At 47.9% G+C, this 48,009-nt stretch carries 52 protein-coding genes, 1 tRNA gene, 1 other RNA gene and 1 riboswitch (1 of these 55 only partly in view); of the genes, 8 read left to right on the forward strand and 46 right to left on the reverse strand.

The features are described from left to right. The 8 genes from Q9M42_RS10020 to Q9M42_RS10055 all read right to left on the reverse strand — a co-directional run. Nucleotides 1-1,083 carry the 5' portion of a cysteine desulfurase gene (locus tag Q9M42_RS10020; protein WP_322526340.1) on the reverse strand. The gene continues 141 nt to the left of window position 1, outside the view, so 1,083 of the gene's 1,224 nt are visible here — the first part of the coding sequence; its start codon is at nt 1,081-1,083; the stop codon falls past the left edge of the window. After that, nucleotides 1,083-2,393 carry a Fe-S cluster assembly protein SufD gene (sufD, locus tag Q9M42_RS10025; protein ID WP_322526341.1) on the reverse strand — a complete coding sequence of 437 codons (1,311 nt, stop codon included), beginning with the start codon at nt 2,391-2,393 and terminating at the stop codon, nt 1,083-1,085. Before sufD ends, Q9M42_RS10020 begins: the two co-directional genes overlap by 1 nt. A gap of 25 nt (nt 2,394-2,418) precedes the next feature. Continuing rightward, nucleotides 2,419-3,207: a Fe-S cluster assembly ATPase SufC gene (gene sufC / locus Q9M42_RS10030; protein ID WP_022793930.1), complete on the reverse strand. Its 789-nt coding sequence runs from the start codon at nt 3,205-3,207 to the stop codon at nt 2,419-2,421. A gap of 401 nt (nt 3,208-3,608) precedes the next feature. After that, complete coding sequence (locus tag Q9M42_RS10035) at nt 3,609-4,448, reverse strand: MetQ/NlpA family ABC transporter substrate-binding protein (protein ID WP_322526342.1); 840 nt, start codon at nt 4,446-4,448, stop codon at nt 3,609-3,611. Nucleotides 4,449-4,474: 26 nt separating this feature from the next. After that, nucleotides 4,475-5,128 carry a methionine ABC transporter permease gene (locus tag Q9M42_RS10040; RefSeq protein WP_322526343.1) on the reverse strand — a complete coding sequence of 218 codons (654 nt, stop codon included), beginning with the start codon at nt 5,126-5,128 and terminating at the stop codon, nt 4,475-4,477. Nucleotides 5,129-5,135: 7 nt separating this feature from the next. Continuing rightward, a complete protein-coding gene (locus Q9M42_RS10045) occupies nt 5,136-6,155 on the reverse strand; it encodes a methionine ABC transporter ATP-binding protein (protein WP_322526344.1) in 1,020 nt (339 codons plus the stop codon). Nucleotides 6,156-6,319: 164 nt separating this feature from the next. Next, a riboswitch (SAM riboswitch) is annotated at nt 6,320-6,425 on the reverse strand. Nucleotides 6,426-6,591: 166 nt separating this feature from the next. Then, nucleotides 6,592-6,975, reverse strand: a complete 384-nt coding sequence (gene gcvH, locus Q9M42_RS10050; RefSeq protein WP_322526345.1) for a glycine cleavage system protein GcvH — start codon at nt 6,973-6,975, stop codon at nt 6,592-6,594. A 30-nt stretch (nt 6,976-7,005) separates the two neighbouring features. Further along, nucleotides 7,006-7,365 (reverse strand): arsenate reductase family protein, encoded by a 360-nt coding sequence (locus tag Q9M42_RS10055; RefSeq protein ID WP_322526346.1) that lies wholly within the window; start codon nt 7,363-7,365, stop codon nt 7,006-7,008. Nucleotides 7,366-7,446: 81 nt separating this feature from the next. Here Q9M42_RS10055 and Q9M42_RS10060 point away from each other — a divergent pair, with 81 nt between their 5' ends. After that, a complete protein-coding gene (locus tag Q9M42_RS10060) occupies nt 7,447-7,632 on the forward strand; it encodes a hypothetical protein (RefSeq protein WP_322526347.1) in 186 nt (61 codons plus the stop codon). Between the two features lie 171 nt (nt 7,633-7,803). Beyond that, nucleotides 7,804-8,742, forward strand: coding sequence for an ectoine hydroxylase (gene thpD, locus Q9M42_RS10065; RefSeq protein ID WP_322526348.1), 939 nt, complete (start codon nt 7,804-7,806; stop codon nt 8,740-8,742). A 62-nt stretch (nt 8,743-8,804) separates the two neighbouring features. On the opposite strand, the gene Q9M42_RS10070 is transcribed toward thpD, so the two are convergent. Next, a complete protein-coding gene (locus Q9M42_RS10070) occupies nt 8,805-9,005 on the reverse strand; it encodes a hypothetical protein (protein ID WP_322526349.1) in 201 nt (66 codons plus the stop codon). A gap of 303 nt (nt 9,006-9,308) precedes the next feature. On the opposite strand from Q9M42_RS10070, the gene ilvD reads away from it, so the two are divergent. The 3 genes from ilvD to Q9M42_RS10085 all read left to right on the forward strand — a co-directional run bounded on the left by ilvD (nt 9,309) and on the right by Q9M42_RS10085 (nt 12,244). Beyond that, the gene (gene ilvD / locus Q9M42_RS10075) at nt 9,309-11,003 is read left to right on the forward strand and encodes a dihydroxy-acid dehydratase (protein ID WP_322526350.1); all 1,695 of its coding nucleotides are present in this window, start codon (nt 9,309-9,311) and stop codon (nt 11,001-11,003) included. A gap of 144 nt (nt 11,004-11,147) precedes the next feature. Beyond that, on the forward strand, nt 11,148-11,834 hold the full coding sequence (locus Q9M42_RS10080; protein WP_322526351.1) for a DsbA family protein: 687 nt from the start codon (nt 11,148-11,150) through the stop codon (nt 11,832-11,834). Nucleotides 11,835-11,839: 5 nt separating this feature from the next. Next, on the forward strand, nt 11,840-12,244 hold the full coding sequence (locus Q9M42_RS10085) for a disulfide oxidoreductase (protein ID WP_322526352.1): 405 nt from the start codon (nt 11,840-11,842) through the stop codon (nt 12,242-12,244). Between the two features lie 32 nt (nt 12,245-12,276). On the opposite strand, the gene Q9M42_RS10090 is transcribed toward Q9M42_RS10085, so the two are convergent. The 5 genes from Q9M42_RS10090 to Q9M42_RS10110 all read right to left on the reverse strand — a co-directional run bounded on the left by Q9M42_RS10090 (nt 12,277) and on the right by Q9M42_RS10110 (nt 16,629). Then, complete coding sequence (locus Q9M42_RS10090; protein ID WP_322526353.1) at nt 12,277-13,275, reverse strand: siderophore ABC transporter substrate-binding protein; 999 nt, start codon at nt 13,273-13,275, stop codon at nt 12,277-12,279. Between the two features lie 104 nt (nt 13,276-13,379). Further along, entirely contained in the window at nt 13,380-14,138 is a 759-nt protein-coding gene (locus tag Q9M42_RS10095; protein WP_322526354.1) for an iron ABC transporter ATP-binding protein, read from the reverse strand. Then, nucleotides 14,126-15,082 carry an iron chelate uptake ABC transporter family permease subunit gene (locus Q9M42_RS10100; protein WP_322526355.1) on the reverse strand — a complete coding sequence of 319 codons (957 nt, stop codon included), beginning with the start codon at nt 15,080-15,082 and terminating at the stop codon, nt 14,126-14,128. Before Q9M42_RS10100 ends, Q9M42_RS10095 begins: the two co-directional genes overlap by 13 nt. Next, complete coding sequence (locus Q9M42_RS10105; protein ID WP_322526356.1) at nt 15,072-16,025, reverse strand: ABC transporter permease; 954 nt, start codon at nt 16,023-16,025, stop codon at nt 15,072-15,074. The genes Q9M42_RS10100 and Q9M42_RS10105 overlap by 11 nt, the downstream gene beginning before the upstream one ends. Nucleotides 16,026-16,218: 193 nt before the next feature. Beyond that, the gene (locus Q9M42_RS10110) at nt 16,219-16,629 is read right to left on the reverse strand and encodes a hypothetical protein (protein ID WP_322526357.1); all 411 of its coding nucleotides are present in this window, start codon (nt 16,627-16,629) and stop codon (nt 16,219-16,221) included. Nucleotides 16,630-16,785: 156 nt separating this feature from the next. Between Q9M42_RS10110 and Q9M42_RS10115 the strand changes: the two genes are divergently transcribed. Further along, the gene (locus Q9M42_RS10115) at nt 16,786-17,112 is read left to right on the forward strand and encodes a thioredoxin family protein (RefSeq protein WP_322526358.1); all 327 of its coding nucleotides are present in this window, start codon (nt 16,786-16,788) and stop codon (nt 17,110-17,112) included. Between the two features lie 119 nt (nt 17,113-17,231). Further along, nucleotides 17,232-17,582, forward strand: coding sequence for a carboxymuconolactone decarboxylase family protein (locus tag Q9M42_RS10120; protein ID WP_322526359.1), 351 nt, complete (start codon nt 17,232-17,234; stop codon nt 17,580-17,582). A 36-nt stretch (nt 17,583-17,618) separates the two neighbouring features. Here the strand turns inward: Q9M42_RS10120 and Q9M42_RS10125 are convergent, their stop codons facing one another. From Q9M42_RS10125 to rpoN, 27 genes are all read right to left on the reverse strand, one after another. Next, nucleotides 17,619-18,242 carry a hypothetical protein gene (locus Q9M42_RS10125; RefSeq protein ID WP_322526360.1) on the reverse strand — a complete coding sequence of 208 codons (624 nt, stop codon included), beginning with the start codon at nt 18,240-18,242 and terminating at the stop codon, nt 17,619-17,621. A 97-nt stretch (nt 18,243-18,339) separates the two neighbouring features. Beyond that, a complete protein-coding gene (gene nrdF, locus Q9M42_RS10130) occupies nt 18,340-19,311 on the reverse strand; it encodes a class 1b ribonucleoside-diphosphate reductase subunit beta (RefSeq protein ID WP_322526361.1) in 972 nt (323 codons plus the stop codon). An 18-nt stretch (nt 19,312-19,329) separates the two neighbouring features. Next, on the reverse strand, nt 19,330-21,384 hold the full coding sequence (gene nrdE / locus Q9M42_RS10135) for a class 1b ribonucleoside-diphosphate reductase subunit alpha (RefSeq protein ID WP_322526394.1): 2,055 nt from the start codon (nt 21,382-21,384) through the stop codon (nt 19,330-19,332). A 4-nt stretch (nt 21,385-21,388) separates the two neighbouring features. Continuing rightward, nucleotides 21,389-21,784 carry a class Ib ribonucleoside-diphosphate reductase assembly flavoprotein NrdI gene (nrdI, locus tag Q9M42_RS10140; protein ID WP_322526362.1) on the reverse strand — a complete coding sequence of 132 codons (396 nt, stop codon included), beginning with the start codon at nt 21,782-21,784 and terminating at the stop codon, nt 21,389-21,391. A 440-nt stretch (nt 21,785-22,224) separates the two neighbouring features. Further along, on the reverse strand, nt 22,225-22,842 hold the full coding sequence (locus Q9M42_RS10145) for a redoxin domain-containing protein (RefSeq protein ID WP_322526363.1): 618 nt from the start codon (nt 22,840-22,842) through the stop codon (nt 22,225-22,227). A 47-nt stretch (nt 22,843-22,889) separates the two neighbouring features. Continuing rightward, a complete protein-coding gene (locus Q9M42_RS10150; RefSeq protein ID WP_322526364.1) occupies nt 22,890-23,504 on the reverse strand; it encodes a PepSY domain-containing protein in 615 nt (204 codons plus the stop codon). Between the two features lie 163 nt (nt 23,505-23,667). Further along, nucleotides 23,668-24,360 (reverse strand): PepSY domain-containing protein, encoded by a 693-nt coding sequence (locus Q9M42_RS10155; protein ID WP_322526365.1) that lies wholly within the window; start codon nt 24,358-24,360, stop codon nt 23,668-23,670. Between the two features lie 71 nt (nt 24,361-24,431). Then, complete coding sequence (locus Q9M42_RS10160) at nt 24,432-25,784, reverse strand: sensor histidine kinase (RefSeq protein ID WP_322526366.1); 1,353 nt, start codon at nt 25,782-25,784, stop codon at nt 24,432-24,434. Beyond that, the gene (locus Q9M42_RS10165) at nt 25,781-26,485 is read right to left on the reverse strand and encodes a response regulator transcription factor (protein ID WP_322526367.1); all 705 of its coding nucleotides are present in this window, start codon (nt 26,483-26,485) and stop codon (nt 25,781-25,783) included. The genes Q9M42_RS10160 and Q9M42_RS10165 overlap by 4 nt, the downstream gene beginning before the upstream one ends. A 36-nt stretch (nt 26,486-26,521) precedes the next feature. Then, nucleotides 26,522-27,019: a DUF1648 domain-containing protein gene (locus tag Q9M42_RS10170; protein ID WP_322526368.1), complete on the reverse strand. Its 498-nt coding sequence runs from the start codon at nt 27,017-27,019 to the stop codon at nt 26,522-26,524. Between the two features lie 34 nt (nt 27,020-27,053). Beyond that, nucleotides 27,054-27,245, reverse strand: a complete 192-nt coding sequence (locus Q9M42_RS10175) for a hypothetical protein (RefSeq protein WP_322526369.1) — start codon at nt 27,243-27,245, stop codon at nt 27,054-27,056. After that, nucleotides 27,242-27,454: a hypothetical protein gene (locus tag Q9M42_RS10180; RefSeq protein WP_322526370.1), complete on the reverse strand. Its 213-nt coding sequence runs from the start codon at nt 27,452-27,454 to the stop codon at nt 27,242-27,244. Before Q9M42_RS10180 ends, Q9M42_RS10175 begins: the two co-directional genes overlap by 4 nt. A gap of 169 nt (nt 27,455-27,623) precedes the next feature. Next, nucleotides 27,624-27,699: transfer RNA gene (locus tag Q9M42_RS10185), tRNA-Thr, on the reverse strand. 91 nt (nt 27,700-27,790) lie between these two features. Continuing rightward, on the reverse strand, nt 27,791-28,600 hold the full coding sequence (zupT, locus tag Q9M42_RS10190; protein ID WP_322526371.1) for a zinc transporter ZupT: 810 nt from the start codon (nt 28,598-28,600) through the stop codon (nt 27,791-27,793). A 164-nt stretch (nt 28,601-28,764) separates the two neighbouring features. Then, nucleotides 28,765-29,127, reverse strand: a transfer-messenger RNA (tmRNA) gene (gene ssrA, locus Q9M42_RS10195). A 77-nt stretch (nt 29,128-29,204) separates the two neighbouring features. Continuing rightward, complete coding sequence (gene smpB, locus Q9M42_RS10200) at nt 29,205-29,684, reverse strand: SsrA-binding protein SmpB (protein ID WP_079475508.1); 480 nt, start codon at nt 29,682-29,684, stop codon at nt 29,205-29,207. 81 nt (nt 29,685-29,765) lie between these two features. After that, the gene (gene rnr / locus Q9M42_RS10205) at nt 29,766-32,102 is read right to left on the reverse strand and encodes a ribonuclease R (RefSeq protein WP_322526372.1); all 2,337 of its coding nucleotides are present in this window, start codon (nt 32,100-32,102) and stop codon (nt 29,766-29,768) included. Between the two features lie 49 nt (nt 32,103-32,151). Beyond that, complete coding sequence (locus Q9M42_RS10210) at nt 32,152-32,904, reverse strand: alpha/beta hydrolase (protein ID WP_322526395.1); 753 nt, start codon at nt 32,902-32,904, stop codon at nt 32,152-32,154. 30 nt (nt 32,905-32,934) lie between these two features. After that, entirely contained in the window at nt 32,935-33,681 is a 747-nt protein-coding gene (locus tag Q9M42_RS10215; protein ID WP_322526373.1) for an alpha/beta hydrolase, read from the reverse strand. A 168-nt stretch (nt 33,682-33,849) separates the two neighbouring features. After that, nucleotides 33,850-34,080, reverse strand: coding sequence for a preprotein translocase subunit SecG (gene secG, locus Q9M42_RS10220; RefSeq protein WP_022793890.1), 231 nt, complete (start codon nt 34,078-34,080; stop codon nt 33,850-33,852). 163 nt (nt 34,081-34,243) lie between these two features. Next, entirely contained in the window at nt 34,244-35,527 is a 1,284-nt protein-coding gene (gene eno, locus Q9M42_RS10225) for a phosphopyruvate hydratase (RefSeq protein ID WP_079475504.1), read from the reverse strand. 23 nt (nt 35,528-35,550) lie between these two features. Next, nucleotides 35,551-37,083, reverse strand: a complete 1,533-nt coding sequence (gene gpmI, locus Q9M42_RS10230; protein ID WP_322526374.1) for a 2,3-bisphosphoglycerate-independent phosphoglycerate mutase — start codon at nt 37,081-37,083, stop codon at nt 35,551-35,553. Further along, entirely contained in the window at nt 37,080-37,838 is a 759-nt protein-coding gene (tpiA, locus tag Q9M42_RS10235; RefSeq protein ID WP_322526375.1) for a triose-phosphate isomerase, read from the reverse strand. The genes gpmI and tpiA overlap by 4 nt, the downstream gene beginning before the upstream one ends. A 44-nt stretch (nt 37,839-37,882) precedes the next feature. Next, entirely contained in the window at nt 37,883-39,073 is a 1,191-nt protein-coding gene (locus Q9M42_RS10240) for a phosphoglycerate kinase (RefSeq protein WP_322526376.1), read from the reverse strand. Between the two features lie 221 nt (nt 39,074-39,294). Next, nucleotides 39,295-40,302 carry a type I glyceraldehyde-3-phosphate dehydrogenase gene (gap, locus tag Q9M42_RS10245; RefSeq protein WP_322526377.1) on the reverse strand — a complete coding sequence of 336 codons (1,008 nt, stop codon included), beginning with the start codon at nt 40,300-40,302 and terminating at the stop codon, nt 39,295-39,297. Nucleotides 40,303-40,375: 73 nt separating this feature from the next. After that, the gene (locus Q9M42_RS10250; protein WP_322526378.1) at nt 40,376-41,422 is read right to left on the reverse strand and encodes a sugar-binding transcriptional regulator; all 1,047 of its coding nucleotides are present in this window, start codon (nt 41,420-41,422) and stop codon (nt 40,376-40,378) included. 287 nt (nt 41,423-41,709) lie between these two features. Further along, nucleotides 41,710-43,038, reverse strand: coding sequence for an RNA polymerase factor sigma-54 (gene rpoN / locus Q9M42_RS10255; protein WP_322526379.1), 1,329 nt, complete (start codon nt 43,036-43,038; stop codon nt 41,710-41,712). Between the two features lie 371 nt (nt 43,039-43,409). Between rpoN and clpP the strand changes: the two genes are divergently transcribed. After that, nucleotides 43,410-43,988 carry an ATP-dependent Clp endopeptidase proteolytic subunit ClpP gene (clpP, locus tag Q9M42_RS10260; protein WP_022793882.1) on the forward strand — a complete coding sequence of 193 codons (579 nt, stop codon included), beginning with the start codon at nt 43,410-43,412 and terminating at the stop codon, nt 43,986-43,988. 47 nt (nt 43,989-44,035) lie between these two features. On the opposite strand, the gene Q9M42_RS10265 is transcribed toward clpP, so the two are convergent. The 5 genes from Q9M42_RS10265 to Q9M42_RS10285 all read right to left on the reverse strand — a co-directional run bounded on the left by Q9M42_RS10265 (nt 44,036) and on the right by Q9M42_RS10285 (nt 47,769). Further along, nucleotides 44,036-44,293 (reverse strand): HPr family phosphocarrier protein, encoded by a 258-nt coding sequence (locus tag Q9M42_RS10265; RefSeq protein ID WP_322526380.1) that lies wholly within the window; start codon nt 44,291-44,293, stop codon nt 44,036-44,038. 171 nt (nt 44,294-44,464) lie between these two features. Further along, on the reverse strand, nt 44,465-45,427 hold the full coding sequence (gene whiA, locus Q9M42_RS10270; protein WP_322526381.1) for a DNA-binding protein WhiA: 963 nt from the start codon (nt 45,425-45,427) through the stop codon (nt 44,465-44,467). Between the two features lie 20 nt (nt 45,428-45,447). Next, nucleotides 45,448-46,392, reverse strand: a complete 945-nt coding sequence (locus tag Q9M42_RS10275; RefSeq protein ID WP_322526382.1) for a gluconeogenesis factor YvcK family protein — start codon at nt 46,390-46,392, stop codon at nt 45,448-45,450. A gap of 2 nt (nt 46,393-46,394) precedes the next feature. Then, nucleotides 46,395-47,279: an RNase adapter RapZ gene (gene rapZ / locus Q9M42_RS10280; protein ID WP_322526383.1), complete on the reverse strand. Its 885-nt coding sequence runs from the start codon at nt 47,277-47,279 to the stop codon at nt 46,395-46,397. Between the two features lie 16 nt (nt 47,280-47,295). Continuing rightward, on the reverse strand, nt 47,296-47,769 hold the full coding sequence (locus Q9M42_RS10285; RefSeq protein ID WP_322526384.1) for an NUDIX hydrolase: 474 nt from the start codon (nt 47,767-47,769) through the stop codon (nt 47,296-47,298). Between the last annotated feature and the right edge of the window lie 240 nt (nt 47,770-48,009).

The raw sequence follows: 48,009 nt of genomic DNA on the forward strand, positions 1-48,009 counted from the left end.
ACAGTGATGGCCGGCGCGTACCGCAATGCCTTCCGCGTCAAGTACGGTGGCTACATCATGCGGGTGCACGTCCTGCACATTAAATGTCACAATGCCAGTGCGTTCTTTCGGTCCGTATATATCCAGGCCATCCACCGCCGATAACTGCTTCAGCGCGTATTGGCCGAGCTCTTTCTCATGAGCAGCAATGTTATCCAGGCCTATCTCTTTCAGGAAATCAATTGCTGCCCCTAAACCAATAGCACCAGCAATGATCGGTGTGCCCCCTTCAAACTTCCACGGGGTTTCCTTCCATGTTGAATCATAGAGCCCCACAAAGTCAATCATTTCGCCGCCAAATTCCACCGGCTCCATATTTTCCAGGAGAGATTTTCTCCCATAAAGCACTCCGATACCGGTTGGACCGCCCATTTTATGGCCGGAAAAAGCGTAAAAATCCACATCCAGATCCTGCACGTCCACCTTCATGTGCGGCACGCTTTGCGCACCGTCCACAACGATGACTGCTCCGTGTTCGTGGGCAATAGCAGCAATATCTTTAATGGGGTCCACCGTGCCCAGTACGTTTGATACGTGACTGACCGCCACAATTTTTGTTTTTTCAGAAACAGCCCTGCGTACATTTTCTGCCGTTACCGTTCCGTCTGCTTCGAGCTCCACGTACCGGAGACGGGCTCCGTTACGCTTTGCTGCCTGCTGCCACGGAATAATATTGGAATGGTGCTCTTTTTCTGTAAGGACGATTTCATCGCCTTCCTGCAGATGAGCATCCCCGTAGCTGGAAGCCACTGTGTTGATGCCAACGGTCGTACCGCGGTTAAAAATGATCTGCTGCGAGGAAGGAGCATTGATGAAGGAGCGGACTTTTTCCCGCGCTCCTTCGTACTCATCCGTCGCCATGCTACCAAGCGTATGCACGCCGCGGTGAACGTTTGAATTATACCGGCGGTAATAATCATTGACCGCTTCAATTACCTGCACAGGCTTTTGGGAAGTCGCCGCCGAGTCAAGATAGACAAGCGGACTTCCGTTTACTTCCTGCTGCAGTATAGGAAACTGTTCACGAATGGCTTTTACATCCATTAGTACACTTTCCTTTCAATAACCTCCGTCAGGCGATCTTTCACAGCTTGAATTGGCAGTGCGTCTACTACTGGAGCAAGGAAGCCGTGAATAATCAGGCGTTCTGCTTCTGTCTGCGGAATACCGCGGCTCATCATATAGTAAAGCTGAACGGGGTCAACACGGCCTACAGAAGCTGCGTGACCGGCCGTAACGTCGTCCTCATCAATAAGAAGAATAGGGTTCGCGTCGCCGCGGGCACGTTCACTGAGCATAAGCACACGCTCGGTCTGCTCCCCGTTGGCTTTTGTCGCTCCGTGTTCAATTTTGTTAACGCCGTTGAAGATAGCAGAAGCTTTGTCTTTCATAACCCCGTGAGTCAAAATCTGGCCGTCTGTATTTTTACCAAACTGGATAATATGAGCCCAGAAGTTCTGGCTTTGCTCTCCGCGTCCGATAGCTACGGATTTTTTATCAGAAGTCGAACCATCGCCTACAAGTGCAGTTGTATTGTCCGATACTGTGTTACCTTCGTTCATCTGGCCGAGTGCCCAGTCGATGCTTGCATCTTTGAGCGCGTAGCCGCGGCGGTTAGTATACACCGTGGTCGCTTTCTCTAAGTGGTCCACGCCGCCAAAGGAAACGTTCGCCCCTTCTTCCGCATAAACCTCTGCAATCGCATTAACAACGGAAGGCGTCTCTGTATCATAAGAAACGTAGTTTTCAAGATACGTCACTTCGCTGTTTGCTTCGGCTACAATAACCACGTGGTTGAACAGCCCCATATTCGCCTGTTCGAGCCAGTAGATTGTTTGAAGCGGGGCTTCCACCTTTACGTTTTTCGGAACGTAGATGAATGTCCCTCCGTTCATGAGCGCCACGTTCAGCGCTGTAAAACGGTGCTCATCCACCTGTACAGCGTTGCCCATGAAATAACGCTCAAGCAGATCGCCGTGCTCAATAGCCGCCGTTGCGATATCCGTGAAAATAACGCCCTGCTCTTCAAGCGTGCTGCTTGCTTCATACAGAACCGTCTGGCCGTCTCTTTGCACGAGCAGATTCTGCTGCGCGGCGTTTTTATCTATAAGTCCCTGCACCTGTTCGTGCAGTTCTTCAGACGAAGAAAAGCTTTCCTTCGGGGTGCCTTCGTGTTCAAATTCGGTAAAGTTCCACGTCTTAATATTCGTTTTTTCCGGCTTCGGCATTTCCAGCTTTTCTGCTAAACGGCTGGCGCTTAGACGCTGGTCCTTCAGCCATTTTGGTTCATTCTGTTTATCCGAGAAATCTTCAACGTATTTCTCGTCATACTTCCAAGTAGTATCTATAGACATAATTTCGCCTCCCCTGCTGTTAAAATTATTCCTGTGGTTCTCCTACGCGTTCGTTTTCAATGCCGAGTTCTTCTTTAATCCACTCATAGCCTTCGTTTTCAAGGCGCTGAGCTAATTCGGCACCGCCGGATTTAACGATGCGTCCCTGCATCATCACGTGTACTTTATCCGGAGTAATGTAGTTCAAAAGACGCTGATAGTGAGTGATGATTAAGCAGCCGAAGTCCGGGCTTTTCATGTCATTTACGCCTTTGGAAACGACTTTGAGTGCGTCAATGTCAAGACCGGAGTCAATTTCGTCCAGGATAGCGATTTTTGGTTCCATCATGAGAAGCTGAAGAATTTCATTACGCTTTTTCTCACCGCCGGAGAACCCTTCGTTTAAGTAACGCTGGGAGAACGATTCGTCAATTTCAAGCATGTTCATTTTTTCATCCATCTGGCGGATGAATTTCATTAGCTGGATTTCATTGCCTTCTCCGCGCTTAGCGTTAATGGCCGAACGCATAAAGTCAGAGTTTGTTACACCGCTCACTTCACTTGGATACTGCATTGCGAGGAAAAGACCTGCTCTTGCACGCTCGTCGACCTCCATGTCGAGAACGTCTTCTCCGTCAAGAGTGATAGTTCCTTTAGTAATTTCATACTTCGGATGGCCCATCACTGCAGAAGCAAGGGTGGATTTACCTGTGCCGTTTGGTCCCATGATTGCGTGAATTTCTCCGCCGTTCATTTCTAGATCGAAACCTTTAATGATTTCAGTACCTTCGATTTCTACGTGCAAATTCTCAATTTTCAAGTTCGGCGTTGCCATTTTGCATACCTCCATATTTTGGAATCAAGCGGAAACCGCTGTTTTTTCTCTATTTATTATAATTATTATTTTATAACAAATGTAAACTGACTTCAAGCAAACTCGCTTTCTCTCCCGATATATTTCATTTTTTTGCTACTATATGGCAAAAAATCGCACGGGAAATAAATGAGAATACGCTCATTTTATTCTCAATAAAAGCGTTCATACAAAAAGGAGGGTGCCTATACAAACCAATTGCAGGAACGACCCTCCTTATTCAATGCTCTTCTTCAATCACTCTTACAGTATACCAAACCTCACTGAGAAGTAAAAAAGGAAAAACTCTTTCAATGAAGATTCTCTTCTATTTTCCTTCAATACAAAAAGCCGGACTCAGTAAACGAGCCCGGCCCTGACCGCTATTCCTGTTCTGCAGGAATGACGGCTCCGTCATATTCTTCTTCAATAAATTCCTGGGTTTCATCCGACTGCAGCACATCTACAAGCGTCTGAATTGTTTCATTATTCTCGTCCTCTTCCCGGGCTGCTATCACGTTTACATACGGATTGTCCTCCGGACTCTCCAGCGCAATAGCGTCCTCCTGAGGGTTCAGATCAGCATCAATTGCATAGTTGGAGTTAATGAATACGGCATCGCCTTCGCCGTTATTGTACACCTGCGGAAGAGTAGCCGCCTCAATGTCCGCCTGGAACTGCAGGTTCTTCGGATTTTCCGCAATATCATCCACTGTTGCTTCAACACCGGCGCCCTCTTCAAGCGTCAGCACGCCTTCCTGCTCGAGCATCTGCAGAATCCGGCCGTGGTCTGCCACTGAGTTGCTCATAATGATTTCCGCTCCGTCCGGAAGGGCATCGAGACTGTCATACTCCTGGGAATAAACACCGATTGGCTCGATGTGAATGCCGCCCATGTTGACGAAATTAAAATTATCGTTTTCCTCCATCTGGTCCTCAAGATAAGGAATATGCTGAAAATAGTTTGCATCAATTTCTTCTGAAGCCAGCGATTCGTTTGGAACAATATAGTCATTGAACGTTTCGATTTCAAGCTCTACATTTTCTTCTGCCAACTGGTCTTCGGCAAACTCCAGAATTTCTGCGTGCGGCACACTTGTGGCACCGACGGCAAGTGTCTCTGTTTCTTCCCCAGAAGAGCTGCCGCTGGATTCTGAATCAGAGCCGCAGGCCGCCAGCACTGCCGCGGAAAGTAGTGAAACGCCGAGTAGTGTTTTTTTCATGAAAAATTCCCCCAATAGTATATTATTTATCTTTTATCTATCTGTCTTGTCCAAATATCTCCAATCCACTGTAGGATAAAGACAATAACGAGAATGAGCACTGTAGCAACAAATACCACTTCATTGTTGCTGCGCTGGAACCCTTCCTGATACGCGAGGTTCCCGAGCCCTCCGCCGCCTACTACTCCCGCCATAGCAGTATAGCTGACCAGTGTAATACCAGTCACGGTAATGCCGGAAATTAAGGACGGCAGCGCTTCAGGCAGAAGCACTTTTTGAATAATCTGCCACTGGCTCGCTCCCATCGCCTGCGAGGCTTCAATAACACCCTTGTCCACTTCTCTCAGTCCAATCTCCACCAGGCGGGCGTAAAACGGAGCTGCGCCGATAATCAGTGCCGGAAGTGCTGCGCTCGGCCCAAGCATTGTACCAAGCAGAAAGGTTGTAAACGGAATAAGCAGAATGATCAGGATAATAAATGGAATAGAGCGGAAAATATTAACGATCGCTGCTGTCACCGTGTGCACCGGCTTGTTTTCCCACAGGTTTCCTTTATCCGTTAAATACAGCAGAACCCCTAGTATCGTACCGAGTAAAAATGTGGCTGCTACCGCAATCAGGCTCATGTAGACGGTTTCCCACGTAGCGATCCACATATTTTCCCAATTGATTTCTTCCATCCATGTGTTAAGCACGCTCCATCACCTCTGCTTCTATTTCTTCTTCGCGGAGGTAGGCAAGCGCTTTGTCGATTTCTTCGCTGCTGCCTTTGATGCGGATAAACAGGGAACCGTAGCTGCCACGCTGCGTCTGGGAAATTTTCCCCTGAATAATGTTCACATCCACATCAAACTGGCGGATGACTTTGGAAATAAACGGCTGCTCGGCTTTGTTTTCCAAAAACTTCAGCTGGACCACCGTACCGTTTTCTTCTTCATTAAATACAATTTCCGAAGCGTCTTCCTCCGGCTCCGTAATCTGACGGACAAATTCTTTAGTCATATGTTCCCTCGGGTTCCGGAACACCTGGAGTACGGGCCCTTCTTCCACAACTCTGCCGTCTTCCATTACCGCCACCCGGTGGCAGATTTTACGGATCACGTGCATTTCGTGCGTGATCAGCACAATGGTAAGCCCCAGCTTTTTATTAATATCTGTAAGCAGAGCAAGAATGGAATCTGTTGTTTTCGGGTCCAGCGCCGATGTTGCTTCATCGCAAAGCAGCACCTTCGGGTTGTTGGCAAGAGCTCTCGCAATACCGACCCTCTGCTTCTGGCCGCCGCTCAGCTGGGAAGGATAGGAGTCCTCCCTTCCTTCAAGACCGACAAGGCTCACCAGCTCCTGCACCCGTCTGCTTCGTTCCTGCTTTGACTGTTTGGCAATTTCGAGCGGAAACGCAATGTTTTCTGCTACCGTCCGGGACCACAGCAGGTTAAAGTGCTGAAATACCATGCCTATTTCCTGACGCGCTCTGCGCAGGGACTGTCCTTTCAAGGAAGTAATGCTTTCTCCTTCAATGGTTACTTCACCGCCGGTTGCGGTTTCGAGCTTATTCAACAGCCTGACAAGCGTACTTTTGCCTGCGCCGCTGTAGCCGATAATGCCGAAAATTTCCCCTTCATCAATAGAAAGGCTGACGTTATCTACGGCGGTGACGGTTTGTGTTTTAGTCTGAAAGGCTTTGGACAAACCTTTTAATTGAATCATACCGCTCTCTCCTTCATCGCTTTTCTTTATCTTTATTAAAACGATGTAAATAGTATGTTTTAATTCGTCATGATTTCTGCAAATATTCTTTTTTCCCTACCACACCGGGCCATAAAGAAAAAACCTTTCTGCACACGAGCAGAAAGGTTTTAAAGAATCCTTTCCACTCATCTTGCAGACGTTCGTCTGCAGGAATTGGCACCATGTCTGCCTATGCAGACTGGTTGCCGGGTTTCATAGGGCCTTCCCCTCCACCTCTCTTGATAAGTGAACGATGATTATGCGTTCATATTTGACGATGCTATTTATATTATCACCTTTGACTATAAGCGTCAACCTTTAAATGCCCTTTCTGAAAGGCTTAAAAACAGCCGTATTACATCCGCTCATAAAAAGAAGCTGCCCTGCCGGAGGTCAGCTTCTATGTACATCAGTATTAATCGTCGCTTACCATGTCCGAATACTGGGCCGGTGACATCAGGTCATCCAGTTCACTTTCGTTGGAAGGCTCTACAACGATCATCCAGGCCTTTTCATATGGAGATTCGTTGACGAACTCAGGAGAATCATCCAGGTTTTCGTTAACTTCTACGACCTTTCCTGTAACCGGCGCATAAAGCTCTGATACCGTTTTAACAGATTCCACACTTCCAAATGGCTCACCGGCCTCGAGTTCATCCCCAACTTCCGGAAGCTCTACGAATACAATATCGCCAAGCTCGGACTGGGCGAAATCCGTGACACCGACGCGAAGACGGCCGTCTTCTTTTTTCACCCATTCATGTTCTTCTGAATATAAAAGTTCATCTGGTACACTCATACACAATCATCCTCCTTCAAATGAATACTATTACGCTTTCCACTTTTCCTCAAAAACTGCTTCCTTAAACCCGAGGGTAACACTCTCTCCGTCTGTCACAATAGGTCTTTTTAAAAGCATTCCGTCAGAAGCGAGCCATTCCAGAATCTCTTCTTCAGCTGCTTTCGGCAGCCGGGTTTTCAGGTCCATTTCCCGGTACTTCTTCCCACTTGTGTTAAAGAACTGCTTCCAATCAAGTCCTTCCTGTTCTTTCCACGCCTTTAATTCTTTTTTCGAAGGCGGATTTTCCACAATATGATACTCATCAAAAGAAATATTTTCTGCTTCCAGCCACTTTTTTGCTTTGCGGCATGTACTGCACGGGGGATACCCGTAAAAAGTAAGTGCCAATGCCAGGCCTCCTCCATACGCTTTCTTCCCTCTTATTGTAGCGGAAACCCTCCTCGTTGGAAAGTTTCAATTTGCTTTTTAATGCCGGGAGAAGCCTTTAACACACAATTAGATGAAGAGAGGAATTTAAAAGCAAAGGCAGCTTTTCATGTTTTCACCGATGCTGTTCAGAAAGATGACTCTATCTGTAAAATCCCGGCACAACAGCAAGTATACGAATATATACTAAGTGATCCAGAGGGGATGTTAATGCTTAAAAAAAAGTAAATTTTTTTAATATGAGTCCAATACGCATCATATCCGGCTTAGAAGTTTTCTGCTTATTTAATTATTTAAAATTTTCCGTTTCTAATGTTTATTCCTTTTTAAGCCGGGAATGTGTTTGACTGACTGAGGATTTAAATCCTTGGTTAAAATATAAAGGAGGTATTTGCAACAATGGCAGTCGATAAATATCCATCCAGACAAGGCGATCATAAGGAAATCATGGACCGGAAGGATCCGGTAGTCCACGGAAGCGCCGGCTATGATGGCCCATTGCAGCAGAAGGAACTGGACTTTTACGACGAGAACGGCTACCTCATGCTCCAGAAGCTGTTTACCGATGAGGAAGTCGAGATGATGAAGCGCGAGCTCCGGGAAACGATGAAGCGCAACGAGGAGCGTGACGCGCCCGATGTGATCAAGGAGCCGAACAGCAACGAAGTCCGCTCCGTGTTTGAAATCCACAAGGACAGCGGGTTCTTTGAAATGCTCGCCAAAAACGAGCGCATTGTCAAAGCCGCCCAGCAGATCCTCGGCAGCCAGGTGTATATGATGCAGTCCCGGATAAACTTTAAGCCAGGCTTTAAAGGTAAGGAGTTCTACTGGCATTCGGATTTTGAAACCTGGCACATGGAGGACGGCATGCCGGACATGCGTGCGCTCAGCTGCTCGATCATCCTGACGGACAACTACGAGTTCAACGGCCCGCTCATGCTGATCCCGGGCTCGCAGAAATGGTACGTCTCCTGCCCGGGCACGACGCCGGAGGACAACTTCAAGCAGTCGCTCAAAAAGCAGGAGACCGGCGTGCCCGACAACGAAAGCATGGAATGGCTCACGGAGCAGGCCGGCGGCCAGATTGACCGCGCGACCGGCCCGGCGGGCTCGGTGCTCTTCTTTGACTGCAACACGATGCACGGCTCGGCCGGCAACATTTCGCCGTACCCGCGCAGCAACGTCTTCTTCGTGTTCAACTCGGTGGAAAACAAGCTCGTCGATCCGTTCAGCGGCCAGGAGCCGCGTCCGGAATTTCTGGCCAACCGCCAGGACACTTCCGCGATCAAGCCTAGTTCAGATCGTCTTTCACACAAAACTTCCACTTCTGCAAAATAAGACACAAAAAGCATCCGGTTTTTCTTCCCGGATGCTTTTTTCATTATAATGTCGGTCTTCAATTACCGTTTGAATATCTGATCCTTTTCGTCGTTTGATTTCTGTGTAAGCAGTACACTGTACAAAATCGCAAACACCATGCCACTGAAACCAATCATTTGGATAATAACACTTTCAAATCCCTGCAGCTGCAGAGTCCCCGTTAAAAACAGAGCGAGAAACGCAACCAACATTGCCACAGCCCATACAACTGGTTCTTTCATCGTTATTCCCTCCATTTTCTCTCATGAGTAGAGATAGGTTATCTATATCATAATAAATTCCTTTTCCTTTTCCCATCCATCTGTAAAGTTATCTCCCATACTAATTTTTTCATTTGTCAGAAATAACTTTTATTCACCACCGCTGTTACGTTGAAACAATCATTTATTCCTAGTATGATAGTGGATAGTCCTTGTTAGATAGACATTTGTATATGCCTAGAAAAATACCCGTGCTGCGTATGGAGCACACAAACCGTCATGCACATTGTCTACAACGAAACTTCATGAGAGAGGGTCATAGCGATGGGAAAAACAGAAAAAGATTTACGAAACCGCAGTAAAGCCATCAGCGAGGGCGCCAACCGGGCGCCGAACCGGGCAATGCTCAGGGCTGTCGGATTTACAGACGACGATTTTAAAAAACCGATGATCGGCATTGCAAGTACGTGGAGCGAGGTTACTCCTTGTAACGTACATATCGATAATCTTGCACGCCACGCAAAGCAGGGAGCGTCCACTAATGGCGGCGCACCGCTTATTTTCAACACAATTACCGTATCTGACGGAATCGCAATGGGCCATGAAGGCATGCATTACTCCCTTCCAAGCCGCGAGATTATTGCGGACTCGATTGAAACTGTTACCAATGCGGAGCGTCTCGACGGAGTGGTCGCCATCGGCGGCTGTGATAAAACGACGCCTGGCTGCGTCATTTCTTTGGCCCGCATGAACATTCCTTCCGTTTACGTTTACGGCGGAACTATTCAGCCAGGTAAATTAAACGGCAAAGACATTGATATCGTTTCGTCCTTCGAGGCTGTCGGCCAGCACCAGACCGGTCAGATCAGTGACGAAGAGCTTCATCAGGTAGAGTGCAATGCGTGCCCCGGTGCTGGTGCCTGCGGAGGTATGTACACAGCCAATACGATGGCTGCTGCCGTAGAAGCGCTTGGCATGAGCATCCCTGGGTCCTCCTCCACGCCTGCGATTTACGAATACAAGGAAACCGAATGCAGGCAGGCCGGAGAATTAACCATCGAGCTGCTTGAAAATAACATTCTTCCAAAAGATATTATGACGAAAAAAGCATTTGAAAACGCCATTACGGTTGTTATGGCGCTTGGTGGTTCCACCAACGCGTTCTTACACCTTCTTGCGATTGCTCATTCGGCAGACGTGGACCTGTCTTATGACGATTTTGAACGTGTCCGCCAGAATGTTCCTCATATAGCCGACCTGAAACCAAGCGGCAAATACGTCATGCAGGACCTTTATGAAATTGGCGGCGTGCCGGCAGTCATGAAGCTTCTCCATGAGGAAGGACTGCTGCACGGTGAGTGCCTCACGGTAACCAGCAAGACGCTCGCAGAAAACCTTGAGGCTGTGCCATCCCTGAAAGAAGGACAGGAAATTATCCGTCCCCTCGCTGAACCGTTTAAAAAGACCGGTCCGCTTGTCGTTTTAAAAGGAAACGTCGCTCCGGAAGGCTCCGTAATCAAGCTGTCTGGTCAGAAGATCAGCCGGTTCGAAGGTACGGTAAAAGTCTTTAACAGCGAAGAATCAGCCACAAAGGCCATCATGGACGGCGATATCGTCGAAGGGGACGTGCTCGTTATCCGTTACGTCGGCCCACAGGGCGGCCCGGGCATGCCGGAGATGCTTTCTGTTACTTCCATGATCGTCGGACGCGGTCTCGGCGGCAAAGTAGCTCTTATGACTGACGGTCGTTTTTCCGGCGGTTCACACGGTTTTGTTATCGGGCACGTAGCGCCTGAGGCAAGTGTTGGTGGTCCAATCGGCCTGCTTGAAAACGGGGACACCATCTCCATTGACAGTGACACGCAGGAGATCAACCTCCATATTTCCGACGAAGAGTTTGAAAAACGCCGGAATGCCTGGCAGGCTCCGGATCTTCCGGAAAAACGCGGAGCGCTGGCCAAATATGCGAAACTCGTTTCTTCAAGTGCCAAAGGCGCCGTTACCGACGCAGATTTATAAACAATACTACGGAGAGCTGCCTTTTCGGGCAGTTCTCTTTCTTTTCAGCATTTTTTTGAACACTCTTGAGTTTCCAACAATTTATGGTAAATTATGAAGGTACTGAGCACTACATACACAGCATAGCCACGAAAGGAGTTTCCTATGTCCAAAAAACCAAGACCTAGTTCCGGCCGTACATTCGCAGCCATTGTAGCCGTTATAGCTGTGATTTTGCTCGCTATCATTCTTGTCGGCAACTTCGGCGGAGGCAGCAGTGATAATTCCAGCGGGAGCAGCGGAGAGAGTCTTGATACAAGTGACCAGCCTCTTAAGGGGGACGAGGATGCCCCGGTAACAGTCGTTGAATTTGGGGATTATAAATGCCCCGCGTGTAAAGATTTTCATCAATCCGTCGTTCCTGAAATCGAATCCCAGTTTATCGAATCCGGCGATGCCGCTTTCCATTACGTTCATTACCCATTTCTAAGTGAAGATTCCACTACAGCGGCAGAATTCAGCGAAGCTGTTTACGGCGAACTTGGGGATGAAGCCTTCTGGAGCTTTCACGATACGCTTTTCGCCAACCAGCCGCAGAACGAAGGCGGGGATTATTTTAACCAGGAACGTTTAACGGAGCTGCTGCAGACAACAGCTTCCGAAGAGGAAGTAAACACAGTGGTTGAAGCTTTTGAAAACGGCACCTACGAGGAAAACGTGGAGAATGACCGTTCGATGGCAGAAGATCTTGGTGTAAACAGCACCCCTTCCGTATTTGTGAATGGAGAACTGTTTGAAGGTGACAGCTATCAGGAGCTGCTCGATATGATTGAAGAAGAGGCAGGGGAGTAACGCCTATGGATCGTTGGTTAAGTGCTGCCTGGCTGATGGCCATTACCGCTACGCTCGGCAGCTTATCGTTCAGCGAAATTTTAGGCTATACGCCGTGTGAGCTTTGCTGGTACCAGCGCATTCTTATGTACCCGCTCGCAGTTATTTTAGGCATTGCTGTTTTCCGCGGGGAACGGCAGGTCATATGGTATGCACTCCCTCTTGCTCTGCCCGGTACGCTGCTTGCCGGTTACCATTACCTGTATCAAAAGCTTCCGGCACTTCAGCAGGCCACGGAATGCACCGGTGCGGTTTCCTGCTCCGATCAATCAGCACAGTGGTTCGGGTTTATTACTATTCCTCTTCTTTCCTTCACTGCATTTTTGATTATTTCCATTGCTCTTTTGGTTATCGCTGTACGCAAAAAATAGTCACATGCCATCAGGCACGTGACTATTTTTTATTATTCTTCGGACGAAGCCACGGCTTCTTCTATTTCTGTAATCATTTTATCCATCGACTGTAGACCGCCGCCGGAAAGGTACCAGTATTCCGGATCCAGATAATGAATATTATCATTCTGCGCTGCCTGGGTCTCATTCACAATGTCATTATCGAGAGTTTCCTCAGCTGACTGTTCTTCCCCACCCTGACTGACTACCGCACTGCGGTCTATAACGAAGAGGTGTTCTGGATCTTCTTCCGCTAAGTATTCATAGGAAGCACTCTGTCCGTGCGTAGAGGCTTCGATATTTTCATCTGCTGCCGGCACGCCGAACACATCGTGAATCAGCCCGAAGCGGGAGCCTTCGCCGTAAACACTCAAAGACCCGTCATTTACAAGCGTCACCAGGGACTCTCCGGTGTCTTCAGTCGTTTCATTTAAATCTTCAATGCGGGTATGAAGCTCGTCCACCTTTTCCTGCATCTGCTCTTCTTTCTGGAAAACCTCTCCGATCATTTCCATGTTGCTGTCAAAGGACTCCATATAGTTTTCTGTATCCACCGCTGTATAAACAGTTGGAGCAATTTCGCTCAGTTCATCATAGGCATCACTCTGACGCCCTGAAATGATAATAACATCCGGCTCCATTGCGTTAATTGCTTCAAAATCCGGTTCTTTCAAGCTGCCGATATTTTCATATTCATCGCTGCTGTAATCATCCAGGTATGAAGGAAGCGACTCCTGGGCTACGCCGTTCACGCCTACATTAAGCTCATCCAGTGTTTCAAGCATTTCATAGTTAAACACGACGACATTTTCCGGATTTTCCGGTACGGTTGTTTCACCCATTTCGTGCTCTACGGTTATTTCTCCGCCCCCGCTGCTTTCCTCCCCATTTTCTTCACTGCTGTTTTCACCTTCTGCAGTTGATGACTCAGAATTATCAGCTCCGCATGCAGCAATAAAAGCTGTTCCCAGTATTGCAGTTGACGCAAGCATCCATTTGTTCTTTTTCATTTTTCCATTCCCCCTGGATATGTTGTTTTTATATTCCCAGCCTGATGCGCTGTACTCCCTCCTTCTGTTACTCTTTCACCGTATCAACGGGCTGGCAGCTTGGTTTACGTGAAGTAAACACAGATTTTCTGATCGTTAATACGACAGATCGGCATATCCATTTCATAGATATCTGTCAGTACTTCTGATGCCATCATCTCTTCGGTGGTGCCTTGAGCTACGATATGCCCGTTTTTCAAAGCGACGATGTCATCGGAGTAACAGGAAGCAAAATTAATATCATGAATAACCAGAAGCACGGTTTTCCCCATATCTTTCACTAAACGGCGAAGCACTTTCATGATTTGCACGGAGTGCTTCATATCCAGATTGTTCAGTGGCTCGTCGAGCAGAATGTAGTCGGTGTCCTGGGCAATCACCATCGCAATGAAGGCCCGCTGCCGCTGGCCGCCGCTCAGCTGGTGGATAAAGGAATCCTGCATCGTTTCAAGCTCCATGTAATCAATAGCCTGATCCACATGCTCCCAGTCTTCTGCACTCAGACGTCCCTGCGAATAAGGAAAACGACCGAAGGAAATTAATTCACGGACGGTAAGCCGGGCGTTCATTTCATTGGACTGCTTTAAGATCGCCAGTTTCTTTGCCAGCTCCCGGCTTTTAGTTTTCGTAATATCCTTATCTCCGATTCTCACTTCGCCCGCGTCCTTAGCGATTAGGCGGCTGATCATAGCAAGCAGCGTACTTTTCCCCGCCCCATTCGGACCGATAAATGAGGTAATTTGTCCCTGCTTAATCGTTACGGAAACATCGTCTACGACCGGCGTTTCATCGTATTTTTTTGTTACATTCATTACCTGGACCATGCTTTATTCCCCCTTAATAACAGATAGATAAAGTAAATGCCTCCGATAAAATTCACAATGACGCTGATCGCTGTGTTAAAGCCAAGCACCCTCTCGACGAGCAGCTGTCCGCCGATCAGAAACGCCACAGCTGCAAGCGCAGCAGCAGCAAGCAGCACGCTGTGCCGGTAATCCTTCATCAGCTCATAAGCAACGTTTGCCACGAGCAGGCCTAAAAACGTAATCGGCCCGACGAGCGCGGTGGCAATGGAAATAAACATGACTACAACGACAAGCAGACGCTTTACCGCGTATTGATATGGCACTCCCAGGTTAACCGCCTGGTCCTTCCCGAGGGAGAGGACATTTAAATATTTTATGAAGGACAGGGAGTAGATAAACAGCAGTACAAAAGCCGCTGTAGAAATACCGAGAATATTTGTACTCACATTGTTAAAGCTTGCAAACATATTGTCCTGAATCGTTAAAAATTCATCTGGTGATATGAGGACTTGTAAAAATGTTGAAATACTGCTGAACAATGTTCCACAGACAATTCCGACGAGCAGCAAAAAGAAAATATCCTGCTGCTCCCCCTGAAATAAAAAGTAGTAAAGAATGACAGCAAACCCGAGCATCAAGGCAAGCGATACGAAAAAGTTCAATGGGCCGTTAATTACAACCGCCGACGTGGAACCGAAAAAGAACACGAGGGCTGTCTGCAGCAAAATATACAATGAATCGAGACCTATAATACTAGGTGTCAAAATCCGGTTATTCGTAATCGTTTGAAAAATAACAGTGGAAAAAGCAATCGCACCGCCAGTCATAACCATAGCAAGAAGCTTCTCTGCCCGGTGCTCCAGAACGTAATCCCAGTTGCCCCCAGCGTCTGTAAACATAAAGATAACCGCGAGAACAAGCGACAAAACAGCCAGTCCTATTATCTTCCAATTAAAACGCATATTTCTTCCTCCTCATCAGCATATAGAGGAACAAGAAACTGCCAAGAACACCTACAGTTAAACCGATAGGAACCTCATAAGGAAAAACAATCAGACGCCCAAAAATATCACAGACGAGTACAAACACTGCTCCAAGCAGCGCAGTGTGAATCAGCGTTTTCTGCAGATTATCCCCCAGGTAGATAGCAACAATATTTGGTACCACTAGTCCTAAAAACGGGATGGTTCCCACTGTTAATATAACGACGGCCGTCACAGCGGCGACGATGGTAATGCCCAGATTGACGACTGTACGGTAATTCAATCCAAGATTCACCGCAAATTCTTCTCCCATGCCGGCAATCGTAAATCGGCCTGCAAATATGTAAGCTATTAAAATAAGCGGAAGGCTGACATAAAGAAGTTCATACTGACCGTTTACAATTAGTGAAAAATCCCCCTGCAGCCAGGCTGACATGTTTTGCACGACATCATATTTCAAGGCAAAAAACGTCGTTACGGAGCCTACAATGTTTCCAAACATGAGCCCTACCAATGGAATAAAAATAGGGTCTTTAAATTTCACTCGTTCCAAAATAGTCATAAAAATAAACGTACCGATAAGAGCAAATAAAAAAGCTACCCCTGTCCTAAGCAGCGGCGTGGCTCCGCCGAACCAGATCATAGCCACTAAAATACCAAATCGGGCCGAATCCATCGTTCCAGCTGTAGTTGGAGAAACAAACCGGTTCCGGCTAAGCTGCTGCATAATCAATCCGCAGATGGCCATGCCCATGCCAGCCATAATAATACTAAGAAGCCGCGGTATACGGCTCGATGTCAATGTGCGCCATTCGTCTTCATTTCCTGCCACCAGCCCCTGCACCGACACTGTCTGAACGCCGATAAACATAGAGCCTGCCGAAAGAAGAATGAGAAGAACAAGTAAGTACCACCACTTCATCTTTAAACACTTCATTTCCGGGAATAATTGCGTCGTTCCACATCTAATCATTAATGATATTCATTATCAATTGCTTTTATTATTTTAGCACCACGGTCTTAAATGTCAATGTACATTCTGCTTTTTTCCTAAATTTTTCATAAACAAAAAACCGGCCTGCCTGAAAAGGCAGCACCGGCGTTTCATATTCCTGTTAAGACGGAAGTGTTACTTTGTCCATGAATGCTGAAAAAGCGTAGGAATCTTCATTGTAGGCGTATAAAAACATAGATCCTGAAACGGCTGTCCGGTAGGAAACATTTTCCCATCCCCCGTTTTCAGTCACTTCCTGCTGAAACTGTTCTTCTGCCTGGGCGGCCTCCTCCCGGGAATCGAACTCATAAACCGCTACTTTTGTATTCGTGCTGTCCTCCTCCCACATTTCGCTTTCATGATCCATGGATACCGGGGCCGCAGGGTTTTCTTCTGTCTCCTGCATAGAAAGTCCGTTGCTTTCAAGCTCCGTGATCCATTGTTCTGCGCCCTCTGCCTCATTTCCACAGGCAGATGCAAACAGTAGCATGCCTGCCGCTGCGCCCGCTGCCATCCTGTTGAAAAGCCGCATTGCAGCCCCCTCCTCCCGATAAATTGAATATACGGCTGATTATGTATATGTTTATTCTAACAGGGATTTCCAGTCGAAACATTATTCTTCTCGTTTTTTTGCACATTTTTATGCCTTTGTTACAATAGAGAACAGCATGAAAGGAGCGAATAAATAATGACTACGAATAACCGCATCGAATCCAAAAATTCTTTTGAGGAGACAATACAAACAGAAACACCGGTGGCAGTAGAATTTTCAGCGGGTTGGTGTCCGGACTGCCGGAGACTCGATATGTTTATAGATGATGTCCTGAACCGTTTTGACAGTGTGCCATTTCATAAAATTGATACCGAACAGCTGCCAGACATTACAAGCGAACAGGAAGTAATGGGCATACCGAGTATTCTTGTATTCCAGAACGGGGAAAAAATAGGCCATTTGCATAGCGCAGACGCTAAAACCCCCGGCCAGGTAAGCGACTTTTTCTCCAAATATTACTAAAGAAAATCTGCCGGGTTGCCGGCAGATTTTTAATTTTTCCGGGCAGCTCAGCCGTGCTTTGTTTGAAATTGCCAGAAGCGGGAATGTTTCCTTCAGCATACTAAAAAGGAGTGAGCATTATGGCAGTTATTGATGCCAAAGAAATATTAAGCGAATACCGCCGCGGCATAGAGCAATTCAGTGAATCCTATCAGGAAATCGCAAAAAATTACAACCGCTTTACGTCGAGTGCTTTCGAAGGCGGAGAAGTTTCGACCGCTCAGAAGCATCTGACGGCCCTTGCTATTGGCGTTCATCAGGGTGATACTACATGCATTGTTTACCATATGGACCAGTGTCTCCATCATGGATGCTCGGAGGATGAAATCAAGGAATATATGGGTGTAGCAGCAGCTTTTGGCGGCGGCGAATCCATGAGTGAAGCAGTGACGATAGGCCTCGATGCCCTGCAGCAGTTAAAAGATAAATAATAAGAAGCTGTTTCCTTTGCCGGAAACAGCTTCTTATTATTTATCCAGGATATCTACAACAAATTGGGACCATGTCTCGAGCCGTTCATAGGTTTCCGGCTGGGACAGTTCTTCCACGCTCGTCCAGAAGCCGCGGATCTGCTCCGTTTCTTTCACCTGTACGTCCACGTGCTCCGGAAGAATAAAAGTATACAAAATGCCGAGATGCACTTCACCGACAGCGTTATCGTCATCATTAATCAGTCCAAGCGCCTGCATTTCCGCTCCTTCGAGAGAAGAAATATGAAGTTCTTCTTCAAGCTCACGGTCGGCATTTGTATGCAGCAGTTCCTGAAATGTCGAAACGCCGGATTCAGCATTCATATGCCCTCCAAACCCGAGGGACAGTTTATTGTGCAGCCTTCCTTCTCCTCCACCTGCAAGCCGTTCGTATGCAAATAATTGTTCTCCCCTGCGGATAACCACGTAGGGTATCGGCTGCTTCCAGGAAGGGTCTTCTTCGGCGTCTCCCCGTCTTTTTTCCGTGTATGTATCCGCAATCGTTCCGATAATTTCCTGAATTTGACCCTGCTCGTCCTGCACCCCGTGAAAAGTCCGGGCTTCGCGTGCAAATACCTGCTCTCTTGGTGCTACTACAATCATTTCATCCATTTTCCCCATACTGTTCACCTCTTTGTGATGTTCATCTGTTTTTTATTATAGCGGAATTTTTTTATATATACATTAAAAAAGCCAGGCGCAGGCCCGGCTTTTTTTGTTAGTTGAAAATGAAATCTTCGTCCCGGACCGGCTCCACTGTTGCTTTTTTGTAGCCGTTTCCTTTCATCGAGAAGAAATCATGGGATTTTGTTTTTGTATCCATGCCGTTTAATACAATCGGGTTAATTTCTTCCTCTTCAAAATACGCATCCAAACCTAAGTTCATCAACGCTTTGTTCGCATTGTACCGAAGGAACTTTTTCACATCGGAGGTCAGTCCTACCGGATCATATAGCTGCTCGGTGTAAAGCAGTTCATTTTCATACAGCTCCATGAGGAGGTCGTGGGCAAATTCCTGCAGTTCTTCCTGCTTTTCCGGTGTCTGGCGCTTATAAATTTCCTGCGCTAGTAGACCGACGTAAACGCCGTGGATCGCTTCATCACGGATAATCAGGTTAATGATTTCCCCGCTCTGCATGAGTTTACCCTGGCCGTAGAAATAAAGCGGATAATAAAAGCCGCTGTAGAACAGAAAGCTTTCAAGGTAAACAGAGGCTACCATCGCTTTGTACAGGGAAATTTCGTCCCCGTCTTCGATTTTGTTGTACTGCTCTACAATACGGGTGGCTTTTTTCTGCAGATGCGGATTTTCCTTCACCCATTCAAACAACTCATTGATTACTTCTGTAGAAGCAAGTGTCATGAAAATGTTCGAATAGGATTTTGCGTGCACCGCATTTTCCATCATTGCCATAAAGTTTAATACTGCTTTGCGCTGGTGACCTTCCACCTGCTCAGCAACCTTTGGCATGCCGACATTTCCCTGCTCTGTATCGAGCAGGGTCAAACCGGCGAGTACTTTCATATACGTATCTTTTTCCTGATCCGATAGATATTTCCAGGTGAGCAGATCCCCGTTGAGTGATATTTCCTCTGGAAGCCAGAACTGTTTTACATTCTGGCTGTAAAACATCTGCGTAAAGTCGTCGTCTTGTTTTGACCAGTCGGCTGCGTCAAATATTTGATTCATGGGGTGATGCTCCTTTCTTTACACGACGCAGGAGAGGCAGTCGTCCTGTCCTGTGTCTTTTGTCCGCGCATAGTAAATCGTCTTGATACCTTTATGGTGGGCATAGAGATCAATTCGGTTCAGATCTCTTGTGGTGATGGTGTCACGCACAAAGAGAGTGAAGCTTATGCCCTGATCGATGTGTTCCTGAATAGCTGCGATCATATCCACAACGTTGAACATGTCCATGTCGTATGCCGCTTTGTAGTAGAACCAATTATCCGGTGCGAGGCCCGGCATCGGGTAATACGTTTTCGAGTTTCCGTACGTCCGTTCTTCAATCCGCTCCATAATCGGCATAACAGAAGCAGTTGCCGACTGTACATAGGAAATGGAGCCGGTTGGTGCGATTGCCAGGCGGTAGCTGTGGAACAATCCGTACGTCTGAACCTGCTTCATCAGCTCTTCCCAGTCTTCAGCATCCGGCACGGCCATGCCTTCAAACAGGTCTGCAATTTTAGAAGAGGAAGGAAGGTAAGAACGGTTCAGGTACTTGTCAAAGTAGGAGCCGTCAGCATAGCTGGATCCTTCGAAGCCGTAGAACGTTTCCCCTGTTTCTTTTGCAAGCTCCATCGAACGCTGGATAGAATAGAAGTTCACAGCCATAAAGAAGAAATCAGCGAATTCCCGTGCCTCCTCACTTTCATAGGCGATATGGTTCTGGGCCAAAAAGCCGTGCAGGTTCATCGCTCCGAGACCGATCGATTTCATCATCTGGTTGCCGCGGCGTACAGCCGGAGCATTCGTAATATTGGTATGCGTTGCTACGTGGGTCAGAGAGTCGGTAGCTAGCTTCACTGTATCCTTGATCGTTTTGTGCTTCATAACATTGGCAATGTTCAACGAACCAAGGTTGCAGGAAATATCGAGGCCGACTTCATCCTCCTCGCCGTAATCCGTATAGCTTGATACCTCAGACGCCTGGAGCACTTCAGAGCAAAGGTTGGAGAATTTTACTTTGGACACGTTATTCAGCGCGTGCGCCCGGTTGACGTTATCCTGGAACATCAGGTAAGGATACCCGGATTCGGACCGGAGAATCGCCAGCTTCTCAAGCATGCGGCGGGCATTGACCTTGTCTTTTTTCACGCGGTCGTCCTCGACGAGCTTGTCGTACATTTCACTCATATCCATTTCGTCAAGATGTTCACCGTACGCCCGGTACACTGTATGCGGATAGAACAGATACATGTCTTTGTCCTGGCGGGCGAGTTCAACGAATTTATCCGGGATTACGACCCCGATTGATAATGTTTTAACACGCACATCTTCATCGGCCGAAATTTTCTTTGAGTCCAGGAAGTCGTGAATGTCCCGGTGAAAAATGTTTAAATACGCTGCGCCGGAGCCCTGGCGCTGCCCCATCTGATCTGCGTAACGAAAAGCGTTGTCGAGCAGCTTCATTACGCCGACGACACCCTTTGTCGCGTTTTCCACATCCTTAATGGCTTCGCCCTTCGCCCGGAGCTTCGATAAATTCAGCGACACACCGCCGCCTACTTTGGACAGCTGCATGGAAATATCAACAGCCCGGGAGATGTCATTTAAAGAGTCGTTTACTTCAAGCAGGAAGCAGCTGACTAATTCTCCGCGCCGTTTTCTGCCGGCATTCAGGAACGTCGGGGTGCTCGGCTGATAATCCTGGCTCATCATCATTTCTGCAAACTGCTCAGCTTTCTCTGCGTTACCATTGCCGAAATAAAGGGCCACGACAGCCACCCGGTCTTCAAAGCGCTCAAGGATCATTTTCTGATCATTGGTTTTCAGCGCATAATCATTGTAAAATTTAAACGCGCTCATGAATGACGGAAAACGGAATTTCTTTTCATAGCACAGATTGTAGACGCGCTCAATTTCTTCAAATGAATACGCCTCAAGGAATTCTTTTTCATAAAAGTCATTTTCGAGCAGATAGTCGAGCTTTTCTTTCAGATCGTGAAAGAAAACAGTGTGCTGATTGACGTATTGGATGAAGTATTGATAAACGGCTTCTTTGTCTTTTTCAAATTGAAAGGACCCGTCCTTTTGGAACATGATTTCATTGTTTAACTGGATCCAGTCGGTGGTTTGTGTTTGTTGCAACTTTCATCGCCTCCTCTGCGAAAATGGACACATCGTTTTTTGTTCCGCTCAGTTCGAATTTATGGAGTATGGGAACGTTGTAGTTAACTGCAATCTGATTGGCGCTTTTAGCAAAATTGTCCCCCCATACTTTGTTTCCACTCGATGCTACAGCGAGCAGCTGCTCTGCATGTTCTTCGAGAAATGCTTCGGTGGATTCCGGGATATTTCCAAATCCCTTCGTATAGGTGATAAGGATAAACGGTTCATCGATTTGTTCCGCTTCATTCAGACTGTACACCCGGTCAAATGGGATTTTTTCTGCAAAACGCTTCACGTTGCCCGTCATAGAATCAAAAATGATCGGTATCATCGAATCCCCTCCTTACTTTCTAAAATGTACGAACGTGTGTACATCATTCTTATACCACTACTATATATGGTGTAATCTTCTTTTTCAACATACATGATATAGATATTTTTCGTTTCATCCTCTTGACAATTAAAATCTCTGCTATACTTCCTTATACTCCGCGATTCTCCCCCTGGAATTGTGCACATTTTCTGACAGAAAAAATTTCAGTAAGTAAGACCTGCTTCTATATCTAGTCGTTTATAAAAACTCCCACTGTCTGTACTACTACATACGGACATGCATTTAGTCCAGCTCTCTATTTACGGCAGAATAATTTTCGGTAAATTCTTGATACTTTCAGCGTATAGAAAAAATACATCACATATTATTTCAAACAAAAGCAGCCCGCGCTTACGCCGGCTGCTTCTTCATATTTCATCACCTTTTCAGGCGAGGCTTTACCGTTCTTTCAATTGTATAAGTTCATTAACGATCCAGTAGGGATTCGGCCGGGCAGCTTCCCAGACAGAAGCTGCCACGGTACCGTCCTGATCGATGACATACGTTACATCTGCGGGGCAGTACGAATAGTATCCGGCAAACCGCAGGGCCGCTTTAACCTCCGGGACGTCCTGAAGCAGGTAGTCCCGGCAGGAGATGCACGCATTATACCAGGAGGCTGTCACAGCATTTGTATCTGCAAGCACCTTTCCTGAGAAAGACATATGCTGCAGCTCTTCCTGAAGTGCGGTCACCCGCCCGCTGGCAGCTACTACGGTTTGGGCTCCCATCTGCCGCAGCAGCGGGGACGCCTCCTGATAGCTCCGCAGCCGTTCTGTTTCTGCATGTATCCAGCCACCAAAGCAGAATAGAAGCACTACCGGCCCCTGGAGGAGCAGCTGGTTTAACGTAACATTTTCCCCGTCCATGTCGGGCAGTGAGAATGCCGGTGCTCTCTCTCCCATTCTAAGTCCCGGGCAGACCCCCGGGCGTTTCTCCTGATGCCATTCGTTCCATAAGATGTTTTTTGCCCGGTGCAGCTGTGAATGCAGCACCTTTTCCCTCAGCAGTGCCATTCCTGAAAGACTCCTTTCGGACCCCGTTCATCTGTTGATGTTAGTCTTTAATTGTCATCATCGTCGTTGTCGTCAACGTTGTCGTCATCGTCTTCAATATTCCTCGAAGCGATCGTACCGTCTGCATCATTTATGAAGAAATCGCCTTCCTGTCCGTTCGTTTCCACCGAGAGCTCGTATCCGTTCTCTTCACGGTCAAGCTCCCATTCGTTCAGCTCTCCTGACACTTCACCCATCCCCGAAGCCACAATGTCTTCTAAACTGACGCTGTCCCCGTCCTGGATCAGCGGTTCTTCATTATCTTTATCATCATCGGTTTCTTTTTCGGTCACATTGCCGGAGAACGCGCCTACTTCAACATCGTATTCCTGTTCACCTTCGAGCTCCACACCGTATTTCTGCTCTTCCATATCCAGATCCAGTTCGACCGCCTGGCCGCCCGTTTCCTCCTCAGCAATTATTACAGCTTCATCGGCAGTAATTTTTTCCTCACCAGAGCTGCTGTTGTTTTCGTTACTTTCTGCGGCTGTTTCTTCTGAAGATTTCTTTGAAGAGGTTTCTGCTTCCACGCCGCTATTCATAGTCGTGTAAGCTCCTGCACCAATAACTGCACCAAGCGCCGTGATCCCCGCCAGACTGCCTGCAAGTACTTTCCCTTTCATGGTCATTTCCCCCTTTATTTGTTGTTCCATCTTTACTATAGAGGCCCGACATGAGAATATCCCTACAGGAAAATGAGAAATTGATGAGAAATACATGAACGGCTCCTAACAAGTAAAGAGACAAAAAAAAGCCACCTGGAATCATCCAGGCAGCTTCTGCCGTTTAATCATCCCAGGTGACTGACAATATTTCTCCGGTGATGCCGTGTACCTGAACCGTAGCTTCGTCGTCGTCATTTTGTTCAAGCTCCACATAGTAAAACGGCTCCCCGGCGTCTGACTTTTCAAAATCAACATCATCGACTTCTCCGTTCACTTCTTCCTGCGCTACAGCTGCGGCTTCCTGTTCACTAAGCACTGTCTGGCGTCTTTCTTCACGGTCTTCCTCTGCTTTTTCTTCTAAAATATCTCCTGACCTGGCATCGATAGTTATTTCTTCCAACGCTTCGTCTTCAGCAAACTCCACTACGTACACGGCGGTGCCTTCCCGCGTTTCCCGGCTGATTTCCTCAATAGAAAAGTCAGTCTCTTCTTCTGCCAGAGCGCGTGCTTCTTCTTCTGTTAAAGCTTCTGTATCACCAGTGCTGTTACCCGCTACCCGTGTGACGCCTGTGACCGCTCCGTCTTCAGCATCCACCTGCAGCTGGTACGTCCCCCGGTCAAGCTCTGTCATCACCTCGTAGGTGCCATTTTGTTTTTCCACGCTCGTGATGTCCCCCTGGTATTGTTCCTGTACAGCCTGTTCAATTTCCTCCGGCGACATTTCCGGGGTAAAATACGGTGAAAACCGCCAGGCCCCAAGAGCTGAAACTATGAGACCAGCCATCAGCACAAACAGAAAGATAACATTTTTCACCGCAGGTTCCCCCTCTCCCTGTTGCTATTATTGTATCCGTTCATTCTGAGAAATTGATGAGAAAGGGAGAGCTATTCACTGGTTACAGGAAAAATTAAGCGGACCGCAGTTCCCTGGCCGTGCGTGCTTTCAATTGTGATGCGTGCGCCGAGAGCTTCAGTAATATCTCTCGCAAGCGACAAACCGAGCCCATAGCCCCCGCTTTTCCGTGTTCTCGACTCATCGACCCGGTAAAAGCGTTCGAAAACTCGTTCAATATCCTTTTCCGGAATACCGAGGCCCCGGTCAATCACAGCGATGATCGAATCTGTCTCTGTCGTTTCGATTTTTACATCAATGACATCACTGCTGTATTTCCGAGCATTATCGAGCAGGATATACAGCAGCTGCTTCACTTTGTCGGGATCGGTCTTAACGATTGCCGGCTCTCCGGTCAATTCGATCTCCCGGTGGTAGCTGCTGCGGTAGTTTTCCACAGCATCTGCTGCCACTGTCTCCAGATCCACTTCGGTAATATGAAGGTTTTCTTTTTCATTTTGACGGGCAAGCAGCAGAAGCTGCTGGGTCAGCTCCCTCATCCTTACCGCTTCGGAATGAATGGCTTCCACCGATTCTTCAATGATTTCCGGACGAGAGGCACCTCTTCTCTGCAGCAGGCTTGCGTATGATTCAATCACAGTCAGCGGCGTTTTTAACTCATGCGACGCGTTTGATACAAACTGCTCCTGTTTATGATAATTTTCTTCGAGACGCTCAATCATTTCATTAAATGTCTCCCCAAGCTGCTCGATTTCATCCCTGGACTTCGACGACGTGGAAATCCGCTTGAATCTGCCGCTTGTCTGGATATCCCGCATAGTAGCTGACAGCGCTGCGATTGGACGGAGTATTACCGTGCTCAATAAGCGGGCCGAAAGAAAGACCGGAATGACAGCCGCAATAGTGGCGACTATTAATATTATCCGGAGCACCGCCAGATTTTCTTCTGCCTGGCGAAGGCTGTCGGTAATCTGAATGTTTGCCACCTGCCCGTCTGTCCATATGACCGGTACCGATACGAATGCGTACCGCTCCCCGTTATGTTCCACCACCCGTTCATATTCTTCGGAATAATATTGAACGGGCTCCTCCGTTAAGCTTCCCTCTTCCGGGGAAGTTACCGTCGCTGCTTCAGATTCATCCTGCAGTACAATTCTGGCCATCCCTTCAGTTGGAGTATAGGCCCGAAGCAGCTGTTCGACCGAAAAATTATCTGCGGATTCATTAAACGTGGACGCTGTCTGCCTTCCTTCTTCTACAGTCTGCTCTACTTCACTTCCGATCATCATGCGGGAAAAGGAAAAGTAAATAGCAAGCACTAAAAGAACGACGAGCACAAATACAAGCACCGATGTATATAAATGAATCTTATTTCCAAGCTTCATGAGAAGTCCTTCACCACGTAGCCAACGCCGCGCACAGTCTGGATATGCGCGGTCCCAAATGGTTTATCAATTTTATTGCGCAGATAACGAATGTAAACGTCCACTACGTTCGTTTCCCCGAGGTAATCAAAGCCCCATACCTGCTCTAAAATCTGGTCCCGGGACAGCACCTGCTTTTTGTTTTTCAACAGATAGTAAAGCAGGTCAAACTCCCTGCGGGTCAGCTCTATTAGTTCTCCGCCGGCATACACTTCCCTGGCCGACTCATTCAGTCGCACTTCGCCCACAGACAGCCACTGCTCTTCTTCTGCTTCGGCTTTCAAAACTGCTTCCGCCTGAAAGCGGAGCGATGAACGGACGCGGGCGAGCAGTTCTTCAATTTGGAACGGCTTTGTAATGTAATCATTGGCCCCGAGATCGAGTCCGGAAACTTTATCCTCCACAGAATCTTTAGCGGTAACAAGCAGGACCGCTGTTTTTGTATTCTGGCTTCGTATTCGGCGCAACAGTTCGATTCCGCTGATTCCCGGAAGCATAATATCGAGAATAATTAAATCCCACGGCTCCGCCTGATATATAGCGAACCCTTCGAGACCGTCGGAAGCCTTTTGGACATAATAATTTTCGTAGGTGAGCTCAAGCTCGAGCACCCGCGCGATTTTTTCTTCGTCTTCAACAACCAGTATACGTGCCTGTTCCATTATGCATCCCTCAATACGCTGCCGGATGGCAGTCTATTATGATGAAGAACGTTGGTTTGAAGCTTTGCCCCACAAAGTGATTGTTCTCCATGTAAAATAAACAGCGGTTCCAATTAAACAAATAAGGAAAAACGAAGGGAAAAACCATCCGAGTCCTTCGCTTTCATTCAGGGCCGTACGAACAGTCTGCCACTGAACATAGACGAACCCGAGCGATAATTCCACGAGGAGCACAGAAATAAGAATCTGCCCTTCACGCTTAAACACTTCTATTTGATGCTCATTCATTCGTACCGGCAGACGGAACCACCCAGGGTAGCGGAGAGAAAAATACGCCCCGGTCCAGATAGCGATCAACGCCAGCGGCGGGACAAATAAATAATACTTTGCAGCATATTCGTTTGGATCTCCGGTGGCGTCGAAAAACTGGGGCACAATGTAGGGAAGACGAGTCCAATAGAAAAGCACAATCGCAAGCATTCCTACTGAAGCCACACCTCCTACAATCAATGCAGTTCTTGCAAACGTCGGCATAACAGTCTGCCTCCTACTATTCTTTATTCCAGCTTCACCACTGCTGCTTTTTTAACGCTTTTGATATCATTACCAGCGTAACAATACAGGACATCGCAATAATGACCATAACGATACTCCACATCCATTCTCCGGAGATGACGAAGAAAACGCCGAGAATCAGACTGAGCACCACAATAAACCCTTCGAACCAATAAAAGAATTTTACGGCTGCATTTGTGTTCATGACTTTCCCCCTGATTTTTCTTTTGATTTCTTTTTATTACCTGGCTTTTTTCTGCCCGTCTGGTATGCTCCAAGCAGAGCACTCAGCATGCCAATTGCTGCGACGATGACGTAAAATGTAGCACCGCCAAGCCATAGGAAAAAACCGGCAGTCGCCGCAGCCAACACTAGAAATATTATATTAAACGTAAACAGCACCGGGGATCTCAAATTACCCCTCCCTTTCGACTTTATCTTATATCAACGTATCATTTTCTTTTCTCATTGCCCATCTTTTCATCAAAAAGAGACCAAAATATTTCCTCATTGGTCTTTTCTCTTTTTAGACCGGTTTAAAACAAAAAAGCACCCATCTGTATGGGCGCTGTAATGATATGAATGGTGCTAGTGACAGGATTTGAACCTGCGACCTGATGCTTACGAGGCAACTGCTCTACCAGCTGAGCTACACTAGCGAACGTTTACGACAAATTATAATATACAAAAAGAAAAATTGAGTGTCAATTAAAAAACAGAGGCCGATCACGGCCCCTTTCGCTCAACTACTTAAATAAATAACAGCAGACTCAGTGCCATTACGGCCATACCGCTCACTACCCCGTAAATTGATACATGGGTTTCGTCATATTTTTTTGCCGCCGGCAGCAGTTCATCCAGAGAGATGAATACCATGATACCAGCCACAGCAGCGAAAATAATGCCAAACAGCGTATCAGTCAAAAACGGCATCAGTATAAGAAACGCTAAAATAGCGCCAGCCGGCTCTGATAATCCCGATAAAAATGAAAGCCGGAATGCTTTACGTTTGCTTCCCGTCGCAAAATAAATCGGTACCGAAACTGCCACCCCTTCAGGAATATTGTGTATCGCGATGGCAAGCGCTATCGCAAGCCCAAGACCCGGGTCATTCAGAGCAGAGGTAAACGTAGCGATACCTTCAGGAAAGTTATGTATAGCAATCGCAAGAGCTGTAAAGGTCCCCATTTTCATAAGACCCTGGCGTTCAAGCTCTTCCTTTGACATATGCATATCTTCCACCCGCTTTACTTCATGAGGATTTCCTTTTTGAGGGACAAGCCGGTCAATGGCAGCAATAAAAATCATTCCCCCAAAAAATCCCCCAACGGTAAGCCACTGGCCTCCTACTTCTCCCAGCGCCCCGACGAGCGACTCCTGTGCCTTAAAAAATATTTCCACCATTGAGACGTAAATCATCACACCTCCGGAGAAACCGAGCGAAAAAGCCAAAAAACGGGTATTTGTCGTAGAAGTGAAAAAAGCCAGTATACTTCCGATTCCCGTGGCAAGCCCGGCTCCAAGTGTTAACAAAAATGCATAAATGACATTTGGTTCCATACGCTGCCCCCTTTGTAATCTGATCGGCGTCACGATTCTTTCCCTTATGCAACATTTTAACCTTTCTTCAATTGTTGTGTCAATGCAAAACTTCCCACGGCGCCGTAAACGAAAAAAGTGCCCACGGCTGGGAAGCCGTAAGCACCTGTTGTCTCCTATATGTATGGTGGAGACGGTGGGATTCGAACCCACGTCCAGAGATATTGCCACTTTAGCATCTACGAGCGTAGTCGCTATATTATCATTCGCCAGTACGTCAGCCTAGCAACAGGCTTCCGTACGGCTAGTCTGATTAGTCTCTTCAGCCACCCTCAGACGGAGGGCGAACTGCGTAGCCCACTAAGAGTGAGACCCCAAATCATTCCACGCGGGCGATGGAATGCGGGATCCGCAAAAAGCAGTTGTTACGCTGCTACTGCGAGGTTTTCGTTGTTTTTGCCAGTTATTATTGGCGTGGCATTTTTACGAGCTGCCTCTCGGCTCGCAGCTAAAGCTCAACCTATCCCTGTCGAAGCCGTAACGTCCCCATGTGAAGGATAAGCATGCGCCCATAGGTTTATGAGCGACATACTATATTATAACGAGAGGTCCGGAGCGTGTCAATCTAGTCGCTCATGCCTTTCATGCTGCGATTGATTGCTTTATCCATTTCACGCTTGGCATCCTGTTCCTTGAGCGCCTGGCGTTTGTCATATTTTTTCTTGCCTTTGGCAAGACCGATTAACACTTTCGCTTTACCGTTTTTAATATAAACCTTCAATGGAATAATGGAGTACCCGGACTGCATGCTTTTACCAATAAGTTTATTAATCTCCCGGCGGTGCAGCAGAAGCTTTCTCGTACGCAGGGGATCGTGGTTGAACTGATTTCCCTGTTCATACGGGCTGATATGGGCATTATGCAGAAACAGCTCGTTATTGTCGATTTTGCCGAAGCTGTCCTTCAGGTTCATCCTGCCAGCCCGGATCGACTTTATCTCGGTGCCCCGCAGTTCAATACCGGCTTCGAAGGTGTCTTCGATAGTATAGTCATGACGGGCCTTCCGGTTTTGCGCCAGCACACGGTTTTCCGTTTTTACTGCCATCTCCATTCACCTGCCTTCTGTCTTTATTCTACCATAGAGGCCCAGGCGCGTCCTATTGCCCCGGGCTTTCCCGCACTCGTATTATTTCTTTTTATTGTTTTTTGAGACTTTCGAGTAAAACGGCTTTTTGTTACCTGATTTACCTTTTTTACGTCCACCGTCTTTTTTATTGCCGTCCTTCTTTTCTCCTTGTCCCTGGCCTTCTTTTCGGCCGGGGCGCTTGCCCTTATCGCCCTGAACAACTTTTGCGGACTCCTTGCGCCGTGCTTTCGCCGGCCGTTTCATGCCGACAATTTCAAAATCGATCGCCGCTTCGTCAAGGTTTACATTCAGAACACGCACTTCCACCTGATCGCCGATGCGGTACATATTCGCGGTACGCTCGCCTATCAGCGCATACTGCTTCGGATCATAGTGGTAATAATCATCCGTTAGATAGCTGATATGCACCATACCTTCAATGGTGTTTTCAAGCTCTACAAACAGACCGAAGTTCGCGGCTCCGCTTACAAAACCGGTAAATTCTTCCCCGATTTTGTCCTTCATATACTGAGCTTTCTTCATGCTGTCAACTTCACGCTCGGCGTCAATGGCCCGGCGCTCCATCTCCGAAGAATGCTGGGTGATTTCCGGCAGTTCATTTTTCCATTTCTGCTGCGTTTTGTCGTCCAGCCGTTTATTTACCAGATACGTCCGGATCAAACGGTGAACAATCAGGTCCGGATACCGGCGGATCGGTGACGTAAAGTGGGTATAGAAGTCCGCAGCCAGCCCGAAGTGGCCGGCGTTTTCAGGATCGTACTTTGCCTGCTGCATCGAGCGCAGCATCACTGTACTGATCACTGCCTGTTCCGGTTCTCCTTTGACAGCGTCAAGCACTTCCTGAAGCGCACGCGGATGGATCGTATTTGCCGTTCCTTTGACTGCATAGCCAAAGTTTGTAACAAACTCCACGAACGACTGCAGCTTGTCTTCGGCAGGGTCTTCGTGAATCCGGTAGACAAACGGGACCTTCATCCAGTGGAAATGCTCGGCTACCGTTTCGTTGGCTGCCAGCATAAACTCTTCAATCAGCTTTTCAGCGACCGAGCGCTCACGCAGCACCACGTCTGTCGGAGCAGTCGTTTCATCTACGAGCACCTGTGCTTCCTTAAAATCAAAATCAATGGCGCCTCTTCCAAACCGCTTTTCGCGGAGAATGGCTGCAAGCTCTTCCATGCGCTCAAACATTGGCACGAGCTGGCTGTATTCCTCCCGCTTTGCCTGGTTGTTTTCTTCAAGAATCAGGCGGACGTCATTGTAAGTCATACGGGCGGCCGTGCGAATGACACTTTCAAAGATTTCATGATTAACGATTTCGCCCTGAGGCGTTACTTCCATTTCACACGAGAGCGTCAGCCGGTCCACCTGCGGGTTCAGGCTGCAGATGCCATTTGACAAACGATGCGGAATCATCGGGATTACCCGATCCACCAAATATACACTCGTGGCCCGTTCTCCTGCCTCTACATCGATAGGTGTTCCTTCGTCCACGTAATAGCTGACGTCTGCAATATGAACGCCGAGCTTATAGTTGCCGTTATTATATTTTGTCACTGTTACAGCGTCATCGAGATCCTTTGCGTCTGCCCCGTCGATGGTCACGATAGTTTCATCGCGCAGATCCCGACGCTGTTTAATTTCGCTTTCATCAATTACCTCTGGCGTCTTTTGAGCCTGCTCCACAGCTTCCTCTGGAAAATCTCCTGGAAGTCCGTGCTTATGAATGATCGACAAAATATCCACGCCCGGGTCATTTTTATGCCCGATAATATTGACGACCTTTCCTTCAGCTCCTGACGCCGCATCTGGATATTTGGTCAGTTCTACGACAACCTTATGGCCGTCCACTGCCCCGTTTTCTGCATCCTGTGGAATATAAATGTCATCACGGATATGCTTATCGTCTGCCGCCACAAACCCGTAATTACCGTAGCGCTGGTACGTACCAACGACTTTTTCAATACCGCGTTCAATGATGCGGATAATCGTGCCTTCGGTTTTACTTCCCTGGCTCGAGTCCGAGATACGAACGAGTACGGTGTCTTTGTTCATGGCCCCGTTAATTTCACCGGCCGGTACAAAGATGTCGTCACGTTCCTTTTCCTCCGGGATAATAAAGGCAAATCCTTTGGCATGGCTCTGCACGCGTCCGCGCATCAGGTTCATTTTCTCCGGTATGCCGTAGCGGTTGCTTCTCGTCCGGACAACGTCTCCGCTGTCCTCCATTTCGTTTAGCGTCTTCATGAGGCGCTTAATGTCTTCTGCCGAATCCGCCTGAAGCGTTTCCTGGATCTCCTCAATGGTTGCAGGGCCCGCAGAATCGTTTTTCAGGTAATTCAGTAGTGTCTGTTTTATTTCCTGGTCCAACGTTTTCATCTCCTTTCAATATTGTTGTGATAAACGTTTTGAGCTTTACGCTCTTTTTTTATTTTGACCAATTTAATCTGTCTAAAAACTGATAAACATCTTCGTTCAGCTCATCGCGGTCGTCCCCGAGGGTGATAACGTGCGGGGAGTCCGGATACCACTTAATCTGTTTATCCTCCGAAGAGATTTCTTCATAAATGATATTTGCGCTGTCTTCTGCAATCATATCATCTTTTTCGCCCTGCACAATCATAGCCGGCGCATGAACCATATCCAGGCCTTCTGCCACTTCCCGGATCAGCCGGTTGACCGAGTGCAGCGTGTCCGTCGGCAGCTGGCGGAATTCCATAATTTCGTTATCAATCTGCTCCTGGTCTTTTCCTTCCAGGCGTTTAAATTCTTTCGCGTAATTGATGACGTCTCCATACAATTTGTCTGCGTTGTTGAACGTCGACATTGGAGCGCTCATCGGAATAACGCCAATTACATCGTAATGGTACGCCACACGCAGAGCCATCAGACCGCCAAGAGAAAGACCCCCGACCGCTATTTGGTCAAAGCCTCTTTCCTTTAATTCTTCAATTCCTGCTTTTACATCCTCCCACCAGTCATGGTAGTCCGTTTCCATCAGCTCTTCCGGAGGAACACCGTGTCCTTTATATACTGGCGCATGGACAGTATAACCTTTCTTTTCCAAAAAGCGTCCCATCATTCGGACATCCGCCGATGACCCTGTGAATCCGTGCAGGAGCAGCACTGCACGATTACCTCCTTCAAAAGTAAATGACTTAGGGGGTACTACACGCATGATTCATCGTCTCCTATCTGTCTTCTTTTCTGTTTAATCGATCGTTCGCATAAGGTTCTCAGAATTTATTTTTGTTGAAGTTAAAAATAACCGTACATCATTAACCGCTTCATTCCGGTGCGGACCGTGAAAAAGAAAGTGCTTGCCGTTTTTGTAAAGCACAAACTGCTTCACCGGACTTTTTACTGTTTTATATATACGCACAGCGCTCCGAACCGGCACCAGGCCGTCTTTTTCACCCTGGCCAATAAACACCGGACAGGATACTTTGCCAACAAACGGACGCAGCACGTGCGCTGCCTGCTGGAACTCCCGCAGCGCCCAGCCGGGGGTTTTTAATTTTTCTGCGGCCACACCGTACCAGGGGTGCAGCGACCCTCTGGCCTGGCCGCCCGCGACAAGCAGCATATCCTTTAAAAACTGGACGGGGTTAATATATTCCATCGGCATACCAATAAGCACGAGCCGTTCCACCTTATAACGGGCTGCCACGTAGCAGGCAAGCAGGCCTCCCATCGAAAATCCAATCACGTAGAGAGTGCTGCATGCAGCCGCCAGTTTTTTCGCTGCGCGGTCAGCAGCGTGAATCCATGTGACATAGGAAACACGGCTTTGAATGCTGAAGCTTCCGTCAGCATGACCTGGCAGCACCGGTGTTTCCACTATCCAGTCTGTACACGCACGGAGCTCTGCAGCAATCGGTTCGACCTCCCACGGAGAACCTGTAAATCCATGCAGACACAAACATCCAATCGCCTGGTTTTCAGCTGCTGTCTTCATGCTCCTGCTCCCCTATCCTTGATTTATCTCTGTCCGGCCGCTAAAACGTTAAACTTTCACCTGGTTGTTTGATTCACCAAATACAGGAAAAGCAAACATTAGCCGGTAACATAAAAAACAGCGAACGATGGAACCGTCCGCTGCTGAGATAGCTTCCTATACTGTCTGTTAGACAAAATAGGCGATGAGTATGGTAAGAACAAAAAACAACACAGCCAGCACTACTGTAAACTGAATCAGAAAGGCTTCGATGCCTCTCGCTTTCTGTTTGCCAACCATTTGTTCGGCTCCGCCGGATATTGCTCCTGCCAAACCGCTGCTTCGGCCCGACTGCAATAAAATAATTGCAATAAGCATGACCGCAACGACTATTAATGCAACGTACAACGCCGTTATCATCACCCGTACACCTCCACGTTCCAATTACGCTTTTATAAATGTAACACACCAAAACGTGCAGTGCAAGCACGTGCGGCAGCATAAGCCGCAAAGCCTATGGTAACGGTGTTTTATTTAATTGTAAAAACCGCAGCCCATGTGCCGGGCCGCGGTCGAAAAGCAATTATTTGTTCAGGTTATAAAAAGCATCTTTGCCCAGATAAACAGCGGTTTCCGCCAGCTCATCGTTGATGCGGAGAAGCTGGTTGTATTTAGCCACACGATCCGTCCGGGATGGTGCGCCTGTTTTAATCTGACCCGCGTTGGTCGCTACTGCGATGTCCGCGATAGTCGTATCCTCAGTTTCCCCGGAACGGTGGGAAATAACGGCTGTATAACCGGCACGCTTAGCCATTTCAATAGCATCAAAGGTTTCAGTAAGTGTACCGATCTGGTTCACTTTGATCAGAATGGAGTTGCCGATGCCTTTTTCAATGCCTTCTTTCAGCTTGTTGGTGTTCGTTACAAACAAGTCATCGCCCACGAGCTGGACTTTGTCGCCAAGAGCATCCGTAAGCTTTTTGAAGCCTTCCCAGTCGTTTTCGTCCAGACCATCTTCAATGGAGACGATTGGGTATTTCGACACCATGTCCTGGTAAAATTCGATCATTTCGTCTGCTGTTTTCACAACGCCTTCACCTTTAAGGTGATATTTTCCGTCTTCGTACATTTCGGAAGCAGCAGAGTCCATGGCGAGCATAATTTCTTCGCCAGGCTTGTAGCCTGCCTTTTCGATAGCTTCAATGATCGTTTGAAGTGCTTCTTCATTCGAGCCGAGGTTCGGGGCAAAGCCGCCTTCGTCGCCGACACCAGTGTTATAGCCCTTGCTTCCAAGTACCTTTTTCAGGTTGTGGAAGATTTCTGCGCCCATACGGACAGCTTCAAGGAAGTTGCTCGCGCCGACCGGCATAACCATGAACTCCTGGAAGTCGACGTTGTTATCTGCGTGCTCGCCGCCGTTCAGGATGTTCATCATTGGAACCGGCAGCGTTTTCGCGTTAAAGCCGCCGAGGTATTCATACAGCGTAACGCCGAGTTCATCAGCTGCTGCGCGCGCTACCGCCATCGAAACACCGAGAATGGCATTGGCACCGAAGCTGCCTTTGTTGTCTGTGCCGTCAAGTTCGATCATCGCCTGGTCGATGCCTGTTTGATCTGTGACATCGAATCCGATGATTTCTTCTGCGATAGTTTCATTCACGTTGTCGACTGCTTTAGTGACACCTTTGCCCATGAAACGGTCGCCGCCGTCACGAAGCTCTACCGCTTCGTATTCACCGGTGGAAGCACCGCTTGGCACGAGAGCGCGTCCAAAAGCGCCTGTTTCTGTAAATACTTCTACTTCTACCGTTGGATTCCCGCGGGAATCGAGTACTTCGCGTGCGTAAATATCTGCAATTAAACTCATTGATGATTCACTCCTCTGAATGGTTATTGAATGAGGGACTGACCCGTCATTTCTTTTGGTTTTTCTATCTGAAGCAGCTCTACGGCTGTTGGGCACAGGTCAGCAAGTACGCCGCCCTTGCGGAGCTTCGCATTCTCATCACCTGTGACGATAACCGGTACCGGATTGGTTGTATGAGCTGTCATTGGTTTATCATCCGGTGTTGTTACTTCATCGGAGTTTCCGTGGTCTGCCGTGATGATGGCTCGTCCGCCTTTATCGTGCAGCAAATCCACCACCCGGCCGAGGCATTCATCCACTGCTTCTATTGCTTTAACCGTGGCATCAAGATCACCCGAGTGCCCCACCATATCCGGATTCGCAAAGTTCAGCACGATGAAATCATGCTTTTCAGACTGGATCTCGCTTTCAAGCGCCTCGGTCACTTCATATACGCTCATTTCCGGCTGCAGATCGTACGTGGCTACCTTCGGCGAATCGATCAGCACCCGTGTTTCACCCTTAAATTCTTCCTCGCGCCCGCCGCTGAAGAAAAAGGTTACGTGCGGGTACTTTTCCGTTTCTGCAATGCGAAGCTGGTGCAGACCGGCATCTGAGACGATTTCTCCCATTGTGTTGACCAAATCCTGCGGAGGATAGGCAATTTCAGCATTCACCGAGTCACTGTACTGCGTCATGCTGACAAATTTCAGATTGGATGGAAATTTGTCTCCGCGGTCCAAACCGTTGAAACCGTCCTGCGTAAACACCTGTGAAAGCTGAATAGCCCGGTCCGGCCGGAAGTTGAAGAAAATTACTGCATCGTTGTCCTGCAGCTGGCCGACCGCTTCTCCGTCTTTTGTGATAACCGAAGGGATCACAAATTCATCCCATACTTCTTCTTCATATGAAGCGTCTACCACCTCTTCGGCTGTTTCATAGGAAGGGCCTTCCCCGTACGTAATGGCCCGGTAGGATTTATCCACACGCTCCCAGCGGTTGTCACGGTCCATGGCGTAGTAACGACCCTGAACGGTGGCAATATCACCGGTACCAATTTCTTTCATATAGTCTTCCACTTCGGATACGTACTGCTTGGCAGAGCGCTGACCTACGTCACGCCCATCCAAAAAGGCATGAACATATACACGCTCGATCTCTTTTTCATTAGCCATGTCGAGCAGTGCTTTTAAGTGGTCGATATGGCTGTGGACTCCGCCGTCAGACAGCAGGCCGAATAAATGAAGGGCGCTGTCATTTTCTTTCACGTGATCTACGGCATGGGCGAACGCCTGATTGTTTTTAAACGTTCCCTCTTTGATGCCCTTATTGATTAAAGAAAGGCTTTGATATACGACCCGGCCGGCGCCGATATTCATATGGCCAACTTCCGAGTTGCCCATCTGTCCTTCAGGCAGACCGACTGCTTCACCGAATGCTGTCAGCGTTTCGTGCGGATACTGGTTCCAATAGCGGTCAAAGTTTGGCGTGCTTGCCTTCGCTACCGCATTCCCTTTAGTTTCTTCCCGGCAGGCGTACCCGTCCAGGATAATAAGTGCTACTGGCTTGGTGCTCATTTTTTCCCCGCCTCTGCAAGCTCCAGGAATGCATCCGGCTTCAGGCTTGCACCGCCGACTAGTGCGCCGTCAATGTGCTCTTTCGCCATGTACGTTTCAATGTTTTCCGGCTTTACACTGCCGCCGTATTGAATACGCACTTTGTCTGCTGTCTCCTGATCGTACTGATCGGCAAGTGCTTTTCTTACCGAACCGCATGTTTCATCCGCATCCTCTGCGGTAGAGGATTTCCCTGTGCCAATGGCCCAGATCGGCTCGTAAGCGACAACCACTTTTGCAGCGTCCTCGGCACTCAATCCGGCAAATCCTTTTTCAATCTGCTCGCGCACGACTGCTTCTGTAGAGCCATTTTCTTTTTGTTCGAGGGATTCGCCGCAGCACATGATCGGTGTTAAGCCGTGATTCAGGGCTGCTTTTACTTTTTGATTGACTGTTTCATCGGTCTCGTTAAACATTTCGCGACGCTCGGAGTGGCCGATAATGACGTAAGGAATGTTTAGGTCTGCGAGCGCTGCCGGGCTGATTTCTCCGGTGAACGCACCACTGTCCTCCTGGTGCATATTCTGGGCACCGATTTTTACGTCGCTCGATGCGGCCGCCTCATTCATATCCTTCAAAAACAAAGCCGGTGCACAAACTACCGTTTCCACCTCTTCGGCATTAGGTACGCTGCCTGCTACTTGCTTGATAAAATCTACCGCTTCCCCGTGAAGCTTATTCATCTTCCAGTTGCCTGCTATGATTGGTTTTCTCATTGTTTCACCCCGCTAAGATTATAGTAAATATACGTTTTGGCTCCTTACTTATCATCCAGCGCTGCCACGCCCGGCAGAACTTTTCCTTCGATAAATTCAAGCGATGCCCCGCCGCCAGTGGACATGTGGCTCATTTTATCTGCAAGGCCGAATTTTTCCACTGCTGCTGCAGAGTCGCCGCCGCCAATGACGGTGTAAGTGCCGGGAGCTTCAGCCATTGCCTCAGCAATAGCGCGCGTGCCTTTTTCAAACGTAGCGAATTCAAACACGCCGACCGGTCCGTTCCAGATAACAAGCTTTGAATCTTTAATGACGTTCGCATATTCTTTTCTTGTTTCCGGTCCGATATCCAAAGCTTCCCAATCGGATGGAATGCTGTCGATTTTTACTGTCTGGGTATTAGCATCATCGCTGAAATCATCGGAAACAATAACGTCTTTTGGCATATAAAAGTTTACGCCTTTATCTTCAGCCTTCTGCATGAATTCTCTTGCCATATCAAGCTTGTCTTCTTCAAGCATGGACTGGCCGATTTCATATCCCTTCGCTTTGACAAATGTGTATGCAAGTCCACCGCCGATAATGAGGTTGTCCACGATATCGAGGAGGTTATCGATAACGCCGATTTTATCTTTTACTTTTGCTCCTCCGACGATTGCTGTGAACGGGCGATCCGGATCCTCAAGCGCCTGACCGAGCACATCGAGTTCTTTTTCCATCAGCAGGCCGGCTGCGGAAGGAAGGTGATGCGCCACTCCTTCAGTGGAGGCGTGGGCCCGGTGCGCTGCTCCGAAGGCATCGTTCACGTAGATGTCTGCAAGAGATGCTATGTTTTTTGCCAGAGTTTCATCATTTTTCTCTTCGCCTGCTTCAAAGCGCAGGTTTTCAAGAAGCATGATTTCTCCGTCCTCGAGGGATGCCGCTGCCTTCTTGGCTTCTTCGCCGTATACTTCGTCGACCTTTTTCACGTCGACATTCATAATTTCGCCAAGACGGGCTGCTGCCGGACCGAGACGAAGCTCTTCCACCGCTTCCCCTTTCGGGCGCCCGAGGTGACTGCCGAGAATGACGCGCGCTCCCTGTTCGGATAAGTATTGAATTGTTGGTACAGCAGCACGAATCCGTGCGTCATCCGTAATGCTTTCGCCTTTCATTGGTACGTTGAAATCAACGCGGCAGAAAACGGTTTTGCCTTTCAAGTCTAAATCGCGGATGGTTTTCTTATTTAACGCCATTGCCAAACCTCCCTTAAATTATCTTCCTCATCTATCATAACAAAAATCTGCACTTCCGTTCTTTACCCGTCGCAGAAAAAACTGGAACGTCTATTTTTAGTAACGCGGCGGCAGAACGGAAACACCGGATTTTTGACGGGCCGGGTGCGGGCCCGTCCAGACTCAAAAAAGGGAGGAAGAAATAATATTCTCCTCCCTTTCCCAAGCATTAATCGAATGATTTACAGTTTTTTGCCGAAGCTTGCTGCGAGGTCCACAACACGGCTGGAATAACCGAATTCGTTGTCGTACCAAGCGATTACTTTAACCATGTTGTCCTGCATAACGAGTGTTGAAAGGGAGTCTACTGTGGAAGAATAGGCGCTTCCATTGTAGTCCTTCGATACGAGCGGCTCTTCGCTGTATCCAAGAATGCCTTTGAGTTCGTCAGACTCAGAAGCTTCTTTCAATGCGTTGTTCAGCTCATCTACTGTTACATCTTTATTGAGCTCTGCCACGAAGTCCACAAGGGAAACGTTTGGAGTAGGAACACGCATCGCACCGCCGGTAAGCTTTCCATCAAGCTGTGGAAGCACGAGGGCTACTGCCTGAGCGGCACCTGTAGTTGTTGGGATGATGTTTTCAGCACCAGCACGTGCACGACGAAGGTCCTTGTGCGGGCCGTCCTGGATCTGCTGGTCACTCGTGTACGAGTGGACGGTGTTCATGAGGCCGCGTTTGATTCCGAATTTTTCGTCCAGTACTTTAGCTACTGGAGCCAGGCAGTTGGTTGTGCAGGATGCGTTGGAAACGACTTTGTGCTCATCCGGCTTAAATTCGCCTTCGTTAACGCCGACAACAAATGTTGCGTCTACGCCTTTAGCCGGTGCGGAAATAATAACGTTTTTCGCTCCGCCTTCAAGGTGTTTTGCTGCCTGGTCGCGCTGCGTAAAGATACCTGTGGATTCAACAACGATTTCAGCGTCTACGCCTTTCCAGTCGATTTTCGCTGGATCTTTTTCAGAGAAAACAGTCAGCTTGTGACCGTTGATTGTAAGGTTGTCGCCGCTTGCCTGAATCTCTGCGTCAAGCGTGCCGTGAACCGTGTCGTATTTCAAAAGATGCGCAAGCGTATCAGTGTCTGTCAGGTCGTTTACTGCTACTACTTCAACATCCGGGTTGTTTAAAGCTGCACGATAAACGTTACGTCCAATACGTCCAAAACCGTTAATACCAATTTTTGTTGCCATAATAATTTTTCCTCCTTGGAATATAAATAATTGTGAAAGCTACTGCAGCATAATGCGGCAGGTGTTCTGCCTGTTACTCAGTTGCCTCCGGCGCACCGCTTTGATTCAGAATAGCTTTGGCTGCACCCTCATCGGTGATCAAAATACTGCTCGGGCGGTAGCGCATATAAGCGTCAATCGCCTTTGCCTTGCTTGAGCCCCCGGCTACCGTGATCACTGTCTGATCCGACCGGAGCTCGTCCCACTGCAGGCCCACCGTATTTTCCCGGTGCACCACTTTTCCGTCCTGATTAACATAATAGCCAAACGACTCCGCTACAGCCGACCCTTCCTCTAGCCTGCTGCGCAGGGAAGCACTCGTTGTCCGGCGCCCGGCCATTGTTTTTGCTTCTCCTATGCCATGAACGACAAGCGATGCTGACTTTAACAGATCAAGCACTTCCTGTACTCCTGGCTCCTGCATCAGCGACCGCCTTGTATCCTCGCTCAGCTGGTCAGGCACATGAAGCAGCCGGTACGAGGCCTGGGCTTTCATGGCCATCGCTGAGCTGATGGTGTTGGCCTGAATTTCAACCTTCTCACCGAGACCACCGCGGGCCGGCACAAAGATGGTATTATGCCACTTTGCGTCAGGCACCATCATATCAGCTGCTGAAGCGAGCGTCGTGCCCCCGGCTACCGCAATCACGTCCCCGGGGCTGACACGGTTCTTCATCTGCTGTACCGTTGCACGGCCGAGTTCTTTTTTCACTACCGGAAGCTCATCGCTGTCTCCTGAGACGACGATAACCTTTGGGACGGATAGATAACCCGCCAGCTTCCGCTCCAAATCCTCAAGCCCGAAAGCATATTTGACTGTTTGCTCGAGCCCTTCAAGCAGTTTGTTTCCTTCTTCAGTTAAAAGCATCCCTGCGCTTTGAATCAGGATAAGTCCCTGCTGCTTCAAAAAATCTGTTTCACTGCGCAGAACCCGCTCTGAAGTGGATAGCTGAGTGGCAAGGGTTCTTCTTCCAATCGGCTGCATCAGGCGGATGTATTGCAAAATGCGGTACCTTTTCCCTAATGTTTCGAGTACATCAGGCTGCAGTTTCCGCTGCATCTCCAATACGTCACGTAACATATTGCTACACCACCGAACCTGCGGCAGCAGCTTATTTCAAGCCACTCCTCATCATTGATCTTTACCGCTCCGCCGGGACGATTAAAGTCCCGCAGAGACATTTTTTGTCCCGCTCATTTTATAAAAAAATGAACGCTTTGTTCACAATTTCATTGTAGCAATCTATATTTGGAAAATCAACGCAAATGTTCACTGCATTTTTCGTGCTGACTATGTTCTAATAATACCCGGATTTCGCTTATTTTATGCATAAAAAAATCCTCCTTGTTCTGTAAGGAGGATTTTGGCTACACCGGCTGTTTCCGCTGGGAGGAGGACGGGATACGAAGCTCAGTTCTGTATTTCGCCACCGCCCGCCTTGAAATCGTACACTGCTGCTCCTGCCGAAGCAGATCAGCAAGCTTTTGGTCCGAGAGAGGCTTCTCTTTATTTTCTTCTTTAATCAGTTTTTTCATCATTGCCTTCACTCCGGTGCTTGAAGCATCTTCATCCGTCCGGGTGATTTTCGAGGAGAAGAAATGCTTCAGTTCGACGAGACCGTGAGGTGTCTGCATATACTTCCGGCTCGTTGTTCTTGAAACGGTGGATTCGTGCACGTCCGCCTGTTCAGCTACCTCCCGGAGCGTCAGAGGACGAAGCTTTTCTTCACCATATTTTAGGTATTCGCTCTGCGCTTCGACGATCACTTCCGATACTTTTTGCAGCGTCTGCTGGCGCTGTTCGACGCTTTTAACAATCCATAGAAACTGCTTATATTTTTCCACAGCATACTGCCTGGCTTCTTCATCGGCATCCTGATTTAAAAGACGCCAGTATTTTTCATTCATCTGCAGCTCGGGAAGCCGGTCATTCAAAATCGTGACCACCCATTCTCCGTCGATTTCCTCCACACGAACATCCGGCGATACAGAAATTGTTTTCTCCTGCCGGTAGGAATCCCCCGGATGCGGGGAAAGCTTCTGGAGGCATGTATAAATTTCCTGCAGCTGCTCTTTAGTGAGCTGATACTTCTGCTGCAGATAGCGCCATTTTTTCGCCCCCAGCGCTTCGAGATCTCCGGCTACGACCTGGTCAATATATGGATCTGTATCCAGGCAGCGTTCGAGCTGCAGAAGAAGACATTCCTTTAAATTCCTGGCCCCGATTCCTGCCGGTTCGAGCTGTTGAAGCATCGAAATATACTGATCGCTTTCTTCTCTTCCCAGTCCGAATTTCCGTTCCATTTCCCATTCGATGTCTTCTAAGTATCCGCGCTCGTCAACGCTTCCAGCTAAAAATAAAAGTATTTCCCGGGTAGTTCCTTTATAGCATCCGCATGCAATCTGTTCCCTCAGTGCCTCTTCGAGAGTTCCCTCCGACGGTTCACGCCATTCCAGCTGTTCATTCATGGACGCTGGAGTATGAAACGGAGCAGCGGCCTGGGATGCAGAAAGCGACGCTCCATCCGTAATAGAAGGGAGTGTTAAATCCATTAGAGGATTTTCCATTGCTTCTTCCTGCAGATAGTCGGATAATTCCTGGGAAGACAGCTTCAACAGGGCGATTGCCTGCTTCAACTCCTGCGTCATCACCAAACTCATTTCCTGCTTCTGCTGCAATTCAAGCCCCAAGCCCATTATCTACACCTCCATTTTTGAAAACGCTTTCCTACATCATATCATATTTTTCTTTCATGAATCGATCCCCTTTTTTTGTTCTTTTACTATCATTATATAAAAACAGACTTGCCCCTTCTATTTGTTTGTCAGATCATTTTTCATCTAAATTAAGATTTACACGAAAGTGAAACATTTGCACGTAACGTTTATGTTTGTGAAAATAAAGGGAATGGAAGTTGACGTGTAGCTATATGGAATAGGGTCAGACTTTTTATTTGACCTTAATTGACCAAAGAGTTATGATAATAACAGCAACGCGGAAGGAAAAATATTTTCCATACAACTACCATGAATGTAGGCATACATTTCATTAAAGGAGGACGCTTTTCATGAACTTGATACCAACAGTTATTGAACAAACCAACCGGGGCGAACGCGCATACGACATTTATTCGCGTTTGTTGAAGGACCGCATCATTATGCTTGGCTCAGGCATTGATGACAATGTAGCCAATTCGATCGTAGCACAGCTTCTTTTCCTTGAAGCCGACGATCCGGAGAAGGATATTTCTCTTTATATCAACAGTCCGGGCGGCTCCATTACAGCCGGCATGGCTATTTATGACACAATGCAGCACATTAAACCGCAGGTTTCTACGATCTGCGTCGGCATGGCAGCATCTATGGGTGCTTTTCTTCTTACAGCAGGCCAGGAAGGCAAACGTTATGCCCTCCCAAATAGTGAAGTAATGATTCACCAGCCACTCGGCGGCACCCAGGGACAGGCTGCGGATATTGAAATTCACGCCCGCCGCATCATCAAAATGCGTGAAAAACTCAACCAGATTCTTGCAGACCGCAGCGGTCAGCCGCTTGAAGTCATCGAGCGTGATACGGACCGTGATAATTTCATGAGTGCGGAACAGGCAAAAGAATACGGTCTTGTAGATCAGGTTATGGGTCAGTAAGACACAAAAAATCAGGACGGCATGGCGCCGCCCTGATTTTTTTATGTTCACATTTCTTTTTTCATAAATTCCGTCAATGAATCGGCCGCTTCCTCTTCGTCCGCCCCTTCAGCTAAAAGCTTTACGGTGGCTCCGGTACGCACAGCTAAACTCATAACACCCATAATGCTTTTGGCATTCACCTTTTTATCGTCTTTTTCAAGAAAAATATTGGAATGAAACCGGTTCGCTTCCTGTACGAATAAAGCTGCCGGCCGGGCCTGAAGCCCTGTACGCAAATTTACTTCTACTGTTTTTTCGACCATAGTTATTATCTTCCTTTCTCTGTCTGTCTTCAACCGGTACCCGCTTTTCATATAAACATAACGTAATCCAATTTAGAACGTTTTTCAAGCAAGCGCTTTAATAACTGCTGTAATACGGCGCCTGCAGGAACAGAAGAATCCTCTGCTGCCGCAGGCGCCTGCCTTTAGCTATTAAATTTTTTCTGGAATCGGCGGCTTACCGGCTTGAATGCGCTCAGCGATCTGGTCGATTTTGCGGAGACGGTGGTTCACACCGGATTTACTCACCTTTCCGCTCGGCACCATTTCCCCGAGCTCCTTCAGCGTGACGTCCTGATGCTGAACACGCAGGATGGCCATTTCCCTGATTTTTTCAGGGAGGTTTTCGAGTCCGACTTCTGCCTGGACAAGCTGAATGTTTTCCACCTGCCTCAATGCAGCTCCCACGGTTTTGTTTAAGTTCGCTGTTTCACAGTTCACCAGGCGGTTCACCGAATTTCTCATGTCTTTCATAATTCGTACGTCTTCAAAATAAAGCAGCGCCTGGTGCGCACCGATAATATTTAAAAACTCGGTAATTTTTTCGCTTTCTTTAATATAAAGAATGTAGCCCTTTTTCCTTTCAAGGCTTTTCGATGTGAGCCCGAACGTTTCCATTAGCTCCCGGAGTGCCCGGTTATGCTCTTCATACATCGAATAAATTTCGAGATGATACGAAGAAGTTTCCGGGTGGTTGACCGACCCGCCGGCTAAAAAAGCTCCGCGCAAATACGCCCGGCGGCTGTCCGTGTCTGGAATCACGTCTCTCGCGATCGAACGGTTAAACTGGTAACCGTTTTCCATAATGGCAAGGTCGCTCAGCATCTCTTTCGTTTCTTCGGCCATCCGGACTACGTAGACATTATTCTTTTTTAAACGCATCTTTTTCCGCACGAGCAGTTCAATCACCATATCCTTATAGATACGCTTGATTAACGAATAGATCCGTCGTGCGATGGCGGCATTTTCAGTTGAAACGTCTAAAATCAGCTGGCCGTTGCCAAACGAAATGGAACCGTTCATTCTGATTAATGCCGCCAGTTCCGCTTTGGCGCTCGTATCTTCCACTTCAATCTGGGTTAATTCTTTTTTTGTTATAGCCGCAAATGAAGACATCCATCTTCACCGCCTTTCTGTCAATCACGGGCAAGCAGGGCTTCAGATACTTTTTTGGCATTATGACGAAGAACAAGGCCGTCATAGTGCATAAATGTATCTGTTACTACCCGGCACCCAATCTGTTCCAATCTTTCATAATCACATTTCACGGGAAACGCCTGCTGCTTTTCGTAGTTTGCCAGCACCGGAGCCGGTATTTCTCCGTTATGCACAAGTACAGTATCCACAAAAGCGCCCCCCGTATGCTTTTCAATGGCATGCAGATGATCGGCTGCCGAAAAGCCGTCCGTTTCCCCCGGTTGCGTCATTACATTGCAAATATATACTTTGCGTGCCCCGGAACGATTAATGGCATCCCGGATACCGGGCACGATTAAATTCGGCATGATGCTTGTAAACAGGCTCCCGGGGCCAATGACAATGACATCTGCCTGTTCAATGGCACGCACGGTTTCCGGGAGCGCTTCAGCGTCCGGTGGATGGATAAACACCTGATCAATCTGCTTGCCTGCTTTAGGGATCAGGGACTCGCCGTAGACCGTGGAGCCGTCCTTCATTTTTGCAAACAGCTCAATACTCCGATTAGAGGCGGGAAGGACCTTTCCGCGTACGTTTAACACAGTACTAAGCTCTGTGATTCCTTTGGCAAAATCTCCGGTAATGGAGGTCATTCCTGCTACCAGTAAATTCCCCAGGGAATGACCGGTCAGCCCTTCCCCGCTCGTGAAGCGGTGCTGGAACAATTCTTCAATTAAAGGCTCGACTTCCGCAAGCGCCACTAGTACGTTTCTTACGTCCCCGGGCGGGGGAATATTAAACTCTTTCCGTAAGCGCCCGGAGCTCCCTCCGTCGTCTGCGACAGTCACAATCGCCGTAATATCTGCCGGGAACTGCTTCAGCCCCCGGAGCAGAACGCCTATACCTGTGCCACCGCCCATCACTACAACCTTCTGGTCCTCCACGTCTATTTTTTCCTTCCTTCCTCAATGTCCCGGTGATTGGCATTTGTCTCATATTTCCCTGAAAAGTAAGAAGCAATATATTCAGCAAGCGTCACGGAGCGATGCTTGCCTCCTGTACATCCAATCGCCACCACAAGCTGTGACTTGCCTTCCTGCTTATACAGCGGAAGCATAAATTCAAGCATATCCACCAGTTTATTTATAAATTCCTTTGTATCCGTCCATTTTAACACGTACGAAGACACTTCTTCTTCGAGGCCGGTTTTAGGCTCCAGATGCTCCACGTAGTGAGGGTTGGGCAGAAAACGAACATCAAAAACCAGATCCGCATCGATCGGCATCCCATATTTAAATCCGAAGGACATAACATTCATATTAAAAACCGACTGGTTTTTCTCAGCGTAATCAGTTAATATACGCTCTCTCAACTCTCTTGGTTTCAGGCTGCTCGTATCAATAATATGGCGCGCCCGGCCTTTGAGTTCCTGCAGCATCTCCCGCTCGAGCTTAATGCCTTCAAGCGGTGTATCCTCACTTGCAAGCGGATGCGACCGCCGGGTTTCTTTATAGCGGCTGACAAGCACCTGATCTCCTGCATCCAAAAATAAAATATGTGTCGACAGGTCCTTGCGCTGGTCAAGCTGATCTATGGAAGCAAACAGATGGTCAAAAAACTGCCTCGTCCGAAGATCGACTACGAAAGCTACTTTGTCGGTTTTGTTTTCAGTCGTTTCAATTAAATCAATAAATGTCGGGATCAGTGAAGGAGGCAGATTGTCTACACAGTAATAGCCCAGATCCTCAAAGCACTGGATGGCCACCGTCTTTCCGGCCCCTGACATCCCTGTAATGATTTCAACCTGAATCGATTTCCGCTCTTGTTCCATAATCTGTATCCCTCTTTTACATATAGTATGGCGTTGACTGCTCAAACCGGCGGTCCAAAAGCCGGCGATCTTTCGTATAGCGGAACGTACCATACACCGTCCCTTTATTATTCAAAATATGCTCAACAATGGCTTTATCGCCCTCGGCCATGGGCAGAGACGACACTTCCTGCTTTTTCTTCCACTCAAGGATACCTTCCGGAGACTCATTAAGAAGTCTGCCTCCTGCACCAAAAGCTTCAAATGTAAACATCATCCACTCATTTGCCGAGACCCCGTCCTCCATCGTGATAAATGTAAAAATACCCCGCAGATGCGGACGTTCAAGCGAAAGGCCCGTTTCTTCCCGGAATTCCCGCCGGACTGAATCATATACCGACTCCCCCGGCTCCATTTTTCCGCCAGGGGCATTCCACCAATCATAGCTTGGTTTTTTGAGCATAAGCAGTTGATCGTTCTGCTGTAAAAAACAATTTGTTACCCTCTGCATGTGTACCACCTCACATATACCTTTTTCCAGTATACTATCCTTCGATGGTTCAGACAATTTACAAAAGAAAGTATCCTATGTTTTTTGCTCTTTGTACCAAAAAAACGGCGCAGAAATGATTTTCTGCGCCTGTGCGTCGTTTCAGCCGGAGCGCCTACGCTTCGACCGCGTTTTTCAGTTCTTCCACGTACTGCTGCGCCGTCTGGGCCGCGAGCGAGCCGTCGCCGGTCGCCGTCACGA

Origin of the sequence: Marinococcus luteus, assembly GCF_034497705.1 — a bacterium.
Taxonomy (GTDB): domain Bacteria; phylum Bacillota; class Bacilli; order Bacillales; family Marinococcaceae; genus Marinococcus; species Marinococcus luteus_A.

Coding starts and splice junctions, on each gene's coding strand:
- sufD (WP_322526341.1), bottom strand. CDS start 2,393: ATGTCTATAGATACTACTTGGAAGTATGACGAGAAATACGTTGAAGAT.
- sufC (WP_022793930.1), bottom strand. CDS start 3,207: ATGGCAACGCCGAACTTGAAAATTGAGAATTTGCACGTAGAAATCGAA.
- Q9M42_RS10035 (WP_322526342.1), bottom strand. CDS start 4,448: ATGAAAAAAACACTACTCGGCGTTTCACTACTTTCCGCGGCAGTGCTG.
- Q9M42_RS10040 (WP_322526343.1), bottom strand. CDS start 5,128: ATGGAAGAAATCAATTGGGAAAATATGTGGATCGCTACGTGGGAAACC.
- Q9M42_RS10045 (WP_322526344.1), bottom strand. CDS start 6,155: ATGATTCAATTAAAAGGTTTGTCCAAAGCCTTTCAGACTAAAACACAA.
- gcvH (WP_322526345.1), bottom strand. CDS start 6,975: ATGAGTGTACCAGATGAACTTTTATATTCAGAAGAACATGAATGGGTG.
- Q9M42_RS10060 (WP_322526347.1), top strand. CDS start 7,447: ATGCCGGGAGAAGCCTTTAACACACAATTAGATGAAGAGAGGAATTTA.
- thpD (WP_322526348.1), top strand. CDS start 7,804: ATGGCAGTCGATAAATATCCATCCAGACAAGGCGATCATAAGGAAATC.
- Q9M42_RS10070 (WP_322526349.1), bottom strand. CDS start 9,005: ATGAAAGAACCAGTTGTATGGGCTGTGGCAATGTTGGTTGCGTTTCTC.
- ilvD (WP_322526350.1), top strand. CDS start 9,309: ATGGGAAAAACAGAAAAAGATTTACGAAACCGCAGTAAAGCCATCAGC.
- Q9M42_RS10080 (WP_322526351.1), top strand. CDS start 11,148: ATGTCCAAAAAACCAAGACCTAGTTCCGGCCGTACATTCGCAGCCATT.
- Q9M42_RS10085 (WP_322526352.1), top strand. CDS start 11,840: ATGGATCGTTGGTTAAGTGCTGCCTGGCTGATGGCCATTACCGCTACG.
- Q9M42_RS10090 (WP_322526353.1), bottom strand. CDS start 13,275: ATGAAAAAGAACAAATGGATGCTTGCGTCAACTGCAATACTGGGAACA.
- Q9M42_RS10095 (WP_322526354.1), bottom strand. CDS start 14,138: ATGGTCCAGGTAATGAATGTAACAAAAAAATACGATGAAACGCCGGTC.
- Q9M42_RS10100 (WP_322526355.1), bottom strand. CDS start 15,082: ATGCGTTTTAATTGGAAGATAATAGGACTGGCTGTTTTGTCGCTTGTT.
- Q9M42_RS10105 (WP_322526356.1), bottom strand. CDS start 16,025: ATGAAGTGGTGGTACTTACTTGTTCTTCTCATTCTTCTTTCGGCAGGC.
- Q9M42_RS10110 (WP_322526357.1), bottom strand. CDS start 16,629: ATGCGGCTTTTCAACAGGATGGCAGCGGGCGCAGCGGCAGGCATGCTA.
- Q9M42_RS10115 (WP_322526358.1), top strand. CDS start 16,786: ATGACTACGAATAACCGCATCGAATCCAAAAATTCTTTTGAGGAGACA.
- Q9M42_RS10120 (WP_322526359.1), top strand. CDS start 17,232: ATGGCAGTTATTGATGCCAAAGAAATATTAAGCGAATACCGCCGCGGC.
- Q9M42_RS10125 (WP_322526360.1), bottom strand. CDS start 18,242: ATGGGGAAAATGGATGAAATGATTGTAGTAGCACCAAGAGAGCAGGTA.
- nrdF (WP_322526361.1), bottom strand. CDS start 19,311: ATGAATCAAATATTTGACGCAGCCGACTGGTCAAAACAAGACGACGAC.
- nrdE (WP_322526394.1), bottom strand. CDS start 21,384: ATGTTCCAAAAGGACGGGTCCTTTCAATTTGAAAAAGACAAAGAAGCC.
- nrdI (WP_322526362.1), bottom strand. CDS start 21,784: ATGATACCGATCATTTTTGATTCTATGACGGGCAACGTGAAGCGTTTT.
- Q9M42_RS10145 (WP_322526363.1), bottom strand. CDS start 22,842: ATGGCACTGCTGAGGGAAAAGGTGCTGCATTCACAGCTGCACCGGGCA.
- Q9M42_RS10150 (WP_322526364.1), bottom strand. CDS start 23,504: ATGAAAGGGAAAGTACTTGCAGGCAGTCTGGCGGGGATCACGGCGCTT.
- Q9M42_RS10160 (WP_322526366.1), bottom strand. CDS start 25,784: ATGAAGCTTGGAAATAAGATTCATTTATATACATCGGTGCTTGTATTT.
- Q9M42_RS10165 (WP_322526367.1), bottom strand. CDS start 26,485: ATGGAACAGGCACGTATACTGGTTGTTGAAGACGAAGAAAAAATCGCG.
- Q9M42_RS10170 (WP_322526368.1), bottom strand. CDS start 27,019: ATGCCGACGTTTGCAAGAACTGCATTGATTGTAGGAGGTGTGGCTTCA.
- Q9M42_RS10175 (WP_322526369.1), bottom strand. CDS start 27,245: ATGAACACAAATGCAGCCGTAAAATTCTTTTATTGGTTCGAAGGGTTT.
- zupT (WP_322526371.1), bottom strand. CDS start 28,600: ATGGAACCAAATGTCATTTATGCATTTTTGTTAACACTTGGAGCCGGG.
- smpB (WP_079475508.1), bottom strand. CDS start 29,684: ATGGCAGTAAAAACGGAAAACCGTGTGCTGGCGCAAAACCGGAAGGCC.
- rnr (WP_322526372.1), bottom strand. CDS start 32,102: ATGAAAACGTTGGACCAGGAAATAAAACAGACACTACTGAATTACCTG.
- Q9M42_RS10215 (WP_322526373.1), bottom strand. CDS start 33,681: ATGAAGACAGCAGCTGAAAACCAGGCGATTGGATGTTTGTGTCTGCAT.
- secG (WP_022793890.1), bottom strand. CDS start 34,080: ATGATAACGGCGTTGTACGTTGCATTAATAGTCGTTGCGGTCATGCTT.
- eno (WP_079475504.1), bottom strand. CDS start 35,527: ATGAGTTTAATTGCAGATATTTACGCACGCGAAGTACTCGATTCCCGC.
- gpmI (WP_322526374.1), bottom strand. CDS start 37,083: ATGAGCACCAAGCCAGTAGCACTTATTATCCTGGACGGGTACGCCTGC.
- tpiA (WP_322526375.1), bottom strand. CDS start 37,838: ATGAGAAAACCAATCATAGCAGGCAACTGGAAGATGAATAAGCTTCAC.
- Q9M42_RS10240 (WP_322526376.1), bottom strand. CDS start 39,073: ATGGCGTTAAATAAGAAAACCATCCGCGATTTAGACTTGAAAGGCAAA.
- gap (WP_322526377.1), bottom strand. CDS start 40,302: ATGGCAACAAAAATTGGTATTAACGGTTTTGGACGTATTGGACGTAAC.
- Q9M42_RS10250 (WP_322526378.1), bottom strand. CDS start 41,422: ATGTTACGTGACGTATTGGAGATGCAGCGGAAACTGCAGCCTGATGTA.
- rpoN (WP_322526379.1), bottom strand. CDS start 43,038: ATGGGCTTGGGGCTTGAATTGCAGCAGAAGCAGGAAATGAGTTTGGTG.
- clpP (WP_022793882.1), top strand. CDS start 43,410: ATGAACTTGATACCAACAGTTATTGAACAAACCAACCGGGGCGAACGC.
- Q9M42_RS10265 (WP_322526380.1), bottom strand. CDS start 44,293: ATGGTCGAAAAAACAGTAGAAGTAAATTTGCGTACAGGGCTTCAGGCC.
- whiA (WP_322526381.1), bottom strand. CDS start 45,427: ATGTCTTCATTTGCGGCTATAACAAAAAAAGAATTAACCCAGATTGAA.
- rapZ (WP_322526383.1), bottom strand. CDS start 47,279: ATGGAACAAGAGCGGAAATCGATTCAGGTTGAAATCATTACAGGGATG.
- Q9M42_RS10285 (WP_322526384.1), bottom strand. CDS start 47,769: ATGCAGAGGGTAACAAATTGTTTTTTACAGCAGAACGATCAACTGCTT.